We start from the raw sequence: 57,671 nt of genomic DNA on the forward strand, positions 1-57,671 counted from the left end.
ATTCGTAATTCAAAGGGCATTGGATGGAGCTTGAAAGGTACTACTCTTTGTTGGGGCTGCGTATGCGCCCCTACACCCCTGCGCCCCTACACCCCTACAAGACTGCCCGGATATTGGCTCGGTAAGCAGCATTATCGAGTCCGTCGCGTCGATTACTTGGTTGACGATTGATGGCGGTTTGTAGGGCGTTAATGCGATCGCCTGTTCCTGGGTGAGTGCTTAAAAATGTTGGCACAGAACCGCTATTTTTCTGCAATTTCTGCATAAAACTGACCATAGCTGATTGAGCATAGCCTGCCCGTGTTAAAGTTCTCAACCCTCGCCGATCAGCATCAAATTCATCTTGACGACTACGGGGACGGTTTAGTGCTAGTTCTACGCCAATGCCTACAGCGTTATTACGATCTAAACCCGCAGCACTAGCCAAACCACTAGCGAGTGCTTTTTGGCGCATTTGTTTAACTAAGTGTTTACCACTAATATGACCCCATTCATGGGCGATGACGCTAGCTAGTTCAGCTTCATTGTCGGCAGTTTTGATTAAACCTTCATTAACATACACAAAACCCCCGGTAGTGGCAAAGGCATTGATACTATTATCTTGAACTACTTGGAATGTTGCCGGGAGGTTGGGGCGATCGCTATTTGCTACTATGCGTCTGCCAATTTGTTCCACGTAGCGGTTAATCTCAGGATTACGGTTAAGTTTAATTTCACTGCGTAATTGCTGATTCATTTGCGCGCCTAGTTCTACTTCCTGGCGATCGGATATATTCGATAGTTGAATGATTTGCGCTCCCCGGAATAACAGTGGTAATAACTCTATCGCTCTTCCCGGTAAAGGTGTACTTAAGCACACACTAACAGCAACTAACACTGAAATTAAGGGATAAAACCAGCGTCGCCGCCAAAGATGATAATTTGCTACTAAGCCTTTCCTGTTAATCATAATTCCGTTAGAACATACTTGAGGGAGAACATCTACTATTTGAGACGTACAGATGCCTTGTTAAGTTGCATTGGCGACTCAGGGAGTGGAGGTAGGGGGGTAGGGGGGCAGGGAGCAGGGAGCAGGGGGCAGGGGGAGACAGGGGAGACAAGGGAGAAATATTTACCTCAATGCCCAATGCCCAATGCCCAATGCCCAATGCCCAATGCCCCATGCCCCATTCCCCATTCCCAATACCCCTATGATGAAACTTGTTGCTAAAATCAATTACTTGAATCTACTCTGGAAAAAATTCTTATGACTATTTTAGATTCCAAAGGTCGCTTGTTCGGCAAAATCAATATACTCGACTTATTTGCAGGGTTAGTTATTCTGTTAGTGATAATTGGGATTTTTGTCTTTCCGGGTACTGGTGGTTCTATCGCTCAAGTGGGAGCTAAAAAAACGCCGATAGAAGTAGATTTAGTAGTTCGTGGGTTAAATGTGCGCGATCCTGAGCAGTTATCTGAGCAAGGTTTTAAATCAGGTGGTAAAACTAAAGTGATTATCCGCAATCAACCTTACGGTGAGATTGGTATTAAATCTGTAAAAGTGCTACCTAGAACTTTAACAGTTGGTCAACCAGATGGTTCTGTAAAAGAATTACCAGATCCCAGAAGTAATAACTTTAGTACAGATATGCTGCTCACTTTACAAGGTCAAGCAGAAGTCACCAAAGATGGCCCCGTTTTAGGTAACAGTAAAGTAAAAATCGGTATGCCCTTTGAGTTAGAAGGTTTCAACTACAACTTTAATGCCTCTGTTATTGATGTCAGATTAAAGAAGTGATTAGGGACTAGGGGCAGGGAGCAGGGGGCAGGGAGCAGGGGGCAGGGAGCAGGGGGCAGGGGGCAGGTTCGCCGTGAGCGTCAGCCGAACGGGGGCAGGGGGAGACAAGGTAGACAAGGTAGACAAGGTAGAATTTGTTTCGTCTGCTCCCCTACACACCCTTACACCCTTACACCCTTACACCCTTACACCCTTACACCCTTACACCCTTACACCCTTACACCCTTACACCCTTACACCCCTACACCCCTACACCCCTACACCCTTACACCCTTACACCCTTACACCCCTAACTTAACCATCTGCGGTTTTCCCCAAATAATGCGTTCTTGTTTATAAATAGCAATTCCTGGTTTCGCGCCTTTGGGTTTATATACGTGTTTTGGTTCGGTGTAAACTACTGGTACTTGCTCACTTTGACGGGCGCGACTGTAATAAGCTGCTAGGTTGGCAACAAATTGTAAGTCTGTGTTATCTGGTACAGCACCGGGTTCTAAACGTAATAAGACATGACTACCAGGAATTTCTTGAGCATGAAACCACAAATCATAATCTCCAGCTACTCGAAATGTTAATTGATCATTTTGGCTGTTGTTACGACCAATTAATACTTGAAAACCGTTAGGTGTGGAATAATTACGAAAGTTGATGCTGGGAATTTCATTACTGCGGCGACGATAATCTAATTCTTCTAAATATTTTTGTCCAATTAATTCATCCCGAATTTCTTCTAAAGCTTGTAAATCTTCTGGTGTTTGATAATTTTCTATCTGAGAAATTGCGGCTTCAACTTGTTCTAAATAATCAATTTCTGCTTGCACATCTTTTAGTAATGGTTCTACAGCAATGCGGGCGCGTTTGAGTTTTTGATGCTGTTTGTAGAGATTTTGGGCATTTTGGACAGCATTTTTATCGGGTTGCAGTGCGATCGCTATCGGTTCACCAGTCTCAAAGTCTTGCAGGGTAATAGTTTTCATCCCTGGTTGCCATGTGTGCAAATGCGCCATTAATAAATCGGCTTTTTGACGATAATCATCAGCTTGATCTGATTGTTGCAGGCGATCGCTAAATGTTTGGGCTTTATTTCTTAATTTACCTAAAATATTACTCAATTTTTGGCTCAATTGATGGCGTAATTGGGTAAATAGCTGCTGATTAATTTGTCCAGTGTAATACTCATTAATTAATGTCTGAATATCTTGGGCTGGTGCAATGCTACCCCAACCCATGACTGTATAGCCATTCTTAGTCCAAGCCGGCTGAAAATTGCCATTTTCTAATGTTTGTAGCCATAACTGCCAATTTTGCCATAATCTTTGCCAATCTTCTGGGGTGAGGCTATCGGTGTTGGTATCTGGTGTGATATCCGCCGCCAGCAACATAGACTCAGCTAAAGCCGCACTCAAACCGCTATAACTTTTAAGTAACTGCTTTTTAATCGCGCCTGGAACTAAACTAATCCTTTCTTGCCAACGGGTGGGGGATTCATGCAAACTAGGGACAGTGCCAGTCAGTTTTGGCGGTGTTTCATAAATTTGTCCTGTTTGGATGGGGCGAACACTAGATTGCTGTTGACTGACTTGATGGGCGGCAGTGATGATGAGATTGTTAGCGTCTGTGAGAATAACATTGCTATATTTGCCCATAATCTCCACATAGAGATGATATAAGGCATCTTCTCCCGGACGACGGGCAAATTTTAAGTCTATCACCCTTTCCCAAGGTGCGATCGCCTCAATTCCTACCAAAGCCAAACCACCCAACTGATGTATTAATTGTTGGCTAAAGGTAAAAGTATCAGGTGTGCGTGGTGGTGGATAACCAATGCTGATATGTGCAGCTTGAGGATGCCAAGATATTTCTAGCCAGCCTCTAGTTTTCAGGGTACGCACAGCTATAGCAATAGTATAGCGATCGCGCTGATACACTTGCTCTAAACGTGAGGGTAGCCAGTGGGTGCGGAGTTCGCTACAAGCGGCTGTCAAAGTCGTAAAGTCAACTGGTTGCACAACAATCAATCATCCACCTGGGGACTGTTAAGGTCGATGCTCAGTATATGCTATATCTTTTTGTAGAGTTGTTGCCATGTTGCACATCAATAAAATTTATCATCAATGTTCGCTCTTATACTGTTTCTTGATGAAGTAGTGTAGAGACGTTGCATGCAACGTCTCTACAGCATTTATTTGGCGCAATTTTATAAATAATTGGTATTAATACTCTCATAAATACTAGAAAGTAATTTTTCAAACACAACTGCTTTAAATTCTTCACTATTCATCACTTGCATAAAGATTTTCTCGTTACCATCCATGCGTTCGATAAAGAGATTTTCTAGATGCTTTTCTAGAACTGGGGCAAAGTTTTCTTTAGTATTAACTTGCGCCGCTTGTTTAATAGACTCATTAGCGAGCGCAGTTTCGGTAATCTGCTCGAAAACTAGCTGATCAGCTAGTTTATTTATTACTCATTACTCATTTTGAATTTGGAGGAAAGCGACGTGACTAAACACCTGTTAATTATTGATGATGAACCTGATATTCGTCGTATTATCCAAGTTGCCTTAGAAGAAATGGCAGGATGGGAAGTCAGCACAGCTAAGTCAGGGAAGGAAGCATTGGTGACAGTAAAAGCCAGGAAATGGGATGCGATTCTCCTAGATATCTGTATGCCTGACATGGATGGATTTGAGGTGTTTGAGAAATTACAATCTGATCCAGAGATACAATCGATTCCAATAGTATTACTGACAGCCAAAATCCAACCAAGCGATCGCCTACGTTTTACTCAAATGGGAATAGCAGGTATAATTACAAAACCCTTTAATCCCATGACTATCTCCAATCAAGTCGCAAACACCCTAGGATGGGAGTCTTGAGTGTAAACAGCGATCGCTATACTTCAACGCAATTACGAATTACTTTAGCGTAGCGGGGCGCAGCCCATTACGAACGACGTAGCTTGCTACTCTCCGAGAACGCTCCGCGAACTCGCTTTGCGAGTATTACAAATTACCGTGGTTCGACAAAAATACTTTGGGCTGTTTCCCAATCCAAAGCGGTGCGGGTTCTACCCACCATAATGATATAGGATGGAAAGCGTTGCTCTAGCACTAAATTGCTGCCTGGTAAAATCCCAAATGCCATCAGCTTTTGTAACACTGCATGATCTTCAGTTCGCAAACTGACTACCGTTTGGGGTTCACCGATTTTGACTGTAGATAAGGCGTTCATACCTAAAAGTTAACTCCAAATAAAGTTAAACCCAAATTCACAAGATATCCCATCAAGAAAGCGAAGGGGAAAATAAACAGTACGATCGCTACAGTAGTTTTAGTTCCCCGTTCCTTAATCAGCATTTGCAATTGGGCGATACAGGGTAAAAATAAAGTCAAAACAATCGCCGCTACCACTAACTGATTACCAGTGAGACTACCTTGTTGCTGCAAATCAAACAACCCGGCTGCACCATAATCTCTTCTAAAGAAGCCATAGAGAAATATTGGTGCTGCTTGTGTGGGCATTCCCAAGGCGGATGTAATGGGTTCAATTCCCCGAATAATTGCATCAAATAATCCTGTTAATCGTCCTACCCAAATCAATACAGATGCCCAAATAAACAAGGGTAAGACTTCTATAAAATACCACTTCATCCGCACCCAGGTTTTAGTTAGCACATTCCGCAATTTAGGCAGACGTAAAGGCGGCACTTCCATATAAAATTTACCAGAATTACCGGGTAATAATTTAGCGGTGAGATAGCCAACTACAATAAAGATGGCAGAAATAAAACCTCCCCAAAACAGTAAAGCGGCGGGTTTTTGTGCTAGTAATCCCACAATTACACCCCACTGCGCTGCACAGGGAATAGCCAAGGAAAGTAAAAAGGTAGCAATTAATCGTTCCCGTTTGGTTTCTAAGGTACGGGTGACAATGGTGGCCATGGTATCACACCCTAAGCCTAATACCATCGGAATCACTGCACGGCCAGATAAACCCACGGATTTAAATAAGCGATCTAACATTAAAGATAGACGGGGAAGATAACCGCTATCTTCCAATAACGAGAACATTAAAAAGTAAGTCGCAACTACAGGTAACACAATGGCTGTAGCGTAGCGAACCCCCAAGGTGATAATTCCATAGTCATGAGCAATCAAATCTTGAATTGGTTGCCAAGGAATGACTTGGGCGGTAATTTGGTTGACAAATGGATTGATTTGTGATTCAAAAAATGTCTCGATGTGATCAACCAGTTCCCCTGCGCCAAACTCCCCAACAAATTTGTAGACTCCGTAATAAAGAATGAGAAGTAGGATAGGAAATCCGGTAATGGGGTTGACTGTGAGTTTGTGGAGTGTATCAGTGAGTGAAGAGCGCGCCTGTCTCGTTTCCTGTAAAACTGCTCTTTCTATAGCGTGAGCCTGACTTTGACGGGTATTAGCGATCGCTAATCCAATGGGTTGTCTGAGTTGATTTTGCGTCACCGTAATCAATACTTCCAGATGACGACATTGTTCTTGATCCTGTTGCAGAGTTTGCCAAAGCCCTGGATCTTTTTGTAAAAGCAATAAAGCCAGACTACGGGGTGAGAGTGAGTAATTAGCGAATAGATAGCGATCGCCCAATGTTTGCCACCACGATTGCAATTGTGCGATCGCGGCTTCAATTGGTTCTGGATAAATAACTTGAGTAATCATTGGCTTTCATAGTTGATAGTTGACTAAAAAACTCTTCCCCTGCCCCCTGCTCCCTGCCCCCTGCCTCCTACCCCTGCCTCCAATCAAGCCATTACCATCACACCCTGAACTGGCAAGAACGGAGCGATTCTGTGTTTCAATTCATCTATACCTTGGTTTAAAGCTGCTGCCATGCACACTACTGGGATTTCTAACTCCATCTCCAGGGTGTCTTGTCGCAATTCCAAACCCCAACGCCGCGCTTCATCCATCATGTTGACAGCTAGTACAACAGGTAATCCAGCCTCAATCAGTTGAAAGGTGAGAGGTAGCATTCTTCCCAAGTTCTTTGCATCTACCACATGAATCACTGAGGCTACAGGTTGTGTGAGCAATAAATCTCTAGCTACCTTTTCTTCTTCACTAATGGGCATTAGAGAGTACATTCCTGGTGTATCAATCACCGTTATAGTTTGCTCCCCAATCTCCGCTAGCCCACGACTTACCTCCACAGTCGTACCAGGGTAATTAGAAACAGTGACATAAATTCCTGTTAGTGCATTAAATAGTACACTTTTACCAACATTAGGCATTCCTACCAAGGCAATAGTCGGACTTGATGAATTTGCCTGAGTTACATCTTGCTGCTGTTTGCGGAAAAATAGCAAGTTACGCGATCGCTTTCCACAAGATTGACTTTTAGATTTACATTGATGACATTCCATAGCAATTTACATTTGAGATTTACTGAAAATTATTCTCAAATTAAATTATGAGGAACTTGTGAGGAAATGTAGAAATATTCCCAAAATAATGTGGAGACTTAGCTATGCTAAGTCTCCACAGCAGAAAATTTATTGATTAACGCCGTGTGCAACTTTCTCTCAAACCTAACCCCCAACCCCTTCCCTACATAGCTTGCTTCTCCGAAGGAGTGGGAAGGGGAGCAAGATTTAAAGTAGAGACGTTGCATGCAACGTCTCTACAGTTGCAGGTTTGGAGAGGGGTTTGAAAAATAAGTTGCACATCGCGTTGATTAAGTTTCTTTTATCGTGCTGCCAAATTCTGCAATGTTTTCAATGCTTCCTCGACATGGCCTTGAAAATTGAACATCGAATCAAATACATACTGTACAATGCCATTTTGGTCGATAACATAGGTAACACGCCCAGGGAACAAGCCAAAAGCGGCTGTTGCGCCGTAGAGTTTGCGTATTTGGTCGCCTTGATCACTCAGCAGGGTAAAAGGTAGATTGTATCTAGCGGCAAATCGTTGGTGAGATGCTTGGGAATCTCCACTCACACCAATCACTTCAGCACCAGCATTTTGAAAAACTTCATACTGATCACGAAAAGCACAAGATTCTGCTGTACATCCGGGGGTGTCATCCTTGGGGTAAAAGTACAACACAACAGATTTATTTCCTCGAAAATCGCTCAGACTGACTGTTGAGCCATTTTGAGTAGGTAGAGTAAAATTTGGGGCAGTGTCTCCAACTTTAACTGGCATATAATCTCAATAAATTTTATGTACATTTATTAATTATTTGCTAAATTGAGCCAGTCTGCCATTTTTAGATCCGCCAAATTCTAATAGTATTATCTTCACTACCACTGACTAGACTTTGCCCATCTGGGGTAAAAGCTACGGATGTCACCGTGTTTTCATGTCCCATAAGGGTACGTATTTCTTCACCGGTTTCTAAATTCCAGAGTTTGATGGTTTGGTCACGGCTGGCACTGGCGAGGGTGTTACCATCGGGACTAAAAGCAACGGCTGTGACTGTTTCTGTACTACCTCTAAGGGTGAGGAGTCTTGTCCCTTCCTGAATATTCCAGAGTTTGATAGTGCGATCGCGGCTAGCACTGGCGAGAATGTTACCATCAGGACTAAAGGCAATTGATGTCACTGTCTCGCTACGACCTGCAATAGTCCGCAGCAAAGATTCAGTCTGTAAATTCCAGATTTTGATGGTTTTATCAAAACTACCACTAGCAATCGTCATATTATCGGGACTGATAGCAACTGAACGTATCCAAAATCTATGGCCTCTCAGGGAAGTAATTAATCTCCCGTTGGCGATATTCCAGACTTTCACAGTTTTGTCATCACTGCCACTCACCAAAGTTTTGTTATTGGCACTGATAGCTAAAGCGTGAATGGCATCACTATGACCTGTTAAAGTGTGCATTACCTGACGAGTTTTGAGATTCCAGATTTTAATGGTGTTGTCATCACTACCACTCACCAAGGTTTGACCATCGGGACTAATGGCAACGATATTAACTTTACGGGAATGTCCTGTTAAAGTGGCGATTTGTTGACCTGTGGCGATATTCCAGAGTTTAATGGTGCGATCGTCTCCACTACTAGCGATGATTTTACCATCTGGACTCACCGCGACTGAAGACACAATATTTTCATGTCCTGGGAGAGTGTTTAATAAAGCCACTGCTCTCAAGGTTGTTTTTTGTGGTTGCGCTAAAAATGCTTTTCCAGGAGCAGTATTATAACTACGCTGAATTAGCTTCGGGGATAAACTGTGATAAATTCGGCGATATTGTTGATACCAAGATTCATTAAACCCAAACAACAGCACCAAAGCCGACAGTAAAACACCAGTCCGCACTAACCCGCGTAAGATACCTAAACGCGGTTTTTGATATACGTGGGTAGAGGGGATTTTACCGGATGTTTGCCCGGCAGATGGTAATGCAAGCTGCTGTTTAGGGGTGATATCTTGGAGAACTTCATCAGCTGATTGGTAGCGGTTTTTCAGGTCTTTTTGTAACAGCTTATCCAGGACAAAATCTAACTCTGGAGTGAGAGGACGATGCAAATATTGTCGCCAATTTGTTGCCCAACCATAGCCGTGTTCCATCCACAATTGAAACGGTGACACTCCCGTTAACAAATGAAAACAGGTAGCCCCCAAAGCGAATAAATCACTAGCAGCATAAGCCTTCCCATCCCGGATTTGTTCTAGGGGTGAGTAACCATGTGAACCAATGGATGTGCCAAAATTTTGAGCTTTGGCGGTTAATTGCTTAGATGAACCAAAATCAATGAGATTTAATCGCCCATCACTGCGACAACGGATAATATTTTCCGGTTTGATGTCACGATGAATTACACCGCGATCGTGAATAAATTTCAACACCGGTAGTATATCTAAAAGTATCGCTTGAATTTCGCCAGGACGATAGTTTTTTCGTTGCTGTAACTCCTTTAACAAGTTTTGACCATTGATAAACTGTTGCACCAAATACAAACAATTGTCTTGTTGAAAATAAGCCAAGAGTGTGGGAATTTGGGGATGTTCTCCTAGTTCTTGTAATCGTTTAGCTTCTTCAGCAAACAACTCTACAGCTTTTTTTTGTGACCAAGTTCCTTGAAATTTTGGTGCTAATTGTTTAATGACACAATGCTCATTTAATTTATCGGTATCTTCTGATAGATAGGTTCTACCAAATCCTCCTTCATCAGAAAGCACTCGGATGACACGGAAGCGATTTCTTAAGAGTGGGACTAAGGGAGTACCACAACTTTGACAGGATTTTTGACCATCTGAATTATGAGGATTTAGGCAATCTGGATTTAAGCAGCAGATCATGTTCTGATAGGTGCGGCTGCATGACAAATTATGTTAATTTCACCCCTATAAATACCTGAATTGAGAGTAAATATTGTGTACTTTTAGTAGATGACACTGGTATCAGGAATGGGGGTGTTATTGATATAGTAAATCTTGGTAAATGCTGGTACAGGCAGATCCTAAACAGGAATCTCTCTACCTGATTAATTATTCTCCCGATTATATAATATTCCGCCATAAAATGTCTTGTTCAGCGCAACCTAACACATATTCTTTTTCTGTTCTCTGTTCTTCCCTAAGTAGAACGACTTGAAAACACCAAACCATGTAAAGTGAGACAAAAAGAGTAAGATAGAGTTCGTAGTAAGGACTTTAGTCCTTATTTGTTCACGGAGCGTCTGTCTACGACACGCTCCGCGAACGGAGAGAACGCAGAGAGAACTAAAGTTCTCACTACAAACCTTTAATTATTTACCCTGTTCTACTTAAGAGTTCCCTGCCTCGACGAATGAATTTAATAAAGTGGACTTTGGGGGTGTTTGGTTTTGAGTTTAGCTTTCCATTCCCGAATAGCGATCGCAGTTCTGGCTACCGGGGAGATATATTCTTGAGCAGTATCTATTTTTTGTGGCAGTTTATTTTTAATTGGTTGCGTAGTCAAAAAGTTACTCAAGTGTGGTATGTCACTTTCTACCCTCAATGCTCTACTCACATCACTAGGCTTTTGAAAGCGTTCATTGAGAGAAAACTTTAACATTTTGTTTAAAATCTCAGCAAAACTATCACTGACTTTTACATATTTATACCAAGATATTTCACCAGTCTGGCTATCATTTTCCATTTCTAAGGGAGCTTTGCCAGTTAATAAATAAACACAGGTCATCCCTAGGGCATAAATATCACTAGCATATACCGGACGTAAAGAAAATTGTTCTGGTGGTGCAAATCCCATTGTGCCTACAAAGTTAGTATTCATCATGGGATGGAGTAAATCATTACCTACATCCATTAAATTTTCTTTAACTGCACCAAAATCTATTAACACTATGCGCTGATCATCTGCACAGCGTAAGAGATTTAGGGGTTTAATATCTCGGTGAATAACTTGATTTTCATAAAGATATTGCAAAACTGGCAGTAATTCCCGCAAAAACTGTTTAACTTGAGCTTCTGTTTTCGTGCCATTGCGTTTGACTTCTCGCGCTAAAGTCCAACCGTGGATATATTCCTGCACTAAATATAGTTCCCCTTCCCCTTCAAAATAGTCGAGCAACATGGGAATTTGGGAATGGCTACCGAGTTTAGCTAAGATTTTAGCTTCCTGTGCAAAACGTCTACAGGCATTTTCCCAACGTTTACTACTAGTAACCTTGGGACAGAGTTGTTTAATCACACATAGGGGATGTCCGGGTAATACCGCATCTTGAGCAAGAAAAGTGATACCAAAACCACCCCTACCTAAAATACGTAATATTTCATAGCGATCGCGGAATAATTCCTTAGAACCACACATTTGAGCCAGCCGATTCTGCTCTAAGCCGTACTCACGAAGATTTATGATGTTTTCAGAAAAACGATTCATAGCTGCAACAATGGCTGACTGGTAATGTTATTAATCTAACCAGATTATCTTATCCATGTTAGTACCATTACTGCTTCTTTGCAAAATTATCATTTGCGCTACACATTAACTAGGCATTGGCCGTTAAAAATTTAATGATTTTTTTATAAAATTATCCTGATTTCCTCAGTAATACTTGAAAAGCCGTGAGTTTGGGGAACACCAAAAAATACATTATCCGCAATTGATAGTTGGGTAGTTGGGTAGGGTGTATTAGCGATCGCGTAACGCACCGAAAGATTTGGCAAAATTGAGTGAGCTATATTAACTAATTTGTCAAACGTAAAAACCCCGTTTTTTACGAAAATTCGGGGTTTTAATTTAAACAATATTGTAGTATTTATACCAGATTTGGATAAGTAGTATTACTTTGCTCTGCTGGAATAGCCTATGAATCTAGGCTTTCAATCCAAAATCCAAAATCCCAAATTGGTATTAGTATTCGGTAACATACCTGCCATTATTATTCAGGCAAGAAGTTGGGATGTTTACGTATCCTATACCGCGCCCTGATCTGCGGAAATCAGCATAAATCCGAGCATAATTTCTGCCATCTCTACCTTTGTAAATTCGGTTGAGTGGGTAGTAACCTCGACGGACTGTCCCAACAACTTCTCCTCTATCGTTATAAGTTACACATGAGGAATTTTTGACATAAACTCTGGTGTTATTAGCAGAAGCAGGTAAGCTAGTCAAAGATAATGAAGTACCTGCAATCAAAGCCATAGCGGCAAGTTTCACGGAATTAGAGAATAAATTCATCCTTTTGCTTCCTTATTCTTATGTTTACTCCCTGATGTTTACTTCAGTTTTTGTACTTCAGATTCCAGATTCAGTTCTAATAAAGTTTGAACAAAGAATGTTGAGCGCAGTCCCTACCTATAACTTGTTTAGGTAGGGTAAGCGAAACCCAAGATCGTGGTAAAATATAGTTGGTACGGTAAAAGGCAAAGCCTGGAGACACGACCATTTTTATATTAGTAATTACTAGTTTTGTTGCTATTATTACTAATTTTTTTACTAGAGTGTCCGTAGGCAAAAGTTCCAACGGCACACTGAGAACGCCAGTTTTTCTGGTAACGCTATTTTTAGCGAATGAATCCCCATCTATAATCTTTGATTTAGATGGGGTGCGTTCAATAAAATAATTAACTTAAAGACAAAAATTGGGCAATGGTAACTGTTGACCATGCCCAATATGCAAAAAATCTACCCACAAGGGGATGAAGTATTTTATTAAAGAGTTAGAGATTGGGGATTAGTTTCAATCAACTTAGCCAAGTCTTGTAAAAACGCTGCCGCATCTGCGCCATAAATAATGCGGTGGTCACAAGTAATATTCACCTGCATTTGTTGACGCACACCAAACAAACCGTCTGGAGTCGCTACAACTTGGGGACGAGATGCACCGATCGCTAAAATAGAACCTTGTCCGGGGGGTAAAATAGCATCAAATGTATCTACTCCATACATCCCCAAGTTAGACAGAGTAAAAGTACCACTATTGTACTCATCGGGTTGGAGTTGTTTAGCTCTGGCGCGGTCTACTAAAGACTTCCAAGTGCGCGAGAGGGAATAAATGTCTACTTGGTCGGCATTTTTTAATACTGGTGTAATTAAACCGCCATCATCCATCGCCACTGCTACAGCAATATTGATGTCGCCATGATAAACCACACCTTGATCCGAATAGCTAGCATTTAAAAGTGGGTATTTTTGTAATGTCACCGCTACCGCTTTCGCCAGTAACGCTGTCATCGTTACGCCTTTGGATTTAATTTGTTTGTAAAGTTTGTCTAAACCATCAGTGGTGATTGTGTAGCCAACACGAAATTCTGGTACAGCTAGGCTCGCTACCATATTCCGAACTACAGCGTTTTGCAGAGCATTGAATGGTGCTATTTGACCGGGAACGGCTGCTACTGGTGCAGGTGCGGGTGCAGGTGCGGCTGTTCGTGCTGCTGCTGGTGCAACTGGGGTAATGCTTGGTGGGGGGGTTGTGGGTGCAGCAGGTGCAGTAGTTTTACCCACGACAGATTCTACATCCTCAGCCACAATGCGACCGTAAGGGCCACTACCTTTGAGGGAGGTTAAATCTACTTTCAATTCTTTGGCTAACTTCCGCGCTCTTGGTGAAGCTACAAGCCTACCTTCCTTGTGGTTAGACCCATTTTGAGATGCTACGGTTGATGTGACTACTGAGGCTGTAGCCGCCACTGGTTCAGGGGTAGCCGTGGGAGTAGAGGCTGCACCGCCGCCATTTCCCATAGATTGGGCGGCTGCAATTTCCGCTTCAGTTTCTGCAACATAAGCGATCGCTGCCCCTACAGGCGCACTTTCACCCGCTTGCACTACGATATGTGCTAGATATCCTTCATAGAAGGTTTCTACATCCATATCTGCCTTATCTGACTCCACAACCACCACTGTTTCGCCTTTTTCCACTTTATCCCCTGGCGATTTTACCCAGGAGACAATTTTACCTTCAGTCATGGTGGAACTCAGCGCGGGCATGAATATTTCGTGAATGCTCATATGGTGGTTCTAGAATCAATGGGTTTATGGACTTTAACAGCTTTTGCCAGATCGAATTGTATCTTGGCAGGAGAGTTTTAGGTTGAAATTTTCTATTTTAAATGGGGAATTGGGAATTGGGAATTGGGCATGGGGCATGGGGCATTGGGAATTGGGGTAAATGTTTCTCCCTTGTCTACCTTGTCTACCTTGTCTCCTCCTGCTCCCTGCTCCCTGCTCCCTGCTCCCTGCCCCCCTCCCCTCCCCCTCTCGGAACATCCAGACAACCTTAAGGTCTATGCTCTCATGTTAATAATCAATTTTGGCTTTTGGTTATCAGCCATTAGCACGATTTTTTCATAATTCCCATGAAATTTTTATATATTTTTGTATCACTCATCACCAATTATCAGAAATTGGTAGCTTTCTCAAGGAAGATGTTAGGGAGTAGTTAGTAGTGAAGCATCCATTGAAAATCCGAAATTATTTGACCATTAGTGTTCTTTAAAATACGTGTTTAGTTTTATGTCAGTAAAACTGAAGTTTTTTTTGATTTTGATACTCAGTATCTTCGTGACTGCTGGTGCTAGTGTCTATATGATGCAGTCCCAAACACCAGTGCCAATTGTTGATAATGTCAATGCTCAACCACAGCAATTGTCAGATGTACAACATTCTCAAGAAATTGTCGCAGACCCAGAACGGGCTGAATATGAAAATATACCATTAGAAAGTATTAATTCTCCGTTACAAGGTAGTGATCCGGCAAAGTTGGCTGTGAATTTCTTGGAAGATTTTACACTGATCAAGGGTAAGCGTCAGGTAGAGGTTGCTTATCCTCAACCAAATCAGGCTGTAGTGATAGTAACTCAAAAAGTGTTAGATAATGGTGTATCTACGGAAAAAAAATATCGTTTGGAGATGAGTACCTTCGGGCGATCGCTTTTATCAAGTTCCCCACCGATTTGGCAAATTGTTTGGGTAGGTTCTCAAATTCAATGATGAGTAATGAGTAATGAGTAATGAGTGTGGTGTGTGGTGTGCTATTAGCGGTAGTGCGAGGTTTAGCCGGTGTGGAGTGTGGAGTGTTATATAAAAAAGACCGCCCACAAGGGGCGGGAGATCAAAGATTTAGTTTGAGACTTCGCAACTTTAATTTATATATCGCCACGAATATCTTCAACAACTCCATCACGGAGAACGATTTCAACTTGCATTTTGCTAATTAAGTTATCGCCCCGTTCTACACGGAAAAAGCCTTCCATTTGGAATTGATTTACTTCTTGATCCAACTCTAGTAATTGTACTTGTTGGAGATTTTGCAGCATTTGGTTTTTCTGCTCTAAAAATTCGGTTTTCTTTTGATTGACTTGCTGTTGAATGTTATCGATTTGTTGGAGGGTTTGGGGGCCTGGTGGCTGGAGACTTTGCTTTTGAATGGCGGCGATCGCTCTTTGTCCTTCAACGTCCAACTGTTGCAATTGCTGATCAAGTTGGTTGATTTGCGCTTGCAGTTGTTGTTGTACTTCCTCTTTCCAGAGGGGTGTAACAATGACTTTAACGTTAACGACGCGCTTCAGAAGCAGGTTAGGGTTGGAGACATCTGTCATAAAAATTTCACGTTCACTCTTGTAGTTTGCAGTGTGGAATTATTAGGCAAACATGGCGGCGATCATATCTTGGTAGCGTTCCATGACAACGTGTCGCCGGATTTTCATTGTTTGTGTCATTAAGCCATTGTCGATAGAAAATGGCTCTAGAATCAGTCTAAACGGCCCTACACGGTCATCTGGGCGATAACCCGGACGATTCTGCACTTCCCGATTCAATTCTTGCCGGAATAAATCCTGGATCATTTTACTCTCCAGGGTAATGGTTTCACCGGATGAAGGAGTTAAATTATCATCCTGGGTGACTAAGGTAAGATTTTGACCCTCAGCCCATTTTTCCAAGGCTTCCAAGTTGGGGACGATCAAAGCACCGATAGAGCGTTGGTCTTGTCCAACTAACATAATCTGATCGATGTAGGGCGATCGCAAGCAGGCATCCTCGATGGGCTGCGGCTCGATATTTTCCCCATTCGTCAAGACAATGGTATCTTTTGCCCTGCCGGTTAGCACTAGGTCATTATATGGTGTTATCCAGCCTAAGTCACCGCTATTAAACCAACCTTCAGCATCAATAACTTTGGCTGTGGCTTCAGGATTTTGGTAATAGCCTTGCATGATTTGTGGCCCTCGCAACAATACCAAGCCTCGTTGCCCATTTCGTAAGGGTTGGCGAGTTTCTGGATCTACAATTTTCACTTCTGTACCGGGTATTGGTTGTCCCGATGAACCTCTTAAATTGTGCCAAGGGCGACGGGCGTTAGTCACGGGGGAAGTTTCTGTTAAACCGTAACCTTGTAAAATTTCTACACCGACAATCTCAAAAAAGTTATCTATATGTCGGGGTAATGCACCACCGCCGCTAATAACGTGTTTGATGCGTCCCCCTGTAGCTTCCCGGACTTTGGCGTAAACTATACGTTCTCCTAGGGCGTGGAAGGGGAAGAAAGCTGATGCTAATATTCTCGCCCCTAAACGTGCCGCAGATGAAACATGAAGATGATCTAAACTTAAACCTTGAGCAATGCGCTTGGCTTTGATATATCTCTCACTTGCACCCAATAAAAAATAGATCAGCCGTTGTTTTTTGGCTGGTTGTTCGCGGAACTGTTTCTGCACACCTTCATGAATAGATTCCCACAGTCGGGGAACAGCTATCATGTAATTGGGTTTGAATTGTTTTAAATCTTTTTTGACGGAACGTAAATTAGTGTAAACTTGCGTACAACCTTGAGACAGCAAGAAATACTCACCACTGCGCTCATAGCTGTGCCAAGTCGGGAGAATACTCAAGGCTATATCCCCTGGTTGGGGTTGTACTACTGTGCCGATGGTTTGGACTTGGTGTAATAAGTTGCCATGAGAAAGCATGACTCCCTTGGGTTTACCTGTAGTTCCAGATGTGTAAATTAGGGTGGCGAGGTTTTGTGAGGTTTGTTTGACTCTGACTAGGGTATGATTACCACCAAGTTCTAGTAATTGGTTATAGTTGAGGGTTTTGATTGTTTCCTCGGCTGATGGTACTTCATCGGAGAGTAAGATTATTAGCCCAATTGGTAAATCGTTGAGGCGATCGCGCAGTTTTTGCAGTGTTTTTAAATCTTCGACTATTAAAACTGTACTACCACTGTGACCTATGATGTATAAGGCTTCTTCCCTTTCTGCCTGGGAACTTCGCACCGCGTCTACTCCCCCGGCGGTAATTATGCCTTGATCGGCAATGAACCAACGAGGACTATTATCGGCTATTAGGGCAATGCGATCGCCTGGTTGTACCCCTAAAGCTTGTAAACCAGCCGCGAATTGCTGAATTTTTTCTGCTAACTGGTTATAAGTAATTTTTACCTCTGGTTGAGCGTGGGGGTTATGCAGTGCCACAATGTTACCAAAATGTTTGGCTGCTAAAGGCCAGATTTCTGAGAGTGAATCTATCTGGCTGTAATCTACCAAACGTTGTAGTGACAAACTTTCTTGCTTACTAATATTGGATAAAAAAGAAGACCTTGGTTGGATGTTTACCATTACATATCACCTCAATATTTAAATCTGTTCTGTCTCAATTGATTCTCTTATTACGTTAGAATATCGCTTCTCTATATCTAAATCACTCACTATGTAGTCAGTTTCGCAACCTTGACATTTGGATTGAGCTAAACTTATGTTAAAGTTAATTTATATAGACCTAAATCAATGGGTATGCTGTGGGGATTCAGAATACACAAGTCAAAACAGATGATTTATCAGGGTTTGGTATGCTTGATAGATTGATCTACCAATGTTGATCATAGGTCTGAGTGTTAAATTCTGACTGCTAAATCCAATTGTGCAACTATCAATAGTGACCACCTACATTATGTTCTGGGGGTGATTACCTATCGGTTTACTAGATGCTTTCTTGCTAACACTGATCAATGTTGTTGCTTGTTTGGCATTACCCAAACTTTTATCATTGATTCTCTCTCCACCACGAAGAAAAAGGCATCACAGATTAGCTAAAGTTGCAAAATTGCAACCAACAAATCAGGGAATTACTAGTTTTCCCTACTGCGCGACTTATCCCTTAACTGGAAATCATTTTTGTAAATTCAGTCCACATTTCTGTGATAAATGTTCTGTGAATTGATGGACTATTGTAAGTAATTTTCTCTGCATGATTCAGGACTGAATGTGTGATGATATCAATTGATTTTAGTTGATAGTTATACCTTGCGATCGCTTCACAATTAAGCTTTGATAGCTAATTTAATGAAGTGTTTTTACAAGGTATTTTTTTATTGATGATCACTGTTTTTAAAAGATCACAATTTACTTAACAAAAATATACATAGAGCAAACTTATGGATACTAGAAGAAAATCAAAATCTGTGATCAATGATGCAACTAGTAATTAATACTAAGATAGAAAATAGCTGAGAAGTTTTGCAAGAGGGGTAAGTCGATGAATTTGATGGATGGTATAATCTTGACTCTGGTAAATACTGCTGTCTGTCTCGTGCTACCAAAACTACTATCATTAATTCTGGCTACAAAAAATCAAGAAGTTGTTTCACCAATTCCCGTGAAGGCATCAGAAGATGAGAATGCTAATGTTTCTAGCTATGTAGATGTGCTGTCTTGATTTAATCAATACAGTGTTAGCTAGGATTTAAGTAGAACGGTGTAAATAATTAAAGGTTTGTAGTGAGGACTTTAGTCCTCTCTTAAGGACTAAAGTCCTTACTACGAACTAAATTCAATTTTTTTACATTACTTTACATAGTTTGGTTTTTTCAAGTCGTTCTACTTAGCTTAAAAATAATTATTAATTCATCCCTGAATTAAAATCTTGGGAATACACACATCTTGCACCTCGGTTAAAAACCGGGTTTCTTGATTCAGAAACCCGGTTTTTTAGGGCTTTTTAGGGGACTATCAAGAATTACCTGTCTACGTATATGAGTAGTCTGACGTTTGCTCCTGCCCATCAACTGGCGCGAATGATTCGTGAGGGTGAAGTTTCTGCCGTTGAAGTTCTCAAAGCTTACTTGGCTCAAATCGCCAAACATAACTCGAAGTTGAATGCTATTTGCACGCTGGATGAGGAAAATGCTTATCTTAGGGCTAGGCTGGCTGATGAGGCTTTAGCTAAAGGCGAAAACTGGGGTGCTTTACATGGTGTTCCGATCACGATTAAAGACATTTTTGAAACAGAGGGATTGCTCACCACCGCAGGCTACATTCCTCTCAAAGACTACGTACCTCAACAAGATGCCACCGTCGTTGCCAGACTTCGGACAGCAGGAGCAGTCATCCTGGGAAAAACAAACATGGCGGAACTGGCTGGCGATTACCAAAGTACAAATTCCCTGTTTCCACGAGTCAATAATCCTTGGAATCTTGACTACACTGCCGGCGGGAGTTCTGGGGGCAGTGCTGCGGCTGTGGCAGCAGGGTTATCGTCATTAGATTTAGGTAACGATATTGCGGGTTCAGTGCGTCAGCCTGCTCACTTCTGCGGCGTGTATGGTTTGAAGCCTACGGATCGCCGCATTTCTACAGCAGGACAAATTCCAGAAGTGCCGGGAATGCCAATGTGTCTGCGGCAAATGATCACAGTGGGTTGTTTTGCGCGATCGCTCGAAGATATCCGGCTATGCTTCTCCTTAATTGCAGGCTCTGATATTCGCCGTCCTGATGTGCCGCCAATTCCGCTTGATCATCCTTCTGGTAAGTCTTTGCAGAATCTCAAAATTGCTTGGCTCGATGAATGGGTAGAAGTTCCTGTTGCGTCTGAAATTCGAGTGGCGATGAGTGCGATCGCACAAACCTTGACTCAAGCAGGTGTCCAAATTGAACGCTGGCTTCCTAAAAACTTTGATCTATCAAAAACACTGAACCTCTACGGGCGGATGGCTGCATACATCAACATTTACGCTCAACCCGTAGATCGATATAACTTGCGTCGCAGTTGGCAGCAAATTTTTCGCACCGCTACCCAAGGGCAAAAAGAACTCCGCAAATTGGGGGATTTTAGCCGCCTTCTACCAGAACTGTTGAACCCACGTCTGAAAGGATATTTTGAGGTACTTACCGAGCGCGATGGTTTCACTGCCCAAATGGATGAGGCATTAGAACCGTGGGATGCGTGGCTCACTCCTGTTGCTGCCACCCCTGCCTTTACCCATCGTCCCGCTTGGAGTGCGATTGACATTGATGGCCGATCCTACCCTCATGCCGTGGCAAACGGAGCTTACACCATGCCATTTAATCTGAGTGGACATCCTGTGGTAGTGATTCCGATTGGACACACTCAAAATGGTTTACCAATAGGAATGCAAGTTGTTGGCAAACGATGGCGTGAAATGGAATTATTAGCGATCGCTCAGGAACTTGATAAAGTAATTAATGCTTTCCGAAACCCGTCTGAAATTATTTAATATCGTGTTCGGTTAAAGACTTATAATTAAGACTGCAAGGGGGCAGGGGGCAGGGGAGACAAGGGAGCAGGGGAGCAGGGGGCAGGGGAGCAGAGGCAGAAAAACTCTTGAATTTTGAATTTTGTAGGCGCAAGCCTTCCCGCAGGGTATTTTGAATTTTGAATTGATATGCCCAATGCCCAATGCCCAATGCCCTAATTACGAATTATTCCGATTTTGCCGTCGCCACTTTTCTCTAACTAAGCGAATCTCACTAAAAGTATAACTATCACCCAATTGTTCTTTAATGGGTGTTAAAGCAATATCACCCAGCACTTCTAAAACTTGCCAAATCTTTTGTTGATGTTCTAGAGGGACTAATTGATTTAAATCTACAGGTTGATTTTTGGCAATGAGTTTTTCTAAGTGACTGGCAATAGTAGCAGGACTGAGATTGCGTTTTTGGGCAATTTGAGCAATATTTAAACCTTGTTGATGTAACTGTAATGTTTGCAATTCACTGCTAGAAACTAAACTCGATGAAAATGTAGAATCTAGAGATTGATCTGTTGAACTTTGTTCTTGACGATAGGCGCGAATTTCTGCAAGAAACCTATCACCATATTGAGCTAGTTTGTGACTACCTACGCCAGAGAGTTTACCAAATTCAGCCAGATTTTTTGGCTGTACTTGCGCCATTAATTTCAAAGTGGAATCATGGAAGACTACATAAGGCGGAACAGACTGTTCATCAGCTAATTGTTTACGCAGCGATCGCAATCTGTGTAATAATGCTTCTGCAACTTCGGCTTTGCCATTATCTTTGACTACACTTACCTTCTGCACCACGGGAACAGATAGCATTACTTGCCGTTGTCGGCGCATGACTTCCCAGCTTAAGGCGTTTAATTTCAGTACAGAATAGCCGTCGGTAGTTTGTTCTAATAAACCTTGATGTAATAGCGATCGCCCTAACATTCGCCATTCATCTACGCTTCTATCTTTACCTATACCGTAGGTGGAAAGTTTGTTATGTTCGTATTGGATGATTTTATCTTTTTTTGCCCCCCGCAACACATCAATAATGTGTAACATCCCAAATCTTTCTTTACAACGTGCCACACAAGATAAAAACTTCATGGCTTCAATTGTCCAATCTTCTAAAGGTTTGGGATAGCGGCAGTTATCGCAGTTACCACAATTACCAGCAAAGCGTTCTCCAAAATAACCTAGTTGAATTGTACGACGGCAATCTGTCCCTTCAGCATAATCTATCATCTGCCGGAGTTGTTGCCGAGCAATTAACTGTTCTTGCGGCTCAGTTTTTTGTTCAATGCTCCATTCAATGGTTTTAATATCAGCAAAACTGAAAAATATTGTACACCTGGAAGGTTCGCCATCTCTGCCTGCCCTGCCTGATTCTTGATAGTAACTTTCTAGATTCCGGGGAATATCAAAGTGAACTACTAACCGCACATCAGGTTTATTAATTCCCATCCCAAAGGCGATAGTTGCTACCATTACCCGCACATCATCCCGAATAAATCTTGTTTGATTTTTACTGCGTTCTTGATCGGGTAATCCGGCATGATAAGGTAAAACCGAAATTTTATCATTTTGCAGTTTAAAAGTGAGTTCTTCGACTTTTTTACGAGTTAAACAATAAATAATAACTGCACCTTCCGTATCTCGAATTAATTCTAATAATTCGGCGTAAGCTTGTTTAGTTTTAGGGCGGACTTCGTAATAAAGATTTTGGCGATTAAAACTCGCAATGTGAATACTTGGCTGTTTTAAGCCTAATTGTTGAATGATATCAGCCCGGACGCGATCTGTAGCGGTGGCAGTCAGGGCAAGAGTGGGGACATTGGGGTAACGCTGGCGCAGAGATTTTAATTGGCGATATTCCGGCCGAAAATCGTGTCCCCATTCCGAAACGCAATGAGCTTCATCAATAGCAAAGATAGAAATCCCGATTTTTTCGTGTACTAAATCGATAAAGGGGAGAAATCTTTCACTCAAAAGACGTTCAGGAGCGACGTAGAGTAATCTTACCTTACCGTTAAGGATGGCATCTTCCCGCGATCGCACCTGATACGGATTTAAACTACTATTGAGGAATGTAGCCGAAATGTTATTATTTCGCAGTGCTTCTACTTGGTCTTGCATCAAAGCAATCAACGGTGATACCACCACAGTTAGTCCTGATTTCATCAGTGCAGGTAACTGAAAGCACAGAGACTTTCCCCCACCCGTAGGCATTACCACCATCAAATCCCGATTTTGTAGTGCGTCTTCGATAATTTGCCGTTGCCCAGGACGGAAATGTTCATAACCGAAGTGATATTTTAACGCCTGTTCGAGATGGGGATACTGAAGCATAGCGATCGCTGTGATGATTGCTTTCTGCGTAGGTAGTTACGAGGATACCAGGATTTTAACAAAGTCAACAAGAAGGGTGTAGGGGCTTTGAATTGTTAATCATCCTGGGGAGCTAATTAAATCCTTTTGCTGTTGATAGCGTTGTTTAAATAGTTGTTGCTGTTTTTTATGATCTACAATTGGCTCAGGATAACCCACCCCATGACGTTCTAAGGGGGTAATTTTACCTGTAACTAAATATTCCGTATCTATAGAACTTAACTCTGGCAACCACATACGTATATACTCGCCATCAGGATCGAATTTTTGCGCCTGACTAGCTGGGTTAAAAATCCGCAGGGGTTTAGCATCCATCCCACTAGAAGCACTCCATTGCCAACCGCCATTATTAGCAGATAAATCTCCATCAATGAGTTTCTGCATAAAGTATTTTTCACCCCACTGAGGATTAATTAATAAATCTTTGGTGAGGAAACTAGCAACAATCATCCGACAACGGTTGTGCATCCAACCAATTTCATTTAACTGGCGCATGGCTGCATCTACAATGGGGTAGCCTGTTCTACCTTCACACCAAGCTTGAAAATATTCTAAGTTATTTTCCCAAGGGAAAGTTTTAAAAGCATCACGGTAAGCACCATCTGCCAGCTGAGGAAAGTGATACATAGCGTGTTGATAAAATTCTCGCCAAGCTAGTTCTTGTTGCCAAGTACGGATACTTGCAGTAGCTTCTTCGCTGGTGTAATTTTCTAAAGCTTCTAGGGTAGCTTGCCAAACTGTGCGAATCCCAATTACACCAAATTTTAAGGCAGCACTGAGTTGTGATGTGCCATCAATGGCGGGAAAGTTACGCTGTTCTTGATATTCTGTAATTGTTTTGGCGGTAAATTTCTCCAACTTTTCCTGGGCGGCTGCTTCCCCTGGGGAAATAATTAAATCTGCATCCCAAACAAATCCTAAATCTTTAGCAGTGGGTAAGGCTATGACTCCAGCTTGTTCGGCAAGTGCTTGTTCTGCCGGAGTGAGTCCGCAGGCATTTTCCAGAGTTTTGACTGGTTTAGCCTTGGGTTTGCTAATCCAATTTTTCCAGAAGGGAGTGTACACAGTGTAAGGTGTATTGCTTCCTGAGTAAATTGCTGCCGGGGAATGGAGAATTTGATCCCAATTGTCCGGGAGAAATTTTATCCCTTTAGCTGTTAAAGTTTCTATGATATTGCGATCACGTGTTTGTGAATAAGGTTCTACATCCCAATTCCAAAACACTGCTTTAGCTTGTAACGTCTCAGCTAAATCAGGAATCATCTTTACAGGATCACCACGCAAAATCAATAACTGACTTCCCGCCTGTGCATATGCCTCTTGTAATGCTTGCAAACAACCAATCATGTAAGTAACTCTAGCTGGTGCAACATCATCCCGTTCTAGAATATTCGCATCCAGGCAAAATACACCCACCACTTTCGCAGTTTGTTCCCTTGCTAAAGCTAATCCAGTATTATCCCCAAGGCGTAAATCACGACGATGCCAAAATAAAATTAAGTCAGACATTTGAGAATTTTATATAGTTGATTTGTACTAGTGTAAACTGGATTGCATTCTAAATTTTGTTAAACTCCTCCCCTGTCTCCCTTGTCTCCCTTGTCTCCCTTGTCTCCCTTTTCCCCCTGCCCCCTGCCTCTTGCCCCCTGCCCCCTGCCCCCTGCCCCCTGCGATATTAATATAAAGATGTGAATCGTGCCTACTTCGGTGATAGGCTATCTGCGTGAGGAGTGTCGAGGTATTGAAAATGAATAAATTGCGGGTGGGACTGTTGTTTGGTGGGCGTTCTGGGGAACATGAAGTTTCTATTAGTTCCGCACGGGCGATCGCAAAAGCTTTAAGTGCGGCAGAAAATGCTAATAAGTATGAAATACTCCCTTTTTATATCGAAAAAAATGGACGTTGGTTAGCAGGAGAAGCCCCCCAAAAAGTTTTGGAATCTGGTTTACCTCTGTTAGATGCTCCAGATGCACTGACAGTTAACAACATACCACCCCTAGAGCGTTGGCAATCACCCCCTCAAGTCGCAGAAGTTGATGTGTGGTTTCCCATTCTGCACGGGCCGAATGGCGAAGATGGCACAATTCAGGGATTATTAACTTTAATGCAAGTTCCCTTTGTTGGTTCTGGGGTGTTGGGTTCAGCATTGGGAATGGATAAAATAGCCATGAAAATGGCCTTTGAGCAAGCAGGTATCCCCCAAGTAAAATATAAAGCCGTCACTAGAGCGCAAGTATGGTCAAATCCTTGCGTTTTTCCCAAATTATGTGATGAAATTGAGGCCGAACTAGGTTATCCTTGTTTTGTCAAACCTGCAAACCTTGGCTCATCGGTAGGGATTAGCAAAGTGCGATCGCGCCAAGAATTAGAAGCAGCGTTAGATAATGCCGCCAGTTACGACCGCAGAATTATTGTAGAAGCCGGAGTTACTGCTAGAGAGGTAGAGTGTGCCGTTTTAGGTAATGATCAAGCCCAAGCCTCTATCGTAGGAGAGATTACGTTTAACAGCGATTTTTACGATTATGAAACCAAATATACCCAAGGGCAAGCAGATTTACTGATTCCCGCCCCAATTCCCGACAACATCAGCCAGAAAATTCAAGAATTAGCAATACAAGCCTTTGCCGCCGTTGATGCAGCTGGTTTAGCCAGAGTAGATTTTTTCTACATAGAAGCCACTCAAGAAGTCTTGATTAACGAGATTAACACCCTACCAGGTTTCACAGCTACCAGTATGTATCCCCAACTGTGGGCGCATAGTGGCATTACGTTTCCAGAATTAGTCAATCGCTTAGTCGAGTTGGCATTAGAACGACATAGTAACGTTGGAAAATAATCGGGCATGGGGCATTGGGCATTGGGCATGGGGAATGGGGCATTGGGCATTGGGCAATAGGACGCTTGTTAAGCTGAAACCTTGTCAGGGCAGGGTGTGGGAGGTGTGGGATGGTGGAGAATAAATCTTTCCCCCCACACTCCCCTCTCTCCCCACACTCCCCCTGCTCCCTTGTCTCCCTTGTCTCCCTTGTCTCCCTTGTCTTCCCCTACCCCCTGCTCCCCTGCCCCCTGCTCCCCTGCCCCCTGCCCCCTACCTCCTCCACACCCCGCCCCATTTTGTAGCCAAAATGGCAAAAAAAAGCTACTACAATCTCAAAATCGCCTACGGATACCTCATAGCTTGCCCGTTTAGTACAATCGATGCACTAGAGGGGAAAAAAATCTGTAATTGATCATGAAAAACAGTCAAACCTTACAGCATAAGCTAACCCAGGTAAAAACAACCAAAGTAGAGCTAAAAAAACCTAACTCAAATATGTTCTTGGTTCTGCTGACGCGTCATCCGTTGCTGTTATTGATGGGGTTGTTAGTAACCTGTCTTGGATCTGCTACCCTTGCAGTGTACAACCTACTCCATGTCAGTGATGTGGAACAGACACCATCAGAATCAATTCCGGCTGTGGTGGAAGCACCGATAACTACTAAGCCTGATGTTAGTAACCCCATCCCATTATGGATGATTATAGCGATCGCTTTTAGCTGTGCTAGTGGTTGCTGGGTGATTCTTCGCTTAGTTAACCTACCTAAAAAACCTGCAAAAGTTGCCATTACTCGGACTTCATCACCACGCACCCGCCGCACAAGAGTGGTAAAACCCAGAGTAAAGCCTCAACGAGTTTTTACTCCAATACAACCCTTGCAACCACTCGCCTCCATTGCATCTAGCAAAAAACCTGTGATGACTGTTCTACCACCAGAACACAAGCATCCCATAGATAGAAATAAGGAATCTTTAGCTACTTTAGTCGATTGGCGTAAACATAATTCTTTATCGGCTTTGTTGCAAAAGTATTAACTATACTTTTTGTGGTGATGTAGGCCAAAAACTTCGAGAAAATAAATTATCTAACTTATCGAGATTATATTTTTCTCTATTCCGTCGTCTCCTGCCCCCTGCGAACACCCGACTTTAGCGGGAAACTTGGTAGCCTCGCATCTTTAGATCGAGGTGGAAAAGTGACTTGTGCAACTTTAGTTGCAGTCAAAAAAAATGGTAAAATAACAGAGTGAGTAAGGTAATACTCCTGCACGTTGAAGCTTCTTAGTACGGCGAACTCCCGGCATCTTCGGAATCGCATTGAGTCGATATCCCAAGAATGTAAGTAATGGCAAGTAGCTGAGTGTACCGCAACATTGGCTTAGTGGAGAACCCCGGAAAGCATTTAATTAATTGAATAACGTAGCTGCAAGACTCATGGGTGTCGTATGTTCAGTGATGTCGAGCAGGTAGTGGGACTTTTGACTGTCCCTTCTAAGTGCTTCTTGGAGAATCCCCCGACTTTTTGCTTAAACGAGCGTAGCGAAGTTTAAGCGGTCGGGGGAGTGTCAAAACAATGGCATATTTTTTTATTGCCAACCCCTTAACCCACCCTATTCAATTTTCAATTTTGTCGGTCTAGGCTATACTCCTCCTTTGATACTATTTTTGGTAATTTCCTGTTAATGAGGAAAATTCCTCGAATACACATTAGATACATTTAAATCCCGGAGGAGTGAAATGGCACTAAGTGATGGACTCTCAGACGCTAACAAAAAAGCTATGGTTGTTGATGAATGCTGCAAGATGATAGATTCCCAACTTGCAGCTAAGTCCGGTATTAGTGGTATAGCCTTAAAAACTGCCTTTGCCGCCCTCAAAGGAATCAAACCAGGCTATATTCCTTATGTGGTGGAACAGTTGCTACCCTCTTGCTTGAGTGCAATTGATCCTATCTGGAGTGAGGGTATGCAAAACGGCGATCCTGTTGCACATTTAGTTTCTAGTCGTTCTCGCACAGCAGACGCACTACTTAGTATCACTGATACTAGAGTCAAAAGTAGCACTCGCCCAATTGTACGGGGAACTTATGAAAAACTCCGTGGTTCGGCTAAACAGCACGTAGAAGAAGCTGTACCAGATTTAGCTAAGGTGATTGAAAATTATACTAAAGCCTAAAAATAATTGCTAATTCGTAATGGACTTCGTCCCGCTACGCTAACGTAATTCGTAATACCGCTACGCGGAAGCAAGGTACGTAATTACGAGACGTAGTAGACGTAGGGTGTGTGACGCTGCGAAAGTGTTTAAATGTGGTCATCAGACTGATAGCGTCACGCACCAAGCATTAATTGTGACACTTGCGTAAGTTATGAACAATTCTTCAAAATTTAGCAACACATCCAAACTCTGAAACCTTTGTAAAATAACAAAGTATTTGATTTACCCGTTCAACAAAAATGGTAGGTTGGGAAGCCACCGCCTTGGACGGATTTTCCGGTTTGGGGAAGTCGCGTTTGACGTAAGCAAACCCAACCTACCATAACTAATCATTACAAAAGTTATCTACTCTAATATCCCGCCAAATATCAGACACTTGCCATCCAGAGTTCCCTACAGATTGAATTACAGGATATTCCTGGCGGGGAATATAGTATGGTTCTTTTGCTTGAATATAAAAATTTGGTTTTTCCTCAACTATCGGTTCTGGAACACCAAGATCATCAGCTTGAAGATTCGTCTCTTCAGCTTCTTCCATCATTTTCATTTTCTCCATGAGGAGTTTTTCTGATTTTTTGATAAGTCTTATATCCATTTGGTTACTCAGTTGAAAAGATTGACAGAAAAAAGAGAATCTAAATGCTGATTCTTGGAGAGATAATCAAGTTCTTCAAGAATCGTGATATAGATCCGTAAGAAAGTGTTATGAACTTAGTGTTGAAAAAATTACCCAAGGAAATCTAGGATACAGCAAATTTATCCAAAATAGGTAGTGTTATCTCCAAAAATTTTAAATTAAAGATAAAGAATTACAACAAACTTGCATCTACTAGAAGAAGTATTTTAACGCTATGGTATCTCAGACGATTTGCAATGACTGTGCTTTTCATGTTGAGGGAGAAGACACAATAGAGTGTATTCACCCTGATGAAAATGGGGTGAACTGTTCTACTGTGATCTTTTGCAGTTCATTTGAGCCAGCAAAGGAAATTGACAGTCCTTGTGTGTCGTTTGGTAATGATGAACCAGACTAATTCACTAAATGACATCTCTACAATAGAACAGCAGTCTTTTGTAGCCAGGGGCGAACTATGCTGGAACATGATGTGATTATTGTTGGGGGTGGCTTGGCGGGATGTCGTGCGGCTGTGGAAATTGCCCGGACTGATCCTAGTTTAAATGTAGCAGTGGTGGCGAAAACCCATCCCATTCGTTCACACTCGGTTGCTGCTCAAGGGGGTATTGCAGCGACATTAAAAAATGTGGATTCTACTGATAGTTGGGAAGCCCATGCTTTTGATACTGTCAAAGGTTCTGATTATCTAGCAGACCAAGACGCAGTAGCAATTCTCACCCAAGAAGCACCGGATGTAGTGATTGATTTGGAACATATGGGGGTTTTGTTCTCCCGTTTAAATGATGGTCGAATTGCACAACGGGCTTTTGGGGGACATTCTCACAACCGCACCTGTTACGCCGCAGATAAAACCGGACACGCCATTTTACATGAGTTGGTGAATAATTTGCGGCGTTATGGTGTGCATATATATCAAGAATGGTATGTGATGCGCCTGATTTTGGTAGAGAATGAAGCCAAAGGTTTGGTGATGTATAGCCTGCTAGATGGGCAGATTGAGGTAGTACGGGCTAAGGCGGTGATGTTTGCCACGGGGGGTTATGGTCGCGTTTATAACACCACATCTAATGATTACGCTTCTACCGGTGATGGTTTAGCGATGACGGCACTGGCGGGTTTACCTCTAGAAGATATGGAGTTTGTGCAGTTTCATCCTACTGGTTTGTATCCGGTGGGGGTGCTGATTTCGGAAGCAGTACGGGGAGAAGGAGCGTATCTAATTAACTCGGAAGGCGATCGCTTTATGGCGAATTATGCCCCCAGTCGCATGGAATTAGCCCCCCGTGACATTACTTCACGAGCGATCGCCTACGAAATTCGCGCCGGACGTGGTATAAATCCTGATGGTAGTGCTGGCGGCTCTTATGTCTATCTAGATTTGCGCCACATGGGCAAAGAAAAAATTATGAGTCGCGTCCCCTTCTGTTGGGAAGAAGCACACCGTTTAGTCGGGGTAGATGCAGTTACTCAACCGATGCCAGTGCGTCCGACTATTCACTATTGCATGGGTGGGATTCCTGTCAATATTGATGGCAGAGTCCGCAGTCACGGCGATAGTTTTGTAGAAGGTTTCTTTGCGGCTGGTGAGACAGCTTGTGTTTCTGTCCACGGTGCAAACCGCTTGGGGAGTAATTCCCTATTAGAGTGTGTAGTTTATGGTAAACGGACTGGGGCGGCGATCGCTCAATATGTGCAGAAACGTAAACTACCCACCATAGATGAGCAAAGTTATATCACACAAGCCCAACAAGAAATTCAAGCCTTAATGGCACAGCCGGGAAAATATCGTATTAACCAAGTCCGCCAAGAATTTCAAGATTGTATGACTGAATTTTGTGGTGTTTTCCGCACTGAGGAATTAATGCGTCAAGGATGGCAAAAAATTACAGATATACAACAAAAATATAGTCAAATTTATTTAGATGACAAAGGTAGTTGTTGGAACACAGAACTGATAGAAGCTTTAGAGTTACAAAGTTTAATGGTAGTGGGACAAACTATCTTAGCCTCAGCTATCAATCGTCAAGAAAGTCGCGGCGCACATTTCCGCGAAGATTACCCCCAGCGTGATGATGCCAATTTTCTCAAACACACAATGGCTTACTATTCACCCACAGGGATTGATATTCAATATCGCCCAGTGGCAGTGACGATGTTTGAGCCACGGGAAAGGAAGTATTAGGGACTGCTGATTTTTAGGCAAGGGGGCAGGGGGCAGGGGGCAGGGGGCAGGGGGCAGGGGGCAGGGGGCAGGGGGCAGGGGGCAGGGGGCAGGGGGCAGGGTGTAGGGGGTAAGGATTTTTTGTACTGCAAAACTCCCCTCTCCTTGCAGGGGAGGGGTTGGGGGAGGGGTTCTTCTAGGAAGACTGAATTGTTCTAGTAGTACACAGTCAACAGTCAACAATAAATGTTAACTGTTGACTGATGGAATTATTTAGCCTGAGACTTTTCTGCCATCACCATGTTAGCGGCTACTTTACCATTTTTACCGTTGGTATGATGAGTATGGCCGTTGTTGCGTCGGGGTTGAATTACGCCATAACCGCCATGATTGCGTTCATAAATGACGTTGATTTCACCTGTTTCAGCATTGTGGAACATATAAAAATCATGTCCTACCAATTGCAGTTGCTCTAAAGCCTCTGCAACCGTCATCGGTGGCATAGAAAAGTATTTAGTCCGAACAACTTCTTGGGGGAGTTCAGGAGTGCGATCGCCAATTAAATCTGCAACTACTGGTTGTGGTACAACTACTTCATTAGTTGGTTGAGCTTGAGTTTTCTTATCTTGTTTTCTTTCTTTATATTTACGCAGTTGTCTGGCAATTTTATCTGCAACTAAATCAATGCTCGCGTATAAGTTTTCGCTGCTTTCCTCGGCGCGGATGACACTACCATTTGCATAGATAGTGACTTCAGCCGCTTGTTTAGGGTTAATTCGGGGATTGCGAGCTACGCTAAGGTGGACATCCACTTCGTTGGTGATGTTCTGAAAGTGACTAACTGCTTTTTCAATTTTTTGATGCACATATTCTCGAATAGCATCGGTAATTTCAATATTTTTGCCGTGGATGACAAGCTTCATGTAAACTCTCCCGCTCGATAGCTCAATATTTAATGTGATGTTGTCTTTGTATGAAAAGAGATTGCGGTAAGTTATGCTACTGCACCAACACCTTTTTTGATAGTTTTTTAGCCTGTTTTCTCACAATTTTTTGCATCTATTATAGCTATTACCCCTGTGATTTGTGCGATCGCTCTAACTGATTGCCAGACAATTAGATACTCGCTCTGTTTTCTCAATTAAGGTAGTCTGATCAATAACTGTTTTGACTACCTTGCTCATTAAAACAAACGTTACATAACTGATAGTAGTTACTTCTGGTTGTTTTTTTGGGGTACACACGTCCTTCAGATGTAAACAAATTATGAGATTCATCAGCCAGTGGTTTCTTGCTTCTTCTCTTGGCGTGATGCTGATTGTAGAGAAATCCTCCCAACACCTTTGTGTTTATATATTCAAACTAGCACTTTGTTTTTCCCAGAGATGATTCCCTTGATGTTCCTTTAAAATCCTTTGCATAGCTTGACAATTGTTGATCAATTTCCCGGAAGTTGAAATATATTTAGTGGTTAACTCAGTTGATTTTTGCCATGAACCGTAGTAAAGCAGCTAACATAAACTCTTGTTTGTTGTACAACAAAGGGTTAACACCCTACTTAGAGGCACATCAGTGGCAGAAATCGCTACTTACAGAGCGGATTCACAATCCCCATCTAGATGACGTGTTAATCTTGCTAGAACATCCCCCTGTCTACACTTTAGGACAAGGCAGTAATTCCGAATTTATCAAATTTGACCCAACCCAGAATCAGTTTGAAGTACACAGAACCGAACGTGGCGGTGAAGTTACTTACCACTGTCCCGGCCAATTGGTAGGGTATCCGATTTTCAATTTACAACGTTATTGTAAAGATTTACATTGGTACTTGCGGCAATTAGAAGCGGTGATCATTCGGGTTTTAGCGGTTTATGGTTTAAAAGGCGATCGCATCCCCTCTTTAACTGGGGTATGGTTAGAAGGACGCAAAGTGGCAGCAATTGGGATTAAAGTCAGCCGTTGGGTGACTATGCACGGTTTTGCTTTAAATGTCTGTCCCGATATGACAGGCTTTAGCCGCATTGTTCCCTGCGGTATTGCAGATAAACCTGTAGGCAGTTTAGCCGAATGGATTCCAGGAATCACCTGTGAAGAAGTACGTATCCATGTTGCTCAAGCTTTTACAGAAGTGTTTGGTATAGAATTTACCGACCCAATTGTTAAATAAATATACTGATTCCAGGAGATTTGGCTGTAATTATGTAATAGGTGCATTAACAATTCAAAATTCAAAATTCAAAATTAAAGACAGTTGGAGTTAGGGATTTAAACCCCAACTCAACTGATACTAAGTGTAGACGTACGGGTCTTATACCCTTGAATTTACGATAAAGTCACAAGTAGAAAGATGTGGCAATTACCAGGAAATTGCTATTTACTTGTGATTTCAGTTGTACAAGTTAAAATATGATTGTCTGGCAGCCTCGCAATTAGATTTTTTGTATAAGTTGACTCAAATTCCACCTGTGACATATCCAAACACTCCACAGACTTACGCCCCAGTGTTGACATCTCTGAGAGAAAGAGACTGGAAAATTCTCATTGACTTGTTTGAAAGACATGATAGCGATGAAATTGAAGCTGACATCAACACTAATCTACTGTTAAGGATGCCTGAACCATGTTGGGAAGACGATCCCTTTGAATTTTTGCGGGAATATCTTTAAACAGTTATCAGTCATCAGTTATCAGTCCAACACTCACAAGGTAAATATCATATGAGCTTCGATTTTAGGCGTTGGCTGTACTGGTGTCTAGTAATTGGTTTGAGTTGTGTTTTACTCTCTGGTTGTAGTGGAAATCTCAGCAGCGATAAAACTTTACGAGTCGCCACTGAACCAGCCTTTCCACCCTTTGAGTTCCAAGGAAAAGCAGGGGAATTACAGGGGTTTTCGATAGATTTAATGAATGCGATTGCTTCCAGCACGCCAGGGGCGAACGCTAACTCTGCTAACTTTAAAATTAACTTCCAAAGTCTGCCGTTTGATGGTATAATACCAGCCTTGCAAGCCAAAACCGTAGATGCGGCTATTAGTTCCATTACTATCACCGCCGAACGCGCCAAGACTGTGGCTTTCTCTCGTCCTTATTTTAAAGCCGGGTTAGCGATCGCTATTCGGGAAAATAACCCTAATATTACAGGTTTTGACAGTCTCAACAATAAAAAAATTGCCGTCCAAATTGGCACAACTGGCGCAGCCAAAGCTAAAAGTATCCCAGGCGCAGAAATTCGCAGTTTTGATTCTGCACCTTTAGCTTTACAAGAATTACTTAATGGCAATGTCGATGCAGTTATTAATGATGCACCAGTAACTTTATATGCCATTAATACAGGCAATCTCAAAGGTATTAAAGTTGTAGAACAATTACTTACAGAGGAATATTATGGCATTGCCACCGCCCAAAATTCCCCGAATTTATCACTCATTAACAACGGACTAGATAGAATATTACAAAACGGCACTTATAGCCAAATTTACCAAAAATGGTTTAAAGTTACTCCACCACAATTACCAGATAAATCACCCTTTGAGAATCAAAGTAACACAGGTAAAGGAGGAATATTTGCATCAATCAATTTAATTTTGCAAGCTTTACCAACTTTATTGCAAGGCGCATTAATCACCTTACAACTAACAATGATTTCTGTAGTTTTGGGTTTAATTGCAGGTTCATTAATTGGAATCGTGCGCCTCTCTAAAATTACTCCTGTACGCTGGTTAGCCAGAGCTTATGTTGACTTTTTTCGCGGTACTCCTCTACTCGTGCAGATTTTTATGATTTATTTTGGCATCCCAGCCATTGCTCAAGAACTCAACTTAACTTTCACATTTGATCGTTTAGTAGCTGGGGTAATTGCCTTAAGTTTAAATTGTGCAGCTTACATTGCCGAAATTGTCCGCGCTGGTATTCAATCCATTGAACCAGGACAAGCAGAAGCCGCTAAATCATTAGGCTTAAATCCTATATTAACCATGCGTTTAGTAATTTTTCCTCAAGCATTTCGGCGGATGTTACCAGCTTTAGGAAATGAGTTTATTAGTTTATTAAAAGACACAAGTTTAGTAGCAGTGATTGGGTTTGAAGAATTATTTCGTAAAGGGCAATTAATTGTAGCTGATAATTATCGCGCCTTTGAAATTTATGCAGCAGTTGCCATAGTTTACCTATGTTTAACACTGCTTTCTTCCCAAGCCTTTAGTCGCCTAGAAACATGGTTAAATCCCACCCATTCAGGTAAGTTTCCTCCAGTAACCGCGTCTAAATTAGATCATAAACAAGATTAATGCTTTATGTTCTTTACAAGAGTTTAGTATATAATATAATCACAGCTATTTTCTCTTACTAAAACTGCGATACTCCCAAGGATTAATAAATTTAGCATCGCCCCAAATACCAATGTTCTGCTGTTGTGCTTGAGCTTCTGCTTGCTGCACTAAATCTTTACTGGGACACTTATTTAAATAGGGACGATAAACCTTAGCTAACCCTTCTTTTAACAAGATTTCTTGGACAAAAGTACCATCTCTTAATCGTACCTCAGCCACTTTGCGCCCATAATGATCGCTATCTGTAATCGTCAGTGTAACGCGATCGCCACTTTGTTTCACCAACTGCGCTAATCTAGTTTGTGCTTTCGTACCCCAATTAAATTGATTGCGATCGCTAGCTCTCTTACTAGCTTGCTCTTTGCGAGAATGAGGTATTTCCGGCGCATCCATACAAGCAAAGCGCACCGTAAATTTATTACCCTGAGCATCTTTCACTACTAAAGTGTCACCATCACTCACCCGCTCAACCAAGTCACCAGAAACGCCAAACAATTGATCACAACCCATCACACCCATAACCATGAATGCTGCACTCAATAAAATTAGTAAATTTTTGTGTAATTTATTCATAAGTAAATAGTCAATAGTCAATAGTCATCAGTTTTTCTCCTCTACTTCCCCCACTTCCCACACTCCCCCTGCCCCCTGCTCCCTGCCCCAGTCGCCTATAATACTAGTTAGTTATTCAATTATTTTGGCACTGAATATTGCATCTGCCTATGCCGAAAACTAAGTCATCTCAGACTGATTCAGATATATTTGCGGCGGTTGCTGAGTATTTCAAGATGCTATCGGAAGCTAGCCGACTGCAAATTTTGGCGTGTCTTAAATCAGGGCCTATGAATGTGATGGAACTTACGGAAGCTACAGGCTTAGGACAAGCAAATTTATCTAAGCACTTGAAGGTATTAACCCAGGCGGGAATTGTCACTCGTCAACCAAAAGGGACTAGTGCTTTTTATGAGATTGCTGATCCGATGATTTTTGATCTATGTGAATTAGTATGCGATCGCATTAGCGAAAGAATCCTACAACAAGCCGAAAATCTCAAGGCTTTGCAGAATACAAAAACATTTTTTTAAGTAAGTAGAACGGCGTGAATAATTCAAGGTTTGTAGTAGGGACTTTAGTCCTCTCTTAAGGGCTAAAGCCCTTACTACAAGCTAATTTAATTAAATTTTACATTACTTAATGTAGTTTGTTTTTTTCTCGCCGACTTACTTAAGGGAGGCAAAAAGCGGTGTGGATTTTCCTCCCTACCGAACTTCAGAGCTGCGGCTTCCGCCGTTCTGAGTTCTCGCTTGATTGCCGTTGTGTGACACTGCCAAAGTATTTGAACGTAGTCATAAGGGACTTCCAGAAAATAAACTATCCAATTTATTTTCTTCAAAAAAACTGTCTTTCCCCCTGCTCCCTGCCCCCTTGCCATCAACGCGATAGTATATTTTTTTAATTGGAAGTCCCTAAAAGATTGTTTGGGTAATCCGTTAGGCATGGGATACCCCCATGCCCTATGCTTATTTACGAATTGGTGTCCCACAGGGATAAGTTGCTACCTCTGCATCTGTGGCAACTTTTTCTGTTGGTTTATCTTTTGCTGCTAAATAATCAGTGCGGAGTGTATCTAATAATCTTGGTAACTGATCATACAACCGCTTGAGGGGACGGGGTTGGCATTGCTTGAGAACATAAGCTGTCAGCAAAGGTAGGGCTATTGTGCTGTCAGTGTAACAAACAATCGTACTTGGTAATTCGTCTGGGTCAATTTTACCCCAACTCACAGCCTCAGCAGGTGTAGCTCCCGATAAACCGCCAGTGTCAGGACGGGCATCGGTAAACTGGACAAAGAAATCATGTCCCCGTTCTTCTAATCCCAAGACCTCGTGAATTTGCGGTTGAGTTTGTAGCAAAAAGTTCTTTGGACTACCACCACCAAGAATTACCGCCGCACTTTTACCTTCTCCTTCTCTGGCATTGTAGGCGATCGCAGCTGTTTCGTTAACATCAATAGCTGGATCTAATACTAACTGTGAACCTTCCAACGCTAACGCCGCCACATTCATCCCAATGGAACTATCACCAGGAGAAGATGTATATATAGGTACGCCGCACTCATAAGCCGTAGCTAGTAAGCAGGAATGCTTAACGTCCAATTGCTTTTCTACTTCCCGCACATATTTACCCAGCAAATAATGAAACTCCGCCGTACCCATACGCTTTTGGAAAGGTTCAGCTTGCAGGATGCGGCGGATAAATGCGTCAGTTTCTAGCAACACATCATAACCGAAGACAATATCATAAATTCTGATTGTGCCTTCCTCACGCAGTTTCACATCATCTAAAAATGGATTTCCTGCAAACAACTCAAAACCCAAACCATAGTGCATATCATGGTAAAGATTTGCACCAGTGCTAATCATCCAGTCAATAAAGCCATGACGAATTAGCGGTGCTAATGCAGACACACCAAAACCGGCTGGTGTCATCGCACCGGAAAGACTAACTCCCACGGTGACACCATCTTTTAACACATCACGACTCATGATTTGGCAAGCTTCCCGCAACCGCGCCGAGTTGTAGGCAGTAAAGTAATTATCAATTAAATCCACTACACTAATATCAGCTGACATTGGTATAGGGGCAATTTTTTTACCCAAATGTTTTGCCATTTTGAGACTCCCGAATAGTAAACACGCCCGCATCTAATGTTAACTATGTTTCAGGAATTTCTGGCATTGGGTTTTGAGAAAGATCAGGGGATAGGGTTGATAGCGGGTAATGCGGCGACTCTCGGACGCTTTCAACAAAGTTCTATGTAATTTTGAATTTGGAGTTAACCGAAGTGACTAAAACAATGTTTATCGGTACTTGGAAACTTGTGTCTTGGGAAACTCAAAGCACACAAGGAGAGATAATTTACCCATTTGGTAAAAATCCTATTGGTTATCTTACATACACCGCAGATGGATATATGTCTGCAAACATTATGAAATCTGATCGGCTCAATATTAACATTGCGTTACAGGAGTTAATGCAGGCAAGACAAGTATTTTTAAAACCGTGGCTATTACTAACTAGTGGCAAATATATACAGGCAGTTTTCCGCTATTTTCAAGCATCTGCTAATTATATTTCTTACGGTGGTAGATATGAAATTGTAGGAGAAAAAGTTATTCATAATGTTGATATAAGTTTAATACCTGATTGGACTGGTACTAACCTAGAACGTAATTTTAAATTCGTAGATGAAAAATTAGTGTTAAGTACTCCACCCATTGGGGGAAGTCCTCAGTATTTGACGTGGGAACGCGTCTGAACTGAAGATATTATTTTTGAATTGATGGATCTGAAAATCCCTAATAGTTCGGGAGCAGTTACAAAAAGATTGATTTCATACTGCCAATTTTGTGCAATCAAAAGATATAACAAAACTTTCTGTGTAAAGTGCGCTAATAAATTTATTAAATTCTTTATAATAGTTATATCGTTCTAAATTTATAGATTCAGGTTGTATGTCATATAATTGACAATCTTGACTAAAAAATAATGTTAAAAAGGTAATTATATTATCAACAGGAATTACGCAAGTGTCATAATTAACAGTTGATGCGTGACGCTATCAGTCTGATGACTACGTTCAAATAATTTCGCAGCGTCACACACACTACAAAAAATATGCCAGTTGCGTCAGTCCTAATCAATATTCTCTAGCGTAATCTCATTAGACATACTCTGCTCCTCAAGACTTAACGGCTAAAATTAGGTGCTAGAAGACAAGTAGACTGATTGACCAGTAAATATTCTTATACAGTAGCAAACTAAATCATGCGCGCAACATCTCCCACAGGAGCAGATTTAGTCAAAATATCAGCCTGTGTTTAGAAAAATTTTGGGCTTCTGTGCCAGATGCACCTCAGATGCTCATGAATTTCAGCACGAATTTTTCTTGGTTTTGTTCGTTGTCACATTTATTTTCTGTATCCTCCAATGACTTTGATGATAAGTGATACACCAGAAGCATTAGAATCAGATAAGGAAATTGAGCGTTTAATTGATGAAATAATGTCAGCCAATCTGACTAATGAACAGTATCAGCAAAAAATGCAGCGTCGTAAAGAAGTGCAAGAACGACGCATAGCATCAGCTGTGCCAGAAAAAGGGTTAATTATTGTCAATACTGGTAACGGTAAAGGGAAAACAACCGCCGCATTGGGGATGGTGTTGCGATCGCTCGGTCACGGTTACAAAGTAGGTATTGTCCAATACATCAAAGGTGCATGGGAACCTTCAGAAAAAAAAGTGTTTAGTGCTTGGCAAGACCAAATAGAATTTCATGCAATGGGGGAAGGCTTCACCTGGGAAACCCAAGACCGCGATCGGGATCTAGAAAAAGCCAGCGCAGCTTGGCAAAAATCCCTAGAATTTATCCGCAACCCCGATTTTCAACTAGTGCTGCTAGATGAAATCAATATCGCCCTCAAAATGGGATATTTACAAGTAGATGAAGTCTTAGCCGGTCTAGCAGAAAAGCCAGCTAATAAACACGTCATCCTAACAGGGAGAGGCGCACCAGCCGCTATCATCGACCGCGCCGACCTAGTAACAGAAATGACCCTAGTTAAACATCCTTTCCGCGACCAAAACGTTAAAGCGCAACCAGGAATTGAGTATTAGTTAGGGCATGGGGCATTGGGCATGGGGCATTGGGCATGGGGCATTGGGCATTGGGTTAAATATTTCTCCCTTGTCTCCCTTGTCTCCCTTGTCTCCCCCTGCTCCCTGCCCCCTTGCTCCCTGCTCCCTGCCCCCTGCTCCCTGCCCCCTGCTCCCTGCTCCCTGCTCCCTGCTCCCTACCCCTGCCCCCTGCCTCATCTTTGAGTACACATTTGCAGAACCCGGCGATCGCCACTAGTAATAGAATTAATCTGATGATAGTCTTGCAGGGCTAGAGAGTGAGCATAAGTCATTGGCTCATCACTGGAGAATCTGGGTATTCTACTGGCTGTAGCTACATCTGGTGAAAGGCCTGCATCTGGTGTGCTAGTAACGGTCATTGCCAATACTCCAGATTGGTTGATTGTGCCTTGAAAACAGCTAAACTCAGACCTCGGCATATATAATGCACCGACTAATCTACCTTGCCGTTTTTCAAAGACAACATAGCCTTGGCCTATCTGGTTTGGTTGTGCTGATTGACCATACAAATAAACCCCGTCTTCTGTAGGTAAGTTGGCTTTGCTGCTGCTTGAGTTTTTAGTAACTTTTTGAGGATTAACATTTTTATCTACATTCACAGAAGCAGGTTGTGTAGGTTGCTGTGACTGAAAATTAGTGATGTTTTCAGTCTCCTTGTCTACCCTTTTGAGTTCACTTCTTTGTTGACGAACTTCTCTGAGTTGATCTAAAAGAGGAGTCTGGGAACTATCTTTTTTCTGCTGCGTCGATGTTCTCAAAGTACTTCCTATAGCTGCCGTGGAATAAGGCGAGGGTTTAAATTGATTATTAAATAAAGTTTTTTCAGCTACTACACCAAGGGTGAAAAGGATTCCAATGGCGGGGATTGTCAATTGGCGCAAGGAAAAAATTTTAGATATGTTGTTGTTAAGCACCCGACTCCTCCTGTTAAAAATTTCACAACTTTCTCAGCAATTCACTTAAACCATACCCAAATATTCGTCGTTTGAGGTTCGGTCAAAGGTTTGATTAAAATTTTTCCGAATAATAATCAGCGAAAAAATGAGGTTTTTATTTAATTTTTGATGCTAATCTTAGCCTATCACTAATAGACAAGCTGATGCTTCACCCACAAGATTCACCCAATAGGGGGATGCGATCGCACAATCTTAGGTAATTAGAGGTTTTGGCATCTTTTTGCTACATTCATCCGTTAAAAAAAATTAACCCTGTACCTCAAACAAATGTAAGTTTGTTAAGTACAGAGATATCTACAACCCTCATTAATTCCGTTTCGGAAAAGTTGTCATATTTTTTTCTGGAAAAAGTTTAACTGATAATCCAATAGTGATCTGTTACCTATCTAACTCCCGCTCATCAGTCAAACCTTCAAATTCTGATGCCGCCGTTCGCATAGCATTTCGCAGGAAAGGGTATTACGAATTACGTAGCTTGCTTCCCGTAGGGTATTACGAATTACGAATTAGTATCAGTTCATACTCTGTTCTTTTAACATCCCCATTAATTTACGCTTGCGTCCGTGTTCTGTGATCAAATATTCTCGATAACTTGCCCAATCTGCTTGTCTACCGGAAGCTATGTAAGCGGCGCGTGCTTGTTTTAACCATTCAATAGCTTCACTGTAATATTCTGCTTTACCATCATTCATAATTTTTTCAGCCCGACGACAGGCATTAGCAATCACCCAGTTAGGATGATGAGGGATAGCGGCTTCCATGACGCGCTGAATTAAGGCTGCATGATAATGAGTCAGTTCACTAACTGTGGTGATGGCATCATCAATTAACCCTTCATATAAAAGTATGTCTACTTTGACTGATTCTATTCCCCAATGGTTAGAGGTGCGAATAACCTTGAGTAATTCTGGTTTTAAGCTTGCCCAGTCTTCCCCAGCTAATTGAGCTATCTGTTGATAATCGACAAAGTGGGGTTTAACTGCAAAAGCTGCCTTGAGTGCTAATAAAGCAGCTTGATGATTACCTAATTCCAAAGCTAAATCACTTGTCCAAATTCCTAATTCATACTGACAACTACCCCATAACTTAAAACCAGCTTCGGCAATTTCCAAGGCTTCTGTTAATGAACCTTTCTCAGCCAAGGTTTTGGCTAAAGCAAAAGCTTCTTCCATTGAACTCATTTCTGTTTGAGCGGCTGTAACAGCTTCCTCAATTCTGCCTAAACGGCCTAACATGGTGAGATATGCTTGAGTTTGTCCTTCTGCTTGAGCTAAATACAGGTATTCTTGATAACGTTCTTGACTTTCTAGGATTTTGAGGCGAATTATCGCCAAATCATCAGCGTAGTCTGGTATGTCTTGTTGCCAAACTCCTCTTTCACTGATGTTTCCCTGGAGAACCTGTATTAGTTGTGGATCATCCCAGCCTTGGCGTAAAGCAGCTAAACTCATACCAAAGTCACTATTCCATTCGTCTTGCCAGACTTCCAAATTAACTTGGATATCAACTTTTTCTTCTGGGGTGAGTTGTGCCGAGAGAATTACCTCACACCAAGCAATATTTAATTCCCAGGCAATTTCATTGTTATCAGCACCGTATTCTAATACCTCATCCCAATTTGCTGCACAGGTAGAGGTAATAGCTTCCAGAACAGCGATCGCATTATAACTTTCTCCTTGTTCGTTAAACTCCAGAGCCGCCTGCACTAAACTAAATAATTCTTCTGTGAGGGGATCTTCCTCATATCCCTCCTCAAAGTAATTCACCGCCTCCCGCAAAATCTGCTGAATTTGTCCGCGCAAGGCTGGTAAATTAACACTGATGTGCCGTTCAGATTGAGCAGATAGGGGTTTGGGAGTAGGGTTAGTCATCCAACTAACGTGCTGATCGATAATATCAATTAGTTGGGGTGCTTCTGCCACTAATTCTTGTACTAGCCTCTGAGTCTGCACATGATCAAGACGATTGAGTAACTGTTCTAGGGTAGGGCGTTGTTCAACCATATCTGGCTGACGTATCAATACAAGTGCCGTTGCCACAAGATGTTTACACCAACCGTCAAAATTGTAAGCACAATTACAGTCAAATGAAGTGATATTTTTATCATCAAAATGCAGGCAGACTTGATACGGCTTAGTTTCATTACCTTCAACGTCAGCCTGTATCTGCTGTCCGCGCTGTGTGACTTTCATCACAGCACCCGATTCAAAATATGCCTCACCGCGTTGAAAAGACTTAGAGTTAGCATAACGGCGGACTGTAAATTCACTAAGATTGGGAAAAGACATTAAGCGATCGCCTGGAAAAATCCTATAGGTGATTTTAAATCAAGATTATCTCATTGGTCACAAGTTCAGGAAAAGGAGAAATTGTCAGTTTTTTCCACAATAGTAGCTTATTGTCATCTGATTGCTTGCTAGCATAAAATCAAAACATCTTAAATTTAAGGCTACTTTTACTCTTAAACAGATTTCTTTAGGAGAGGGATTAGAACAGGCGATCTCACTTTGGCTAGAAAAGCAAGAAAAAATAGCATGACAAAATCACAACTGTCAAACGATTGCGGGGAGCGATAAATTATGACTCAAGCCTTGCAAAAACCAGTAACATTTGAAGATTTTGCAGCGTGGCGACCTGAAGGTGGAAGATACGAATTACATGATGGTGTGATTGTTGAAATGGCTCAACCAGTGGGAGAACATGAAGATGTTGTTGGTTTTCTAGCACTAGAAATATCTGCTGATATCAAGCGTCTAAATTTACCTTATTACATTCCAAAAACTGTATTAGTCAAGCCACTTGAAGGTGAATCAGCTTATTCACCAGACATATTAATAATCAATCGTCCAAATTTAGTGAATGAGCCTTTATGGAAAAAGCAATCAACTGTATCTCAATCTGCATCTATTCCACTGGTTATTGAGGTTGTTAGTAGTAATTGGCGGGATGATTACTACAAGAAATTAGCTGATTATGAAGCTATAGGCATTCCTGAATATTGGATTATAGATTACGCAGCTTGGGGTGCTAGAAAGTTTATTGGTAATCCTAAACTGCCTACTATATCCATTTATCAATTAATTGATGGTGAGTATCAAGTTACTCAATTTAGAGGTGATGCCCATATTGTCTCACCTACTTTACCCGAATTGAATTTAACCGCCGAACAAATTTTTCAAGCTGGAGATATGCCAATGTAGCAGTGACAGCGCAGTATCGTTGCTTTACATTACCTCTGAAATCCCTTTTTGTAAATCAGGCGATCGCATCTTACCCAACCAATGAATCCACATCAAAGCTCATCGGAGCCGGAGACGCTCCGCCTCGGGTCAATGTCCGCGTTGGGGGGACTCGCTGAGAAGCCTTCACCGTCCCGGATGGCGGTGCGGGGAGTATGTCACAATAGATAATGCGAAGCACACGGGGAAACTAATGTGAGTCATGACTTTGATTACGATTTAGTAATTATAGGAGCTGGTGTAGGGGGACATGGCGCAGCCCTACACGCCGTAAGTTGCGGCTTAAAAACAGCGATTATCGAAGCAGCCGACATGGGGGGAACTTGTGTCAACCGAGGCTGTATTCCTTCTAAGGCGTTGTTAGCCGCATCTGGACGTGTGCGGGAATTGCGCGATGCCCATCACCTGAAGTCTCTGGGAATCCAAATTAGCAGTGTAGAATTTGATCGTCAGGCGATCGCAGATCACGCAGCTAATCTTGTTTCTAAAATTCAAGGGGATTTAACAAACAGCCTCAAACGGTTGGGAGTTGATATCATCCGAGGTTGGGGTAAAATCGCTGGAACGCAAAAAGTCACAATTACAGGAGATAGTGGTGAAAAAACCATCACCGCTAAGGATATTATTCTTTCTCCTGGTTCTGTACCTTTTGTCCCACCAGGTATTGAAGTAGACGGGAAAACTGTGTTTACTAGTGACCAAGGTGTAAAACTAGAAACACTCCCGCAATGGGTAGCCATTATCGGTAGTGGTTACATCGGTTTAGAATTTTCTGATATTTACTCAGCTTTGGGCTGTGAAATCACGCTGATTGAAGCTCTTGATCAACTCATGCCAGGGTTTGATCGTGATATTGCTAAACTCGCAGAACGGGTACTAATTACACCCCGCGACATTGAAACCAAAGTGGGAATTTACGCCAAAAAAGTAATTCCCGGTTCGCCTGTAGTGATTGAATTGGCAGATTTCAAAACTAAAGAAGATGTTGATGTGATCGAAGTGGATGCTTGCTTAGTAGCCACAGGACGCATCCCAGCTACTAAAAATCTTGGTTTAGAATCTGTAGGTGTAGAACTTGATCGCCGCAATTTTATCCCTGTTGACGATCGCATGGCAGTACTCTCAGCCGGGGAAGTTGTACCCCATTTATGGGCAATTGGCGATGCTAACGGCAAGATGATGTTAGCACACGCAGCCTCAGCCCAAGGTATTGTCGCTGTAGAAAATATCGTTGGCAGGGATAGAAAAGTCGATTATCGCAGCATTCCCGCCGCCGCATTTACCCATCCCGAAGTTAGCTATGTCGGCTTAACAGAAACAGCCGCCAAGGAATTAGCACAAGCCGAAGGTTTTGAAATCGCCACCAGTAGAAGTTACTTCAAAGGTAATTCCAAAGCCTTGGCAGAAAATGAAGCCGACGGTATCGCCAAAGTCATCTACCGCAAAGACACCGGAGAAGTTTTAGGCGTACATATTTTTGGTTTACACGCCTCCGACTTAATCCACGAAGCATCCGCCGCCGTCGCCAATCGTCAATCTGTCCAAACCCTAGCCCATTTAGTCCACGCTCACCCAACTCTGTCAGAAGTGTTGGATGAAGCATATAAACGTGCTGTTGTCTAGGGGTGTAAGGGTATAGGGGTATAGGGGTGTAAGGGTGTAAGGGTGTAGGGGTGTAGGGGTGTAGGGGTGTAGGGGTGTAGGGGTATAGGGGTGTAAGGGTGTAGGGGTGTAAGGACATCTTAACTAAGTTCTGTTCTCCAGCCCCATGCCCCATTCCCCCTGCTCCCTGCCGCCTGCTCCCTGCCCATGCCCCATGCCCAATTCCCCATGCCCAATTCCCCATGCCCCATTCCCCATTCCCAAATTATGCAAATCCGTCGTCGTCAACCAAGCCCTGCTGTAAATGTTTCTATATTGCGTTATCAGGCTGCTGTACCAGATTCAGAACCGCAGCACATCTTAGAAGAAATTGTCTGGCATAAGGAAACAGAAGTTGAGCAAATGCGCGAGAAAGTGCCTTTAAGAGAATTGCAAAAGCAAGTACTCACAGCCGCACCTACTCGTGATTTTTTTGCCGCTTTAAAACAAGGTAGAACTAAACCTGCGTTGATTGCAGAAGTTAAAAAAGCTTCCCCCAGTAAAGGTGTATTTCGGGAAGATTTTGACCCTGTAGCGATCGCCCTATCTTACCAACAAGGTGGTGCTAGTTGTCTTTCGGTGTTAACTGATACTAAGTTTTTTCAAGGTAGCTTTGATAATTTATCTAAAGTTCGTAGTGCTGTAGATTTGCCACTATTATGTAAAGATTTTATCATCTATCCTTATCAAATGTACTTAGCTCGTTTGCGGGGCGCAGATGCAGTTTTATTGATTGCCGCTATCCTCAACGATCAAGATTTGCAATATTTCCTCAAAATTGCCAAAGCACTTCAGATGACAGCTTTGATTGAAGTCCACAATCTTGAAGAACTTGACCGTGTATTGGCCTTAGATGGTGTATCTTTAGTAGGTATCAATAATCGCAATTTAGAGGATTTTTCTGTTGATTTGCAAACGACTTGCGAAATTTTAGCCACTAGGGGTAGCCAATTACGCCAAAGCAATATTCTGGTTGTGAGCGAATCAGGATTACATACCCCAGAGGATTTAGATTTAGTATCCCAAGCTGGTGCAGGTGCAGTCTTGATTGGAGAGTCTTTAGTCAAACAACCAGATCCAGAATTAGCGATCGCTCGTTTATTTTCCCAACCTAGTTAAAAATTATTCTGAGGTAGCACCTAGGATAATCCTAGGGCTACTTAATCGATTATCTAAAACTGCAATTCAATATTAAAGTTAAATATTTATTTATTGTGTCAAAATTAACTTGATAGGGAATAAAAATTACACATCGAAAAATTACCTAATTGAAATCATTAATTAACTACATGGAGCAAATCCCTCTACCGTCACCCATTCACTACGAACTTATACTTCAATTATTAGAAAGACAAACTATGTCAGCAGTAAATCATAACCCTGAACTACGATATCAGGTAAATCAATTAATTATTACTCTCCGTAAAGCAGCAGTGCAACAAAAGCAATTAGAAGAAGCTTGTCAGGGTTCTTCTGTACCCGTAGAACATCGTTGGTCAATTAATCATCAAAATAATTCGTAATTAGCCATAGTTAACAGTCTATAGTACATAGTTTTCAGTCTTTCAATTTTGGATTTTGGATTCAATTCAATCTAAAATCCTCAACCCCCAGTAACTCCAATAAAAGAGCGAGTTAATTAGTTAGTTAACTCGCTCTTTTATGAATTGGTTTTGAAATAAATACAAAATCTCAAAATTAACTTCTCTATCTGTTAACCCTGGTACAAGACAGAGTAGATATAGCATACTTTGATTCTCCTTGATGAGAACTCATATTCTATGCTGTTTCCAGCCAATCATAAATTTGCTCTAGTTGATCTAAAGTAACCAAACCGTACTGCCAAAGAATCATCGGTAAAGGGCCTGGATCTTGTTCTCTATGTCGCTGTGCGATCGCCAGTGATGCTGCGGAAATAGATAAATCTTCCTGTAAGAAATGAATCAGTCGTGAATATGTTGATGGTGACATCTGTAAATCACCTCCTTGTCTAGTATTTACTGTTAGGTATTGGTTTTTCATGGATATGTAGCCTGCAACTATTACTTCACCAGTGAATATACGATTACCGGATAAACACCCTAGCCAATTTAGCTAATTTTCGGAAAAAGGAATCATATCGTCTTGAAAAACTAGATAATTATAGTCCTTTCTAGCTTTCACGCTATTTTCCTGCTGATCATTTTGACTAAAAGTGCTTGTGAAGTATGGATTTACTTTTCCTACTGTCATGCTTGTTGACTACACATCTAGTAATCAAGATTCCATAGCTAATAGTGCCTTATCCACGACTAATTACACTTATGCCAAAAGTAAGATTTTCAGCTATCTAATTCATTAGGTTGTGATTTTACCTGATAAACCGTAGGATTTAATATTTTTGACATCATAATAAATAGTAACCTCAGAATTTACTATTTTACGTACACTTGATATATTTTTTACGTAAAGATTATAAACTGGGATTACCTTGAGCCTAGGAAAATCAGCTATAACAACGTGAATCACGGTAAAGCTTGCGTATCTAAAAACTTAATTTTGATACTCTGGCCTTCCTGAAGATTTAATTCCTTAGCTCGTCCGGCGCGCAATTCAATAACTTGATTGATAGGTACTCTCGGCCCATAGGTAGGACAAGGTTCACTAGCACAAGGTGGGGCTGAAGTTTGAATATACTTAACTACACCATTTTGTAAAAACACCATATCGAGAGCTACAGGTACATTTTTCATCCAAAAGCTGACAGGTTGTGGTGAGGAAAACTCAAATAACATTCCCCGGTTGTCTGGTAAAGCTGGGCGATACATCAACCCCAGTGATTGTTGTTCAGGTGTCCGCGCCACTTCTAACTCAATTTTTGTACCATTGGGAAAAGTGGCTTGAGCAGAAATAGGCAGTATTTGCCCTGATGATAGTGATACTTGAGGAGTAGCTTCAGGAGATTTAGCTGTTGATTCTACAGAACATCCCATCAAAACAACACTCAGCAGCATCGGCATCAAAGTAAACCAACGCATCATACAATTTTTAATTTGGTAATTTAGATTTCGATTTTACAGAAATTTTTCAGAAATAGCTTATGTGTCGGGTGTAAGAGGCAGGGGGCAGGGGGCAGGGGGCAGGGGAGCAGGAGTAAAACTCTTGAATTTTGAATTTTGAATTTTGAATTTTGAATTGATATGCCCAATGCCCAAGGACTTAGAATTATGATTCTCGCAGTACGTAACCTACGCCTCGGACTGTTTGAATCAGGCGTTTTTGCCCTTCATCTTCGATTTTTAAACGTAAGTAGCGAATGTAAACCTCTATAACGTTAGACTCACCCATAAAGTCATAACCCCAAACGTTTTCTAAAATTTGCTCACGGGTTAAGACTTCACGGGGATGTTCCATTAAGAATTTCAAAAGCTCAAATTCTTTCATCGTGAGATCAACAATGCGCCCGTTATAAATAGCACGACGGGTAGCTATGTCTAAGACCAGATCGCCAAAACGTAATTGTTCTGTAGTATCAACATCTGGTTTGAGGTAGAGGCGAATTAATCTTAAAAAGTCTTCTGAGCGATAGGGTTTGAGGATGTAATCATCAGCACCGGCTTCTAGACAAGCTACCCGATCATCAACTGTATCTCTGGCCATGAGTATCAAGACTGGCGATCGCATTCCAGCATTTCTGAGATTTTTACATAATACCAGTCCTGATTCACCTGCTAACATTCGGTCAAGAACGACTAAAGCAGGTTGGCGATCGTGGTAATATTGCAAACCACTCGTAGTATTATTGGCTAAAACAGGCTCATAGCCAGCTTCTTGCAAATCAAACGATAGCTGATGAGCGAGGCTATCATCGGTTTCAATGACCAAAACACAAGGACTGTGAGCAGGTGTCATAACCGTTAATTAACCTTTAGGTATTTTAGGTGTATAGCGAAGGGTATAGAGGTGTTAGGGAGTTGAGTTTTAGGGTAAGAGACCTAAATTTTGTAGCCAATGCCCCATGCCCAATGCCCAATGCCCAATGCCCTACAATTCCTTAATTTTGAATTGATTAGCCCTATTCCCTATGACTAAGGTAATTCTACCGAAGCTGGTTTGGCAATATGAGGAAGACCCCAACCTAATTTTTCTCGTAGGATACGGAAAAATTCTGGTGGTTGTAGGCGGATAAATTTAACGGTGTAGTGCGATCGCTCTAAATATACTCGATCTTCTGGGAAAATGTAGCACCCGCCATTGCCATCTACTATCATTACTAACCGAGGAATATTAACTGGATAGATGTTAACTGGTTCTGTGTCAGGAAATACTAAAGCTCTAGAAGCCAAGGAATGAGGACAAATAGGTACTAATTGCAATACAGGTACACCAGGAGTGACAACCGGGCCACCAGCACTTAAAGAATAGGCTGTAGAACCTGTTGGTGTAGAAACAATCACCCCATCAGCCGCAATATCAACTGGCGCATGACGACCTACAGCTATTTCAAAATGGCACATTGAGGTTAATGGTTCTCGATGTAACACCATTTCATTTAAGCATAAGGCTTCCCACAGCACAGACTCCCCTCGTAGGACTTTAACTGTGAGCATGGCGCGTTCTTCAATTTCATACTCACCAGCCATTACCTGCTCTATTGCTTGCGGCAATTGATTTAGGTATGCTTCTGTTAAAAATCCCATGTGTCCGGTATTCACGGCTAAAATCGGGATACCACAGGGGGCAACTTGACGGGAAGCCGCTAAAACAGTACCGTCACCCCCTAGGACTATTGCAAATTTCATTTCTGAGTCAAATCCAGGGGGTGTCAGACCATCAATAGGGGTGTGGCACACAGGACTTTCAGGATTAGAATAGCCCAATATGCCACCGATACTTGATGTAATAGATACATCCCAACCGGCTGCGGTTAGCTTGTCTTTCAGCTCGGTAGCCACACGAACAGCTACCGGTTTAACGTCATTGTAGATAATGCCTGCTTTCGGCACACTCAAATATCCAAATAATAGGCGATGCTTTTTCTTATGTAATCCTTACACATTTTGGATCACGAGTCATTAGTCTAGAGTCAAAAAGGCAGGATTGGGAAGGGCAGGGGGCAGGGAGCAGGGGAGCAGGGGGATAAGGGAGACAAGGAAGCACAGGAGATTTTATCCCAATGCCCAATCCCCCACAATTCCTTAATTTTGAATTTTGAATTTTGAATTGATTAGCCCATGCCCCATACTTATTGACTATTCACATTTTTAAAGGGAGTCTTTTTAGATTTCTGCTTTTTAGTTTTTTGGTAGTCTAGCTCTCGAAGTTTTTTCATAATCCGGTTGAAATACTCTTGGAGATAGCTTTCTAAAGTAGTTGTCTGTTCTTGTTCTAGCCCAAATACTGTATAAACTTTATCCATTGGGGCATTTAAAGGCTTACCACTGGCCAAGACTTCTGTAAATGCTAATCTATCGGCTACATTTAGTCCCCACTGAAAGAAGCGTGCTATGCGGCGCACGGTACGCAGGAGGTTAATTGGCATTCTTCTGACTTTGGCTTCTTTGCCAGATAAACGTTCACAGAGGCTGATAATTTCCTCTGCGCTCCAGGCACGAGTTCCGACAACGGGGAAAGTTTGTTTTTCTGTCTCTGGTACACTCAATGCACGGACGGCAAATTTGGCAATATCTTGAGTGTCCATGTACGCAACGGGTGAAGATTCGCCAGTTACCCAAACGGGTTGCCCTTCTAAAATCGGTATGCCATATTGACCGATTAACCCTTGCATGAAGCCTGCTAATTGCAAGATTGTGTAATTTATTCCCGACTCAGCTAAAAATAGTTCAGTACACCGCTTAATCTCCATGAGAGGGACTTCTGGGTACTTATCGGCATCAAGAATAGAAAAGAATATAAAACGTTCTACACCAGCAGCTTTGGCAGCTTGGATTAAGGCTACTTGACCTTGCCAGTCTACCTGCTTAATAGTTAGTGAATCTGTGGCACGGGAGGTAGCAGCATCAATTACTGCTGTGACTCCTTCTAATGCGCCTGTGAGGGTTTCAGGGTAACACAAATCTCCTTTGACAAGTTCTGCTCCCCATTCTTTTAAAAAAGCTGCTCTTTTGGCACTACGCACCAGACAACGGACTTTGTATCCCTCATCGATTGCCCGACGAGCTACTTGTCTTCCTAAAGTGCCTGTAGCACCAACTATTAATAATGTCATGAGTGTATTAACAATTTTTAAACTTTCATGAAAAGAATCTTAACAGAATTATATCTGTAAACAAAAGTTTACTTCTTTTTAAGGAAAACGTCATTTATACGGTCAGATTATACAAAACAGCGTTTTCCGGTTGACGGAAACGCTATTTTTTGGGGGAGAGTAAAGCTTTGTATCTCTCGCTAATAGTCCTCTAGGGGAATTATTCTTCTGAACCTTGGATTTTTAGCAATAAAGCACCCAAAGCCCAACCCACAAAGATTAGACCGAAAGATAAGATAGCTGCATTCAACATTTCGCCGCTCATTGATGTGTTCTCCTTTGCAAATGGTGGCTGTGTAAATTTTTATTTTTGAGTTGTTTCACTAGATTAGACTTGATGATTCAGTCCTAATCTTTGCTAATCTTACCAATAACCCATGCTTGTGAATGCTCATGCCTTCCAGAAGCTCGTAACGGTTAGGGTAGGATTAGACCTGTGTAAATAATTCTAAACTAGTTTGATGGTTAATCTCTCATATAGGGATTGAGCCGCCAAATTTTGGATTTTGAATTTTTGGATTGTTCTTGCTATAAGTTCCATCCGTTGTGGGCGCAATAAGAGAAATTCTATCCGCGTTTATCTGCGTTTATCTGCGTTTAATTATATCCAAATCTAATGCAACATTTAAGGCTTGCCACACCACTACTAGACTTATATCAGTAATAATATGGATCAAGTTAGTCACAATCAGACGCAAAAATTACCACATAAAAAACCCCGACGTTTGGCTATAACTTTGGGAGATCCAGCCGGAATTGGCGCGGAGGTAATTTTAAAAGCTTTAACAGATAGAGAAGTTGGTCGAAATTGTGATTTAACTGTAATTGGTCATCGGGATTTGTTGGTAGAGATATATACAAGATTGTCGGCGACTGACAAGTTATCACCTTTAGCAAATCCTGATGAATTAAATGTTATTGATGTGCCTTTAGATACTGGTATTGAGAATGAGATTATTTTAGGAACTGGGAATGCGGCTAGTGGTGCGGCGAGTTTTGCTTATATGGAATATGCGATCGCACAAACTCTAGCTGGTAAATTTGATGGTATTGTTACAGCACCCATTGCTAAATCTGCGTGGAAATCCGCAGGTTATAATTATCCCGGACAAACAGAACTGTTAGCTGAAAAGTCTGGTGTGGAAAGATTTGGGATGTTATTTGTGGCGCGATCGCCTTATACTGGTTGGACACTCCGCACTTTATTGGCTACTACCCATATTCCCCTGTGTCAAGTAGCAGATACGCTGACACCAGAGTTATTAACGAAAAAATTAGATTTATTAGTGGAGTGTTTAGAGCAAGATTTTGGGATAACTAGTGGGAGAATTGCGATCGCAGGTTTAAATCCCCATAGTGGCGAACAGGGACAATTGGGAACGGAAGAACAAGATTGGTTAATTCCTTGGTTGGAGTCAGAACGGCAAAAACGGCCTCATTTTCAGCTAGAAGGGCCAATTCCCCCTGATACAATGTGGGTTAAGCCTGGTCAAGCTTGGTATGGTAATTCTCACGGACAAAATCCCGCCGATGCTTATTTGGCACTTTACCACGACCAAGGTTTAATTCCCGTCAAGCTAATGGCCTTTGACCGTGCTGTGAATACTTCCATTGGTTTACCCTTTGTTCGCACTTCCCCTGACCACGGCACAGCCTTTGATATCGCAGGTAAGGGAATTGCTGATGCTACTAGTATGAAAGCTGCAATTGAGTTAGCGGCTGAGTTAGTTACTCAACGTTTAGCTACTAAAGCATGATGAATAATGAAAGCTGAATATTTTTGTCTTTCATTAATAAATAATTTCAATCTCTCTTGTTCTAAATTGTAAAATTGCAGTTAACTTATAAACTTGTTTAAAAAATCATGGAAACCCAGCCAAGGGAAATTAGAAATTATCTCACACTATATGGAATAAGTCCTTTTGATGAATGGTTAAAGACTCTCCGCGATAGAAAAGCAAAAGCTAAGATTAGAGCTAGACTTGATAGAGTAGAAGACGGAAATTTAGGAGATTGCAAATCAGTTGGAGAAGGTGTTTTAGAGCTGCGAATCAATTATGGCCCAGGCTACCGTATTTATTTTGCACAAGAAGGAACAATAATCATTCTTTTGTTGTGCGGAGGGGATAAAAGTACTCAAGAAGAAGATATTAGCAAAGCTAAAGAATACTTGCAAGATTATCGGAGTAGGGAAGATGCCTAAAAGTAAAAGTTATCATGAAGGATTAATTGAAGATATTAAAAATCCCTTAGAAGCTGCTTCATATATTGAAGTGGTTTTAGAAGAGGGTGATCCTAAAATGTTAAGTAAAGCTCTCAAAAATATTATTGAGGCACAAGGAGGAATTGAAAAGTTCTCATCCCAGATTCAGGAGTGCTACCAGAAACTAAACCAAATTTTATTAGACAAAGGAGAAATTAATTTTATTTATTTAAATACATTACTAAACGCATTAGGTTTACAACTTACAGTTCAAGTCAAGTCAGCTTGATAATTGAAATAATTTTTTTGTTTTTATTAAATAACCTCAGTTATCCCTCTATCTTGTACTTATGTAATTTGTGATCCCATTGGAAAGTCAATCTTCCATGATTAACCTTATCCATCTCTTCACCTTCGTCAATGAGGTCTTGATTATTTTCTTCTAACTCCCGCATATAACTTCTGAGTATACCCCCAACAGCGATCGCTCTGGTTTTATGTAGCTGGCGGGTTAACTCTAGAAACCATTCTCTATCAGCTATTAAGTCCGATTCTTTCACCTGATACTTGAGAATTTCGGGAATGAGCAGTTTAGGATCATGATGTTTAGCGATCGCGCTAATATAAATTACTGGCGTATAATCAAAATTTTAATTTTTGTCTTGATTTATTTGAGGCTTTGGTAGACACTATATTCCCTGAGCATTTTGGTATTAGAACCTAAAACTAACACCAATCTATATACACAAACCTCAATATAATTACTTATGACCGACTTGAGTATTCATTTGCGAATTTATTGCAACTATCAAAACTAAGAGTATTCAGTGATGACAGGAGTCAGCTTGATAATAACAACACTTGTCTTCTATTCTGGGATTTCAAACTTGTAACCGTAGCCGCGAACAGTTTTAATAAACTCTGGGACACTAGTATCAGTTTCTAATTTTTTACGCAGCTGACCGATGTGTACATCAACTACCCGGCCATCTCCCACATAGTCACAACCCCAAATTTTCTGGATGAGTTGGGGACGACTCCAGGCTTGACCGGGATGACTTGCTAAAAAATGTAGGATATTAAACTCTAAGGCGGTTAAGTTGAGGGGTTTATCATTGAGGGTGACTTCCCTACCGTCTGGGTTAATTGCTAGCTGTTTGAAAATTAGACGCTGTGAAGGAGATGGTTTCACAGAACGGATACGTCTTAAGAGAGCTTGGACTCTCACTTCAATTTCAGCAAGGCTAAAGGGCTTAGTAATAAAGTCATCAGCACCGGCAGCCATAATTCTAATTTTATCAGTTTCTTCTGTCCTCCCAGTCAGAATCATCACTAAGACATTATTGCGACTTTGCATTTCTTGACAAAGGTTGTAGCCACTGGTGTCTGGAAGATTCCAATCAAGAATAACTAAAGCTGGGTCAAATTGGTCAAATAAGGCCAGAGCTGTTTTCCCATCAGCTGCCGACTCAATTTGATATTTACGGCTTAAAAACCGATATATGAGGTTACGAACCCCAAAATCGTCGTCTACAACAAGAATTTTCGGATTTGAAGCGGTCGGCATCACCATAATATTCCAGCCTAATGTTGATTTGGCAATTAATTTGCTGTGTGTAATGAAATTACGTAGACTTACAGCTGCTTGTCGCTATACATTGCTTATGTACTACTGAGCTACACTTAATTTTCCATTAAATTTCTGAAAAGTTCAGCCACCGTATTGCATACGAAATGTATGAGTTTCGTATAAGTTTGGTATGTTTTGATTCTGTGATGCTATAATGATGATTCTTCAGAGTTAAGAGAAATTTTGACTTTTAGTGTGTTCCTAAGTGTGTTTCTCTACCGATAAATAATTCTCTAACTGCTGGTGAGTGGCTGAAAAATTGCAGCCATGAAAAAATCGCCTAGGCAATCTACCTAACATACCCTACTGTGAATTACCCGATGAAGAATCTTGCTTCGGGTATATACGATTTTTTGTCTGCGTGGCATCTACGTATCAAAATTGCGTTTTTTAGTATTTCATCATCAATTTTTCTGGGAGTATGACTAGCCGAGGACTAAAAGCTTCACCAGAAGGTATTAAGGCTGCAAAAACAGCTTTAACTGATAAAACCTTGAGTCAGCAAAGATTAGCAGCCGCTTTAGGAATCACACGCCAACCAATTTCTAAGTTTTTTGCGGGTGAACCTGTGTCTCGTAGTTGTTTTGTGCAAATTTGCCAAAAGTTGGGACTCTCGTGGCAACAAGTAGCTAGTCTACATGAGGAGGGGGTATCTAAAGCCACTTCTCAAGGACAGTCTCATAGTTTTGACCTCAATACTTTGGTGCAAGAATTAAGGCAGAAGTGCCAAGATAAAATCGAAGATCAGTGTAACACTATCCAAATGTTAGATATTGCACGGGCAATACCATTAGATCAGATTTACACTCATGTCAATGTTTGGGAAGAAATTACTAGTCAACAGTGGCGGGAAATTTCTGATTTGTGGACAGACTTACCCTCAGATGCTAATTTTTACCAACTAGAACAGAGCAACCATCCCAAAACATTACCTGGGTTAGAAGCTGTATTGCGCTACTCAAAGTTGATGGTATTAGGAAAATCTGGATCTGGTAAGACAACATTTTTACAGCATTTAGCGATCGCTTGCAACCAAGGGAAATTTCAATCTCACTATGTCCCAGTATTTGTGAGGTTAAAGGAATTTGCAGAAGATGCCAAATCTGAACAGAATTTACATCTTGGGAAGTATATTAGCCAACAATTTCACGCCTGCGGCATTGATGAAGAAGCCACTTTAACAGTACTAACTCAAGGTAGGGTACTCATTTTACTGGATGGACTAGATGAAGTACCACTAGACTATAGAGATGATGTCATCAGAGAAATTCGTAAGTTTACCCAGATTCATTATAAAAATCAATTTGTAATTAGCTGTCGAATTGCTGCTCATAAATATAGATTTCCCGGATTTACTGAGGTGGAATTAGCAGATTTTAACGACCAACAAATAGAAATTTTTCTAAAAAAATGGTTAGTTGCAGTTGCTCATCAATCTGTTAATAAAGCTGAAAATACTAGTAACTTATTTATCCAACATCTCAACCTACCAGAAAATCAGCGCATCCGAGAATTAGCAAGAGTGCCGCTATTGTTACATCTCATATGTTTATTATTACAGCTTAAAGGAAAATTACCATCTAATCCAACTAAGTTGTATGAGCAAATTTTGAACACATTATTGGTTAGATGGGATGAAGTTAGGGGGATTAAACGAGATAGTTTTTATGCTAATTTAAGCTTAAGTTCTAAAAAAAATCTACTCGCTCAAATTGCTGCTACCACTTTTATCAATGGAGAGTATTTTTTTGAATCAGAAAAAATTCAACAATTGATAGATGAATTTTT

At 41.6% G+C, this 57,671-nt stretch carries 56 protein-coding genes and 1 pseudogene (1 of these 57 running past the window's edge); 25 read left to right on the forward strand and 32 right to left on the reverse strand.

The features are described 5' to 3' along the window. Positions 1-94 precede the first annotated feature (94 nt). On the reverse strand, positions 95-949 hold the full coding sequence (locus ACPZ3T_RS10780; RefSeq protein ID WP_490276084.1) for a M48 family metallopeptidase: 855 nt from the start codon (positions 947-949) through the stop codon (positions 95-97). A 39-nt stretch (positions 950-988) separates the two neighbouring features. On the opposite strand from ACPZ3T_RS10780, the gene ACPZ3T_RS10785 reads away from it, so the two are divergent. The 3 genes from ACPZ3T_RS10785 (at position 989) to ACPZ3T_RS10795 (ending at position 2,075) form a co-directional block, all read left to right on the forward strand. Beyond that, on the forward strand, positions 989-1,210 hold the full coding sequence (locus tag ACPZ3T_RS10785) for a hypothetical protein (RefSeq protein ID WP_490276086.1): 222 nt from the start codon (positions 989-991) through the stop codon (positions 1,208-1,210). A 36-nt stretch (positions 1,211-1,246) separates the two neighbouring features. Further along, positions 1,247-1,777 carry a DUF4330 domain-containing protein gene (locus tag ACPZ3T_RS10790; RefSeq protein WP_490276087.1) on the forward strand — a complete coding sequence of 177 codons (531 nt, stop codon included), beginning with the start codon at positions 1,247-1,249 and terminating at the stop codon, positions 1,775-1,777. A gap of 73 nt (positions 1,778-1,850) precedes the next feature. After that, complete coding sequence (locus ACPZ3T_RS10795) at positions 1,851-2,075, forward strand: hypothetical protein (RefSeq protein WP_490276089.1); 225 nt, start codon at positions 1,851-1,853, stop codon at positions 2,073-2,075. Here the strand turns inward: ACPZ3T_RS10795 and ACPZ3T_RS10800 are convergent. After that, positions 2,059-3,786 carry an Rqc2 family fibronectin-binding protein gene (locus ACPZ3T_RS10800; RefSeq protein ID WP_490276091.1) on the reverse strand — a complete coding sequence of 576 codons (1,728 nt, stop codon included), beginning with the start codon at positions 3,784-3,786 and terminating at the stop codon, positions 2,059-2,061. The two genes, ACPZ3T_RS10795 and ACPZ3T_RS10800, sit on opposite strands and share 17 nt — an antisense overlap. Positions 3,787-4,277: 491 nt before the next feature. Here ACPZ3T_RS10800 and ACPZ3T_RS10805 point away from each other — a divergent pair, with 491 nt between their 5' ends. Then, complete coding sequence (locus ACPZ3T_RS10805) at positions 4,278-4,655, forward strand: response regulator (RefSeq protein WP_490276094.1); 378 nt, start codon at positions 4,278-4,280, stop codon at positions 4,653-4,655. A 133-nt stretch (positions 4,656-4,788) separates the two neighbouring features. Here ACPZ3T_RS10805 and ACPZ3T_RS10810 read toward each other — a convergent pair whose 3' ends face one another. The 9 genes from ACPZ3T_RS10810 to ACPZ3T_RS10850 form a co-directional block, all read right to left on the reverse strand. Then, positions 4,789-5,010 (reverse strand): FeoA family protein, encoded by a 222-nt coding sequence (locus tag ACPZ3T_RS10810; protein WP_490276096.1) that lies wholly within the window; start codon positions 5,008-5,010, stop codon positions 4,789-4,791. Between the two features lie 2 nt (positions 5,011-5,012). Continuing rightward, positions 5,013-6,476 (reverse strand): nucleoside recognition domain-containing protein, encoded by a 1,464-nt coding sequence (locus ACPZ3T_RS10815; protein WP_490276098.1) that lies wholly within the window; start codon positions 6,474-6,476, stop codon positions 5,013-5,015. Positions 6,477-6,559: 83 nt separating this feature from the next. Then, positions 6,560-7,180 (reverse strand): FeoB small GTPase domain-containing protein, encoded by a 621-nt coding sequence (locus tag ACPZ3T_RS10820; protein ID WP_490276100.1) that lies wholly within the window; start codon positions 7,178-7,180, stop codon positions 6,560-6,562. Positions 7,181-7,502: 322 nt separating this feature from the next. Further along, positions 7,503-7,964, reverse strand: a complete 462-nt coding sequence (locus tag ACPZ3T_RS10825; protein WP_490276102.1) for a peroxiredoxin — start codon at positions 7,962-7,964, stop codon at positions 7,503-7,505. Positions 7,965-8,028: 64 nt separating this feature from the next. After that, positions 8,029-10,068, reverse strand: a complete 2,040-nt coding sequence (locus ACPZ3T_RS10830; RefSeq protein ID WP_490276104.1) for a protein kinase domain-containing protein — start codon at positions 10,066-10,068, stop codon at positions 8,029-8,031. Positions 10,069-10,564: 496 nt separating this feature from the next. Then, positions 10,565-11,632 (reverse strand): protein kinase domain-containing protein, encoded by a 1,068-nt coding sequence (locus ACPZ3T_RS10835; RefSeq protein ID WP_490276106.1) that lies wholly within the window; start codon positions 11,630-11,632, stop codon positions 10,565-10,567. Between the two features lie 474 nt (positions 11,633-12,106). Continuing rightward, positions 12,107-12,433, reverse strand: a complete 327-nt coding sequence (locus tag ACPZ3T_RS10840) for a hypothetical protein (protein ID WP_490276108.1) — start codon at positions 12,431-12,433, stop codon at positions 12,107-12,109. A 474-nt stretch (positions 12,434-12,907) separates the two neighbouring features. Next, positions 12,908-14,206: a dihydrolipoamide acetyltransferase family protein gene (locus ACPZ3T_RS10845; RefSeq protein ID WP_490276110.1), complete on the reverse strand. Its 1,299-nt coding sequence runs from the start codon at positions 14,204-14,206 to the stop codon at positions 12,908-12,910. A 92-nt stretch (positions 14,207-14,298) separates the two neighbouring features. Continuing rightward, entirely contained in the window at positions 14,299-14,472 is a 174-nt protein-coding gene (locus ACPZ3T_RS10850; protein ID WP_490276112.1) for a hypothetical protein, read from the reverse strand. Between the two features lie 286 nt (positions 14,473-14,758). Between ACPZ3T_RS10850 and ACPZ3T_RS10855 the strand changes: the two genes are divergently transcribed. Continuing rightward, entirely contained in the window at positions 14,759-15,187 is a 429-nt protein-coding gene (locus ACPZ3T_RS10855) for a hypothetical protein (RefSeq protein ID WP_490276114.1), read from the forward strand. A 155-nt stretch (positions 15,188-15,342) separates the two neighbouring features. On the opposite strand, the gene ACPZ3T_RS10860 is transcribed toward ACPZ3T_RS10855, so the two are convergent. Both ACPZ3T_RS10860 and ACPZ3T_RS10865 read right to left on the reverse strand, forming a co-directional pair. Further along, the gene (locus tag ACPZ3T_RS10860; RefSeq protein ID WP_490276116.1) at positions 15,343-15,795 is read right to left on the reverse strand and encodes a YlqD family protein; all 453 of its coding nucleotides are present in this window, start codon (positions 15,793-15,795) and stop codon (positions 15,343-15,345) included. Positions 15,796-15,837: 42 nt separating this feature from the next. Then, a complete protein-coding gene (locus ACPZ3T_RS10865; protein WP_490276118.1) occupies positions 15,838-17,814 on the reverse strand; it encodes an AMP-dependent synthetase/ligase in 1,977 nt (658 codons plus the stop codon). 925 nt (positions 17,815-18,739) lie between these two features. Here ACPZ3T_RS10865 and ACPZ3T_RS10870 point away from each other — a divergent pair. Together ACPZ3T_RS10870 and ACPZ3T_RS10875 are read left to right on the forward strand one after the other, a co-directional pair. Next, complete coding sequence (locus ACPZ3T_RS10870) at positions 18,740-18,910, forward strand: hypothetical protein (RefSeq protein ID WP_490276120.1); 171 nt, start codon at positions 18,740-18,742, stop codon at positions 18,908-18,910. A 316-nt stretch (positions 18,911-19,226) separates the two neighbouring features. Beyond that, the gene (locus tag ACPZ3T_RS10875) at positions 19,227-20,708 is read left to right on the forward strand and encodes an amidase (RefSeq protein WP_490276122.1); all 1,482 of its coding nucleotides are present in this window, start codon (positions 19,227-19,229) and stop codon (positions 20,706-20,708) included. A 198-nt stretch (positions 20,709-20,906) separates the two neighbouring features. Here ACPZ3T_RS10875 and recQ read toward each other — a convergent pair whose 3' ends face one another. Both recQ and ACPZ3T_RS10885 read right to left on the reverse strand, forming a co-directional pair. Then, entirely contained in the window at positions 20,907-23,069 is a 2,163-nt protein-coding gene (gene recQ, locus ACPZ3T_RS10880; RefSeq protein ID WP_490276124.1) for a DNA helicase RecQ, read from the reverse strand. Between the two features lie 99 nt (positions 23,070-23,168). Beyond that, the gene (locus tag ACPZ3T_RS10885; protein WP_490276126.1) at positions 23,169-24,617 is read right to left on the reverse strand and encodes a deoxyribodipyrimidine photo-lyase, 8-HDF type; all 1,449 of its coding nucleotides are present in this window, start codon (positions 24,615-24,617) and stop codon (positions 23,169-23,171) included. Positions 24,618-24,855: 238 nt separating this feature from the next. On the opposite strand from ACPZ3T_RS10885, the gene ACPZ3T_RS10890 reads away from it, so the two are divergent. Further along, a complete protein-coding gene (locus ACPZ3T_RS10890) occupies positions 24,856-25,944 on the forward strand; it encodes a D-alanine--D-alanine ligase family protein (protein ID WP_490276128.1) in 1,089 nt (362 codons plus the stop codon). 68 nt (positions 25,945-26,012) lie between these two features. Here ACPZ3T_RS10890 and ACPZ3T_RS10895 read toward each other — a convergent pair whose 3' ends face one another. Further along, a complete protein-coding gene (locus ACPZ3T_RS10895) occupies positions 26,013-26,240 on the reverse strand; it encodes a hypothetical protein (protein ID WP_490276130.1) in 228 nt (75 codons plus the stop codon). A 100-nt stretch (positions 26,241-26,340) separates the two neighbouring features. Here ACPZ3T_RS10895 and ACPZ3T_RS10900 point away from each other — a divergent pair, with 100 nt between their 5' ends. Together ACPZ3T_RS10900 and ACPZ3T_RS10905 are read left to right on the forward strand one after the other, a co-directional pair. Continuing rightward, positions 26,341-26,961: a hypothetical protein gene (locus ACPZ3T_RS10900; protein ID WP_490276132.1), complete on the forward strand. Its 621-nt coding sequence runs from the start codon at positions 26,341-26,343 to the stop codon at positions 26,959-26,961. A gap of 702 nt (positions 26,962-27,663) precedes the next feature. After that, complete coding sequence (locus ACPZ3T_RS10905) at positions 27,664-28,101, forward strand: DUF6918 family protein (RefSeq protein WP_490276133.1); 438 nt, start codon at positions 27,664-27,666, stop codon at positions 28,099-28,101. 367 nt (positions 28,102-28,468) lie between these two features. Here the strand turns inward: ACPZ3T_RS10905 and ACPZ3T_RS10910 are convergent, their stop codons facing one another. Beyond that, positions 28,469-28,738 carry a hypothetical protein gene (locus ACPZ3T_RS10910; protein ID WP_490276134.1) on the reverse strand — a complete coding sequence of 90 codons (270 nt, stop codon included), beginning with the start codon at positions 28,736-28,738 and terminating at the stop codon, positions 28,469-28,471. Positions 28,739-29,234: 496 nt separating this feature from the next. On the opposite strand from ACPZ3T_RS10910, the gene ACPZ3T_RS10915 reads away from it, so the two are divergent. Beyond that, positions 29,235-30,962 (forward strand): succinate dehydrogenase/fumarate reductase flavoprotein subunit, encoded by a 1,728-nt coding sequence (locus ACPZ3T_RS10915; RefSeq protein WP_490276136.1) that lies wholly within the window; start codon positions 29,235-29,237, stop codon positions 30,960-30,962. 248 nt (positions 30,963-31,210) lie between these two features. Here the strand turns inward: ACPZ3T_RS10915 and hpf are convergent, their stop codons facing one another. After that, positions 31,211-31,864, reverse strand: coding sequence for a ribosome hibernation-promoting factor, HPF/YfiA family (gene hpf, locus ACPZ3T_RS10920; RefSeq protein ID WP_490276138.1), 654 nt, complete (start codon positions 31,862-31,864; stop codon positions 31,211-31,213). A 569-nt stretch (positions 31,865-32,433) separates the two neighbouring features. Here hpf and lipB point away from each other — a divergent pair. The 3 genes from lipB (at position 32,434) to ACPZ3T_RS10935 (ending at position 35,227) form a co-directional block, all read left to right on the forward strand. Then, positions 32,434-33,108, forward strand: a complete 675-nt coding sequence (gene lipB, locus ACPZ3T_RS10925; RefSeq protein WP_490276140.1) for a lipoyl(octanoyl) transferase LipB — start codon at positions 32,434-32,436, stop codon at positions 33,106-33,108. Between the two features lie 298 nt (positions 33,109-33,406). Continuing rightward, positions 33,407-33,607, forward strand: coding sequence for a hypothetical protein (locus tag ACPZ3T_RS10930; RefSeq protein WP_490276142.1), 201 nt, complete (start codon positions 33,407-33,409; stop codon positions 33,605-33,607). Positions 33,608-33,658: 51 nt separating this feature from the next. Next, positions 33,659-35,227 (forward strand): ABC transporter permease subunit, encoded by a 1,569-nt coding sequence (locus ACPZ3T_RS10935; RefSeq protein WP_490276144.1) that lies wholly within the window; start codon positions 33,659-33,661, stop codon positions 35,225-35,227. A gap of 45 nt (positions 35,228-35,272) precedes the next feature. Here ACPZ3T_RS10935 and ACPZ3T_RS10940 read toward each other — a convergent pair whose 3' ends face one another. Then, the gene (locus ACPZ3T_RS10940; RefSeq protein WP_490276146.1) at positions 35,273-35,842 is read right to left on the reverse strand and encodes a thermonuclease family protein; all 570 of its coding nucleotides are present in this window, start codon (positions 35,840-35,842) and stop codon (positions 35,273-35,275) included. Between the two features lie 149 nt (positions 35,843-35,991). On the opposite strand from ACPZ3T_RS10940, the gene ACPZ3T_RS10945 reads away from it, so the two are divergent. After that, positions 35,992-36,354 (forward strand): ArsR/SmtB family transcription factor, encoded by a 363-nt coding sequence (locus tag ACPZ3T_RS10945; protein ID WP_490276148.1) that lies wholly within the window; start codon positions 35,992-35,994, stop codon positions 36,352-36,354. Positions 36,355-36,440: 86 nt separating this feature from the next. Here ACPZ3T_RS10945 and ACPZ3T_RS10950 read toward each other — a convergent pair whose 3' ends face one another. Both ACPZ3T_RS10950 and ACPZ3T_RS10955 read right to left on the reverse strand, forming a co-directional pair. Next, positions 36,441-36,767 carry a hypothetical protein gene (locus tag ACPZ3T_RS10950; RefSeq protein WP_490276150.1) on the reverse strand — a complete coding sequence of 109 codons (327 nt, stop codon included), beginning with the start codon at positions 36,765-36,767 and terminating at the stop codon, positions 36,441-36,443. A gap of 22 nt (positions 36,768-36,789) precedes the next feature. Next, positions 36,790-37,941, reverse strand: a complete 1,152-nt coding sequence (locus ACPZ3T_RS10955) for a homospermidine biosynthesis protein (protein WP_490276152.1) — start codon at positions 37,939-37,941, stop codon at positions 36,790-36,792. A 173-nt stretch (positions 37,942-38,114) separates the two neighbouring features. Here ACPZ3T_RS10955 and ACPZ3T_RS10960 point away from each other — a divergent pair, with 173 nt between their 5' ends. Then, complete coding sequence (locus ACPZ3T_RS10960) at positions 38,115-38,588, forward strand: lipocalin-like domain-containing protein (protein ID WP_490276154.1); 474 nt, start codon at positions 38,115-38,117, stop codon at positions 38,586-38,588. Positions 38,589-39,268: 680 nt separating this feature from the next. Further along, the gene (gene cobO, locus ACPZ3T_RS10965; RefSeq protein WP_490277189.1) at positions 39,269-39,946 is read left to right on the forward strand and encodes a cob(I)yrinic acid a,c-diamide adenosyltransferase; all 678 of its coding nucleotides are present in this window, start codon (positions 39,269-39,271) and stop codon (positions 39,944-39,946) included. On the opposite strand, the gene ACPZ3T_RS10970 is transcribed toward cobO, so the two are convergent. The 3 genes from ACPZ3T_RS10970 to ACPZ3T_RS10980 form a co-directional block, all read right to left on the reverse strand. Then, the gene (locus ACPZ3T_RS10970) at positions 39,947-40,144 is read right to left on the reverse strand and encodes a hypothetical protein (RefSeq protein ID WP_490276156.1); all 198 of its coding nucleotides are present in this window, start codon (positions 40,142-40,144) and stop codon (positions 39,947-39,949) included. Continuing rightward, positions 40,141-40,881, reverse strand: a complete 741-nt coding sequence (locus ACPZ3T_RS10975; RefSeq protein WP_490276158.1) for a hypothetical protein — start codon at positions 40,879-40,881, stop codon at positions 40,141-40,143. The genes ACPZ3T_RS10970 and ACPZ3T_RS10975 overlap by 4 nt, the downstream gene beginning before the upstream one ends. Before the next feature lie 554 nt (positions 40,882-41,435). Continuing rightward, positions 41,436-43,211: an SWIM zinc finger family protein gene (locus ACPZ3T_RS10980; protein WP_490276160.1), complete on the reverse strand. Its 1,776-nt coding sequence runs from the start codon at positions 43,209-43,211 to the stop codon at positions 41,436-41,438. Between the two features lie 291 nt (positions 43,212-43,502). Between ACPZ3T_RS10980 and ACPZ3T_RS10985 the strand changes: the two genes are divergently transcribed. The 4 genes from ACPZ3T_RS10985 to ACPZ3T_RS11000 all read left to right on the forward strand — a co-directional run bounded on the left by ACPZ3T_RS10985 (position 43,503) and on the right by ACPZ3T_RS11000 (position 47,326). Continuing rightward, on the forward strand, positions 43,503-44,123 hold the full coding sequence (locus ACPZ3T_RS10985) for a Uma2 family endonuclease (RefSeq protein ID WP_490276162.1): 621 nt from the start codon (positions 43,503-43,505) through the stop codon (positions 44,121-44,123). A gap of 234 nt (positions 44,124-44,357) precedes the next feature. Continuing rightward, complete coding sequence (lpdA, locus tag ACPZ3T_RS10990) at positions 44,358-45,785, forward strand: dihydrolipoyl dehydrogenase (RefSeq protein ID WP_490276164.1); 1,428 nt, start codon at positions 44,358-44,360, stop codon at positions 45,783-45,785. Positions 45,786-46,031: 246 nt separating this feature from the next. Beyond that, the gene (trpC, locus tag ACPZ3T_RS10995) at positions 46,032-46,922 is read left to right on the forward strand and encodes an indole-3-glycerol phosphate synthase TrpC (RefSeq protein WP_490277190.1); all 891 of its coding nucleotides are present in this window, start codon (positions 46,032-46,034) and stop codon (positions 46,920-46,922) included. A 170-nt stretch (positions 46,923-47,092) separates the two neighbouring features. Continuing rightward, positions 47,093-47,326: a DUF5340 domain-containing protein gene (locus ACPZ3T_RS11000; RefSeq protein WP_490277191.1), complete on the forward strand. Its 234-nt coding sequence runs from the start codon at positions 47,093-47,095 to the stop codon at positions 47,324-47,326. A 256-nt stretch (positions 47,327-47,582) separates the two neighbouring features. On the opposite strand, the gene ACPZ3T_RS11005 is transcribed toward ACPZ3T_RS11000, so the two are convergent. From ACPZ3T_RS11005 to petM, 6 genes are all read right to left on the reverse strand, one after another. Next, a complete protein-coding gene (locus tag ACPZ3T_RS11005; RefSeq protein WP_490276166.1) occupies positions 47,583-47,825 on the reverse strand; it encodes a DUF2949 domain-containing protein in 243 nt (80 codons plus the stop codon). Between the two features lie 482 nt (positions 47,826-48,307). Beyond that, the gene (locus ACPZ3T_RS11010; RefSeq protein WP_490276168.1) at positions 48,308-48,823 is read right to left on the reverse strand and encodes a DUF192 domain-containing protein; all 516 of its coding nucleotides are present in this window, start codon (positions 48,821-48,823) and stop codon (positions 48,308-48,310) included. A gap of 184 nt (positions 48,824-49,007) precedes the next feature. Beyond that, complete coding sequence (gene nblR / locus ACPZ3T_RS11015) at positions 49,008-49,694, reverse strand: response regulator transcription factor NblR (protein WP_490276170.1); 687 nt, start codon at positions 49,692-49,694, stop codon at positions 49,008-49,010. A 176-nt stretch (positions 49,695-49,870) separates the two neighbouring features. After that, positions 49,871-50,788, reverse strand: coding sequence for an NAD(+) kinase (locus tag ACPZ3T_RS11020; protein ID WP_490276172.1), 918 nt, complete (start codon positions 50,786-50,788; stop codon positions 49,871-49,873). Between the two features lie 239 nt (positions 50,789-51,027). Continuing rightward, positions 51,028-52,011, reverse strand: coding sequence for an SDR family oxidoreductase (locus ACPZ3T_RS11025; protein WP_490276174.1), 984 nt, complete (start codon positions 52,009-52,011; stop codon positions 51,028-51,030). Between the two features lie 199 nt (positions 52,012-52,210). Then, positions 52,211-52,315, reverse strand: a complete 105-nt coding sequence (petM, locus tag ACPZ3T_RS11030) for a cytochrome b6-f complex subunit PetM (RefSeq protein WP_414576283.1) — start codon at positions 52,313-52,315, stop codon at positions 52,211-52,213. 403 nt (positions 52,316-52,718) lie between these two features. Here petM and pdxA point away from each other — a divergent pair, with 403 nt between their 5' ends. The 3 genes from pdxA (at position 52,719) to ACPZ3T_RS11045 (ending at position 54,542) form a co-directional block, all read left to right on the forward strand. After that, positions 52,719-53,807 carry a 4-hydroxythreonine-4-phosphate dehydrogenase PdxA gene (gene pdxA, locus ACPZ3T_RS11035; RefSeq protein ID WP_490276176.1) on the forward strand — a complete coding sequence of 363 codons (1,089 nt, stop codon included), beginning with the start codon at positions 52,719-52,721 and terminating at the stop codon, positions 53,805-53,807. Positions 53,808-53,914: 107 nt separating this feature from the next. Continuing rightward, complete coding sequence (locus ACPZ3T_RS11040) at positions 53,915-54,253, forward strand: type II toxin-antitoxin system RelE/ParE family toxin (RefSeq protein ID WP_490276178.1); 339 nt, start codon at positions 53,915-53,917, stop codon at positions 54,251-54,253. Next, a complete protein-coding gene (locus ACPZ3T_RS11045) occupies positions 54,246-54,542 on the forward strand; it encodes a helix-turn-helix domain-containing transcriptional regulator (RefSeq protein ID WP_490276180.1) in 297 nt (98 codons plus the stop codon). The genes ACPZ3T_RS11040 and ACPZ3T_RS11045 overlap by 8 nt, the downstream gene beginning before the upstream one ends. A gap of 40 nt (positions 54,543-54,582) precedes the next feature. Here ACPZ3T_RS11045 and ACPZ3T_RS11050 read toward each other — a convergent pair. Both ACPZ3T_RS11050 and ACPZ3T_RS11055 read right to left on the reverse strand, forming a co-directional pair. Further along, positions 54,583-54,888 (reverse strand): annotated as a pseudogene (locus tag ACPZ3T_RS11050) (protein rep); the annotation flags it as partial. 233 nt (positions 54,889-55,121) lie between these two features. Then, positions 55,122-55,826: a response regulator transcription factor gene (locus tag ACPZ3T_RS11055; RefSeq protein WP_490276182.1), complete on the reverse strand. Its 705-nt coding sequence runs from the start codon at positions 55,824-55,826 to the stop codon at positions 55,122-55,124. A 478-nt stretch (positions 55,827-56,304) separates the two neighbouring features. Here ACPZ3T_RS11055 and ACPZ3T_RS11060 point away from each other — a divergent pair, with 478 nt between their 5' ends. Then, positions 56,305-57,671, forward strand: partial view of an NACHT domain-containing protein gene (locus ACPZ3T_RS11060; RefSeq protein WP_490276184.1) — the 5' portion only. 961 nt of this gene lie beyond the right edge of the window; 1,367 of the gene's 2,328 nt are visible here — the first part of the coding sequence; it begins with the start codon at positions 56,305-56,307; its stop codon lies beyond the right edge, outside the window.

This window comes from Aliinostoc maniaoense (genome assembly GCF_058172895.1).

Excerpts from the sequence above, each read along its gene's own strand:
- ACPZ3T_RS10820 (WP_490276100.1), bottom strand. The coding sequence starts at position 7,180 with ATGGAATGTCATCAATGTAAATCTAAAAGTCAATCTTGTGGAAAGCGA.
- ACPZ3T_RS10870 (WP_490276120.1), top strand. The coding sequence starts at position 18,740 with ATGGATGGTATAATCTTGACTCTGGTAAATACTGCTGTCTGTCTCGTG.
- ACPZ3T_RS10915 (WP_490276136.1), top strand. The coding sequence starts at position 29,235 with ATGCTGGAACATGATGTGATTATTGTTGGGGGTGGCTTGGCGGGATGT.
- ACPZ3T_RS10825 (WP_490276102.1), bottom strand. The coding sequence starts at position 7,964 with ATGCCAGTTAAAGTTGGAGACACTGCCCCAAATTTTACTCTACCTACT.
- ACPZ3T_RS11010 (WP_490276168.1), bottom strand. The coding sequence starts at position 48,823 with ATGATGCGTTGGTTTACTTTGATGCCGATGCTGCTGAGTGTTGTTTTG.
- ACPZ3T_RS11040 (WP_490276178.1), top strand. The coding sequence starts at position 53,915 with ATGGAAACCCAGCCAAGGGAAATTAGAAATTATCTCACACTATATGGA.
- ACPZ3T_RS10940 (WP_490276146.1), bottom strand. The coding sequence starts at position 35,842 with ATGAATAAATTACACAAAAATTTACTAATTTTATTGAGTGCAGCATTC.
- ACPZ3T_RS10790 (WP_490276087.1), top strand. The coding sequence starts at position 1,247 with ATGACTATTTTAGATTCCAAAGGTCGCTTGTTCGGCAAAATCAATATA.
- ACPZ3T_RS11025 (WP_490276174.1), bottom strand. The coding sequence starts at position 52,011 with ATGACATTATTAATAGTTGGTGCTACAGGCACTTTAGGAAGACAAGTA.
- lipB (WP_490276140.1), top strand. The coding sequence starts at position 32,434 with ATGAACCGTAGTAAAGCAGCTAACATAAACTCTTGTTTGTTGTACAAC.
- ACPZ3T_RS10835 (WP_490276106.1), bottom strand. The coding sequence starts at position 11,632 with ATGAATCGTTTTTCTGAAAACATCATAAATCTTCGTGAGTACGGCTTA.
- ACPZ3T_RS10935 (WP_490276144.1), top strand. The coding sequence starts at position 33,659 with ATGAGCTTCGATTTTAGGCGTTGGCTGTACTGGTGTCTAGTAATTGGT.
- ACPZ3T_RS11045 (WP_490276180.1), top strand. The coding sequence starts at position 54,246 with ATGCCTAAAAGTAAAAGTTATCATGAAGGATTAATTGAAGATATTAAA.
- ACPZ3T_RS10890 (WP_490276128.1), top strand. The coding sequence starts at position 24,856 with ATGAATAAATTGCGGGTGGGACTGTTGTTTGGTGGGCGTTCTGGGGAA.
- ACPZ3T_RS10980 (WP_490276160.1), bottom strand. The coding sequence starts at position 43,211 with ATGTCTTTTCCCAATCTTAGTGAATTTACAGTCCGCCGTTATGCTAAC.
- ACPZ3T_RS10985 (WP_490276162.1), top strand. The coding sequence starts at position 43,503 with ATGACTCAAGCCTTGCAAAAACCAGTAACATTTGAAGATTTTGCAGCG.
- petM (WP_414576283.1), bottom strand. The coding sequence starts at position 52,315 with ATGAGCGGCGAAATGTTGAATGCAGCTATCTTATCTTTCGGTCTAATC.
- ACPZ3T_RS10845 (WP_490276110.1), bottom strand. The coding sequence starts at position 14,206 with ATGAGCATTCACGAAATATTCATGCCCGCGCTGAGTTCCACCATGACT.
- ACPZ3T_RS10905 (WP_490276133.1), top strand. The coding sequence starts at position 27,664 with ATGGCACTAAGTGATGGACTCTCAGACGCTAACAAAAAAGCTATGGTT.
- ACPZ3T_RS10885 (WP_490276126.1), bottom strand. The coding sequence starts at position 24,617 with ATGTCTGACTTAATTTTATTTTGGCATCGTCGTGATTTACGCCTTGGG.
- ACPZ3T_RS10830 (WP_490276104.1), bottom strand. The coding sequence starts at position 10,068 with ATGATCTGCTGCTTAAATCCAGATTGCCTAAATCCTCATAATTCAGAT.
- pdxA (WP_490276176.1), top strand. The coding sequence starts at position 52,719 with ATGGATCAAGTTAGTCACAATCAGACGCAAAAATTACCACATAAAAAA.
- nblR (WP_490276170.1), bottom strand. The coding sequence starts at position 49,694 with ATGACACCTGCTCACAGTCCTTGTGTTTTGGTCATTGAAACCGATGAT.
- ACPZ3T_RS10955 (WP_490276152.1), bottom strand. The coding sequence starts at position 37,941 with ATGGCAAAACATTTGGGTAAAAAAATTGCCCCTATACCAATGTCAGCT.
- hpf (WP_490276138.1), bottom strand. The coding sequence starts at position 31,864 with ATGAAGCTTGTCATCCACGGCAAAAATATTGAAATTACCGATGCTATT.
- ACPZ3T_RS10860 (WP_490276116.1), bottom strand. The coding sequence starts at position 15,795 with ATGACAGATGTCTCCAACCCTAACCTGCTTCTGAAGCGCGTCGTTAAC.
- trpC (WP_490277190.1), top strand. The coding sequence starts at position 46,032 with ATGCAAATCCGTCGTCGTCAACCAAGCCCTGCTGTAAATGTTTCTATA.
- ACPZ3T_RS11000 (WP_490277191.1), top strand. The coding sequence starts at position 47,093 with ATGGAGCAAATCCCTCTACCGTCACCCATTCACTACGAACTTATACTT.
- ACPZ3T_RS10950 (WP_490276150.1), bottom strand. The coding sequence starts at position 36,767 with ATGCCTAACGGATTACCCAAACAATCTTTTAGGGACTTCCAATTAAAA.
- ACPZ3T_RS10840 (WP_490276108.1), bottom strand. The coding sequence starts at position 12,433 with ATGAATTTATTCTCTAATTCCGTGAAACTTGCCGCTATGGCTTTGATT.
- ACPZ3T_RS11055 (WP_490276182.1), bottom strand. The coding sequence starts at position 55,826 with ATGGTGATGCCGACCGCTTCAAATCCGAAAATTCTTGTTGTAGACGAC.
- ACPZ3T_RS10815 (WP_490276098.1), bottom strand. The coding sequence starts at position 6,476 with ATGATTACTCAAGTTATTTATCCAGAACCAATTGAAGCCGCGATCGCA.
- ACPZ3T_RS10970 (WP_490276156.1), bottom strand. The coding sequence starts at position 40,144 with ATGAGGCAGGGGGCAGGGGTAGGGAGCAGGGAGCAGGGAGCAGGGAGC.
- recQ (WP_490276124.1), bottom strand. The coding sequence starts at position 23,069 with ATGCTTCAGTATCCCCATCTCGAACAGGCGTTAAAATATCACTTCGGT.
- ACPZ3T_RS10875 (WP_490276122.1), top strand. The coding sequence starts at position 19,227 with ATGAGTAGTCTGACGTTTGCTCCTGCCCATCAACTGGCGCGAATGATT.
- ACPZ3T_RS10810 (WP_490276096.1), bottom strand. The coding sequence starts at position 5,010 with ATGAACGCCTTATCTACAGTCAAAATCGGTGAACCCCAAACGGTAGTC.
- ACPZ3T_RS11005 (WP_490276166.1), bottom strand. The coding sequence starts at position 47,825 with ATGAAAAACCAATACCTAACAGTAAATACTAGACAAGGAGGTGATTTA.
- ACPZ3T_RS10780 (WP_490276084.1), bottom strand. The coding sequence starts at position 949 with ATGATTAACAGGAAAGGCTTAGTAGCAAATTATCATCTTTGGCGGCGA.
- cobO (WP_490277189.1), top strand. The coding sequence starts at position 39,269 with ATGATAAGTGATACACCAGAAGCATTAGAATCAGATAAGGAAATTGAG.
- ACPZ3T_RS10865 (WP_490276118.1), bottom strand. The coding sequence starts at position 17,814 with ATGGTAAACATCCAACCAAGGTCTTCTTTTTTATCCAATATTAGTAAG.
- ACPZ3T_RS10910 (WP_490276134.1), bottom strand. The coding sequence starts at position 28,738 with ATGGATATAAGACTTATCAAAAAATCAGAAAAACTCCTCATGGAGAAA.
- ACPZ3T_RS10900 (WP_490276132.1), top strand. The coding sequence starts at position 26,341 with ATGAAAAACAGTCAAACCTTACAGCATAAGCTAACCCAGGTAAAAACA.
- ACPZ3T_RS10945 (WP_490276148.1), top strand. The coding sequence starts at position 35,992 with ATGCCGAAAACTAAGTCATCTCAGACTGATTCAGATATATTTGCGGCG.